At 64.3% G+C, this 57,671-nt stretch carries 42 protein-coding genes and 1 pseudogene (2 of these 43 only partly in view); 17 read left to right on the forward strand and 26 right to left on the reverse strand.

Translation table 11 applies throughout. From position 1 onward, the window contains the following. The 6 genes from nirB to C8J36_RS10090 all read right to left on the reverse strand — a co-directional run. Positions 1 to 1,977 carry the 5' portion of a nitrite reductase large subunit NirB gene (nirB, locus tag C8J36_RS10065; protein WP_062595133.1) on the reverse strand. Its footprint begins 471 nt before the window's first position, so only the first 1,977 of its 2,448 coding nucleotides appear in the window; it begins with the start codon at positions 1,975 to 1,977; its stop codon lies beyond the left edge, outside the window. Between the two features lie 12 nt (positions 1,978 to 1,989). Further along, entirely contained in the window at positions 1,990 to 2,787 is a 798-nt protein-coding gene (locus C8J36_RS10070) for an ABC transporter ATP-binding protein (RefSeq protein ID WP_062595134.1), read from the reverse strand. Between the two features lie 14 nt (positions 2,788 to 2,801). Beyond that, positions 2,802 to 3,692 carry a nitrate ABC transporter permease gene (gene ntrB / locus C8J36_RS10075; protein ID WP_062595135.1) on the reverse strand — a complete coding sequence of 297 codons (891 nt, stop codon included), beginning with the start codon at positions 3,690 to 3,692 and terminating at the stop codon, positions 2,802 to 2,804. Between the two features lie 61 nt (positions 3,693 to 3,753). Beyond that, positions 3,754 to 5,046, reverse strand: coding sequence for a CmpA/NrtA family ABC transporter substrate-binding protein (locus tag C8J36_RS10080; RefSeq protein ID WP_132534484.1), 1,293 nt, complete (start codon positions 5,044 to 5,046; stop codon positions 3,754 to 3,756). Between the two features lie 343 nt (positions 5,047 to 5,389). Then, positions 5,390 to 6,661: a CmpA/NrtA family ABC transporter substrate-binding protein gene (locus tag C8J36_RS10085; protein ID WP_132534486.1), complete on the reverse strand. Its 1,272-nt coding sequence runs from the start codon at positions 6,659 to 6,661 to the stop codon at positions 5,390 to 5,392. 43 nt (positions 6,662 to 6,704) lie between these two features. Beyond that, entirely contained in the window at positions 6,705 to 7,292 is a 588-nt protein-coding gene (locus C8J36_RS10090; protein WP_062595138.1) for an ANTAR domain-containing response regulator, read from the reverse strand. A gap of 316 nt (positions 7,293 to 7,608) precedes the next feature. Here C8J36_RS10090 and C8J36_RS10095 point away from each other — a divergent pair, with 316 nt between their 5' ends. The 6 genes from C8J36_RS10095 to C8J36_RS10120 all read left to right on the forward strand — a co-directional run bounded on the left by C8J36_RS10095 (position 7,609) and on the right by C8J36_RS10120 (position 22,857). After that, positions 7,609 to 9,510: a potassium transporter Kup gene (locus C8J36_RS10095; RefSeq protein ID WP_062595139.1), complete on the forward strand. Its 1,902-nt coding sequence runs from the start codon at positions 7,609 to 7,611 to the stop codon at positions 9,508 to 9,510. 555 nt (positions 9,511 to 10,065) lie between these two features. Then, on the forward strand, positions 10,066 to 17,598 hold the full coding sequence (locus C8J36_RS10100) for a type I polyketide synthase (protein WP_132534488.1): 7,533 nt from the start codon (positions 10,066 to 10,068) through the stop codon (positions 17,596 to 17,598). Next, positions 17,595 to 19,007 (forward strand): aminotransferase class I/II-fold pyridoxal phosphate-dependent enzyme, encoded by a 1,413-nt coding sequence (locus C8J36_RS10105; RefSeq protein WP_062595141.1) that lies wholly within the window; start codon positions 17,595 to 17,597, stop codon positions 19,005 to 19,007. Before C8J36_RS10100 ends, C8J36_RS10105 begins: the two co-directional genes overlap by 4 nt. Before the next feature lie 52 nt (positions 19,008 to 19,059). Next, entirely contained in the window at positions 19,060 to 19,851 is a 792-nt protein-coding gene (locus tag C8J36_RS10110) for an SDR family oxidoreductase (RefSeq protein WP_132534958.1), read from the forward strand. A gap of 94 nt (positions 19,852 to 19,945) precedes the next feature. Continuing rightward, a complete protein-coding gene (locus C8J36_RS10115; RefSeq protein WP_062595143.1) occupies positions 19,946 to 21,550 on the forward strand; it encodes an LTA synthase family protein in 1,605 nt (534 codons plus the stop codon). A gap of 5 nt (positions 21,551 to 21,555) precedes the next feature. Next, positions 21,556 to 22,857, forward strand: coding sequence for a capsular biosynthesis protein (locus C8J36_RS10120; RefSeq protein WP_132534491.1), 1,302 nt, complete (start codon positions 21,556 to 21,558; stop codon positions 22,855 to 22,857). Positions 22,858 to 22,969: 112 nt separating this feature from the next. Here the strand turns inward: C8J36_RS10120 and C8J36_RS10125 are convergent, their stop codons facing one another. The 6 genes from C8J36_RS10125 to C8J36_RS10150 form a co-directional block, all read right to left on the reverse strand. Continuing rightward, a complete protein-coding gene (locus C8J36_RS10125) occupies positions 22,970 to 23,980 on the reverse strand; it encodes a KpsF/GutQ family sugar-phosphate isomerase (protein ID WP_132534493.1) in 1,011 nt (336 codons plus the stop codon). A 131-nt stretch (positions 23,981 to 24,111) separates the two neighbouring features. Further along, on the reverse strand, positions 24,112 to 24,579 hold the full coding sequence (locus C8J36_RS10130) for an Rrf2 family transcriptional regulator (RefSeq protein WP_132534495.1): 468 nt from the start codon (positions 24,577 to 24,579) through the stop codon (positions 24,112 to 24,114). 158 nt (positions 24,580 to 24,737) lie between these two features. After that, positions 24,738 to 24,977: a hypothetical protein gene (locus C8J36_RS10135; RefSeq protein ID WP_132534497.1), complete on the reverse strand. Its 240-nt coding sequence runs from the start codon at positions 24,975 to 24,977 to the stop codon at positions 24,738 to 24,740. 516 nt (positions 24,978 to 25,493) lie between these two features. Beyond that, on the reverse strand, positions 25,494 to 28,037 hold the full coding sequence (secD, locus tag C8J36_RS10140; RefSeq protein ID WP_132534499.1) for a protein translocase subunit SecD: 2,544 nt from the start codon (positions 28,035 to 28,037) through the stop codon (positions 25,494 to 25,496). Positions 28,038 to 28,127: 90 nt separating this feature from the next. Continuing rightward, positions 28,128 to 28,592, reverse strand: a complete 465-nt coding sequence (locus tag C8J36_RS10145; RefSeq protein WP_062595149.1) for a hypothetical protein — start codon at positions 28,590 to 28,592, stop codon at positions 28,128 to 28,130. Between the two features lie 132 nt (positions 28,593 to 28,724). Beyond that, the gene (locus tag C8J36_RS10150) at positions 28,725 to 29,603 is read right to left on the reverse strand and encodes an arginine deiminase family protein (protein WP_132534501.1); all 879 of its coding nucleotides are present in this window, start codon (positions 29,601 to 29,603) and stop codon (positions 28,725 to 28,727) included. A 234-nt stretch (positions 29,604 to 29,837) separates the two neighbouring features. On the opposite strand from C8J36_RS10150, the gene C8J36_RS10155 reads away from it, so the two are divergent. Further along, positions 29,838 to 30,041 (forward strand): hypothetical protein, encoded by a 204-nt coding sequence (locus tag C8J36_RS10155; RefSeq protein ID WP_132534503.1) that lies wholly within the window; start codon positions 29,838 to 29,840, stop codon positions 30,039 to 30,041. Between the two features lie 54 nt (positions 30,042 to 30,095). Further along, the gene (locus C8J36_RS10160; protein WP_245506517.1) at positions 30,096 to 30,419 is read left to right on the forward strand and encodes a chorismate mutase family protein; all 324 of its coding nucleotides are present in this window, start codon (positions 30,096 to 30,098) and stop codon (positions 30,417 to 30,419) included. A 13-nt stretch (positions 30,420 to 30,432) separates the two neighbouring features. On the opposite strand, the gene C8J36_RS10165 is transcribed toward C8J36_RS10160, so the two are convergent. The 3 genes from C8J36_RS10165 to mscL form a co-directional block, all read right to left on the reverse strand. Next, a complete protein-coding gene (locus tag C8J36_RS10165) occupies positions 30,433 to 31,194 on the reverse strand; it encodes a glucose-1-phosphate cytidylyltransferase (protein WP_132534505.1) in 762 nt (253 codons plus the stop codon). Positions 31,195 to 31,320: 126 nt separating this feature from the next. Next, complete coding sequence (locus C8J36_RS10170) at positions 31,321 to 32,535, reverse strand: pyridoxal phosphate-dependent aminotransferase (protein WP_132534507.1); 1,215 nt, start codon at positions 32,533 to 32,535, stop codon at positions 31,321 to 31,323. A gap of 104 nt (positions 32,536 to 32,639) precedes the next feature. Continuing rightward, positions 32,640 to 33,077, reverse strand: coding sequence for a large conductance mechanosensitive channel protein MscL (mscL, locus tag C8J36_RS10175; protein WP_132534509.1), 438 nt, complete (start codon positions 33,075 to 33,077; stop codon positions 32,640 to 32,642). A gap of 211 nt (positions 33,078 to 33,288) precedes the next feature. Here mscL and C8J36_RS10180 point away from each other — a divergent pair, with 211 nt between their 5' ends. Then, the gene (locus C8J36_RS10180; protein WP_132534520.1) at positions 33,289 to 36,795 is read left to right on the forward strand and encodes a PAS domain-containing hybrid sensor histidine kinase/response regulator; all 3,507 of its coding nucleotides are present in this window, start codon (positions 33,289 to 33,291) and stop codon (positions 36,793 to 36,795) included. A 44-nt stretch (positions 36,796 to 36,839) separates the two neighbouring features. Here C8J36_RS10180 and C8J36_RS10185 read toward each other — a convergent pair whose 3' ends face one another. After that, positions 36,840 to 37,487, reverse strand: a complete 648-nt coding sequence (locus C8J36_RS10185) for a response regulator transcription factor (RefSeq protein ID WP_132534522.1) — start codon at positions 37,485 to 37,487, stop codon at positions 36,840 to 36,842. Positions 37,488 to 37,620: 133 nt separating this feature from the next. Continuing rightward, positions 37,621 to 38,100, reverse strand: coding sequence for a hypothetical protein (locus tag C8J36_RS10190; RefSeq protein ID WP_245506518.1), 480 nt, complete (start codon positions 38,098 to 38,100; stop codon positions 37,621 to 37,623). Between the two features lie 290 nt (positions 38,101 to 38,390). Here C8J36_RS10190 and C8J36_RS10195 point away from each other — a divergent pair, with 290 nt between their 5' ends. Further along, complete coding sequence (locus C8J36_RS10195; RefSeq protein ID WP_132534524.1) at positions 38,391 to 38,738, forward strand: DUF952 domain-containing protein; 348 nt, start codon at positions 38,391 to 38,393, stop codon at positions 38,736 to 38,738. Then, positions 38,735 to 39,820 carry a quinone-dependent dihydroorotate dehydrogenase gene (locus C8J36_RS10200; RefSeq protein WP_132534526.1) on the forward strand — a complete coding sequence of 362 codons (1,086 nt, stop codon included), beginning with the start codon at positions 38,735 to 38,737 and terminating at the stop codon, positions 39,818 to 39,820. The genes C8J36_RS10195 and C8J36_RS10200 overlap by 4 nt, the downstream gene beginning before the upstream one ends. Here C8J36_RS10200 and C8J36_RS10205 read toward each other — a convergent pair. From C8J36_RS10205 to C8J36_RS10215, 3 genes are read right to left on the reverse strand one after another with little or no spacing between them, the layout of a single operon-like run. Further along, on the reverse strand, positions 39,799 to 41,172 hold the full coding sequence (locus C8J36_RS10205; RefSeq protein ID WP_165915017.1) for an MATE family efflux transporter: 1,374 nt from the start codon (positions 41,170 to 41,172) through the stop codon (positions 39,799 to 39,801). The genes C8J36_RS10200 and C8J36_RS10205 overlap by 22 nt on opposite strands. Positions 41,173 to 41,208: 36 nt before the next feature. Beyond that, positions 41,209 to 41,715 carry a CAP domain-containing protein gene (locus tag C8J36_RS10210; protein WP_132534530.1) on the reverse strand — a complete coding sequence of 169 codons (507 nt, stop codon included), beginning with the start codon at positions 41,713 to 41,715 and terminating at the stop codon, positions 41,209 to 41,211. Between the two features lie 2 nt (positions 41,716 to 41,717). Continuing rightward, a complete protein-coding gene (locus tag C8J36_RS10215; RefSeq protein WP_062595160.1) occupies positions 41,718 to 41,984 on the reverse strand; it encodes a DUF6460 domain-containing protein in 267 nt (88 codons plus the stop codon). 203 nt (positions 41,985 to 42,187) lie between these two features. Here C8J36_RS10215 and C8J36_RS10220 point away from each other — a divergent pair, with 203 nt between their 5' ends. Together C8J36_RS10220 and C8J36_RS10225 are read left to right on the forward strand one after the other, a co-directional pair. Beyond that, on the forward strand, positions 42,188 to 43,159 hold the full coding sequence (locus C8J36_RS10220) for a methyltransferase domain-containing protein (RefSeq protein ID WP_132534532.1): 972 nt from the start codon (positions 42,188 to 42,190) through the stop codon (positions 43,157 to 43,159). Positions 43,160 to 43,360: 201 nt separating this feature from the next. Beyond that, positions 43,361 to 43,993 carry a YitT family protein gene (locus C8J36_RS10225; RefSeq protein WP_132534534.1) on the forward strand — a complete coding sequence of 211 codons (633 nt, stop codon included), beginning with the start codon at positions 43,361 to 43,363 and terminating at the stop codon, positions 43,991 to 43,993. Between the two features lie 58 nt (positions 43,994 to 44,051). Here the strand turns inward: C8J36_RS10225 and C8J36_RS10230 are convergent, their stop codons facing one another. Further along, positions 44,052 to 44,363 (reverse strand): Rmf/CrpP family protein, encoded by a 312-nt coding sequence (locus C8J36_RS10230; RefSeq protein WP_132534535.1) that lies wholly within the window; start codon positions 44,361 to 44,363, stop codon positions 44,052 to 44,054. Positions 44,364 to 44,436: 73 nt separating this feature from the next. Continuing rightward, positions 44,437 to 44,658: a hypothetical protein gene (locus C8J36_RS10235; protein WP_062595164.1), complete on the reverse strand. Its 222-nt coding sequence runs from the start codon at positions 44,656 to 44,658 to the stop codon at positions 44,437 to 44,439. 159 nt (positions 44,659 to 44,817) lie between these two features. Here C8J36_RS10235 and C8J36_RS10240 point away from each other — a divergent pair. Then, positions 44,818 to 47,346, forward strand: a pseudogene (locus C8J36_RS10240) (ligase-associated DNA damage response DEXH box helicase); the annotation flags it as partial. Positions 47,347 to 47,441: 95 nt separating this feature from the next. Further along, positions 47,442 to 48,170, forward strand: a complete 729-nt coding sequence (gene pdeM, locus C8J36_RS10245) for a ligase-associated DNA damage response endonuclease PdeM (protein WP_132534537.1) — start codon at positions 47,442 to 47,444, stop codon at positions 48,168 to 48,170. 117 nt (positions 48,171 to 48,287) lie between these two features. On the opposite strand, the gene C8J36_RS10250 is transcribed toward pdeM, so the two are convergent. The 4 genes from C8J36_RS10250 to C8J36_RS10265 all read right to left on the reverse strand — a co-directional run bounded on the left by C8J36_RS10250 (position 48,288) and on the right by C8J36_RS10265 (position 54,359). Next, complete coding sequence (locus tag C8J36_RS10250; RefSeq protein WP_132534539.1) at positions 48,288 to 48,524, reverse strand: Lrp/AsnC ligand binding domain-containing protein; 237 nt, start codon at positions 48,522 to 48,524, stop codon at positions 48,288 to 48,290. A 112-nt stretch (positions 48,525 to 48,636) separates the two neighbouring features. Further along, positions 48,637 to 49,425, reverse strand: a complete 789-nt coding sequence (locus tag C8J36_RS10255; protein ID WP_062595167.1) for a TIGR02186 family protein — start codon at positions 49,423 to 49,425, stop codon at positions 48,637 to 48,639. Continuing rightward, positions 49,425 to 50,351 carry a sulfite exporter TauE/SafE family protein gene (locus C8J36_RS10260; RefSeq protein ID WP_062595168.1) on the reverse strand — a complete coding sequence of 309 codons (927 nt, stop codon included), beginning with the start codon at positions 50,349 to 50,351 and terminating at the stop codon, positions 49,425 to 49,427. Before C8J36_RS10260 ends, C8J36_RS10255 begins: the two co-directional genes overlap by 1 nt. Positions 50,352 to 50,480: 129 nt before the next feature. After that, positions 50,481 to 54,359 carry a peptidoglycan-binding protein gene (locus tag C8J36_RS10265; protein WP_132534541.1) on the reverse strand — a complete coding sequence of 1,293 codons (3,879 nt, stop codon included), beginning with the start codon at positions 54,357 to 54,359 and terminating at the stop codon, positions 50,481 to 50,483. Between the two features lie 340 nt (positions 54,360 to 54,699). On the opposite strand from C8J36_RS10265, the gene C8J36_RS10270 reads away from it, so the two are divergent. Both C8J36_RS10270 and C8J36_RS10275 read left to right on the forward strand, forming a co-directional pair. Next, complete coding sequence (locus tag C8J36_RS10270; RefSeq protein ID WP_132534543.1) at positions 54,700 to 56,496, forward strand: acyl-CoA dehydrogenase C-terminal domain-containing protein; 1,797 nt, start codon at positions 54,700 to 54,702, stop codon at positions 56,494 to 56,496. Between the two features lie 76 nt (positions 56,497 to 56,572). After that, positions 56,573 to 57,671, forward strand: the 5' portion of a protein-coding gene (locus tag C8J36_RS10275; RefSeq protein ID WP_062595171.1) for an acetyl-CoA C-acetyltransferase. 110 nt of this gene lie beyond the right edge of the window; the window shows 1,099 of its 1,209 coding nt (coding positions 1-1,099); the start codon lies at positions 56,573 to 56,575; its stop codon lies off the right edge, out of view.

Raw genomic sequence — 57,671 nt, forward strand, 5'->3', positions numbered from 1 at the left:
GAGCCGGATTCCGAGACCGGTGGAATCCTGCGTGCCGAAGCGGCACCAGTCCGTGCCGACGCAGGTCTTCACCGTGCGCAAGCCCTTGGCATAAGCCTGACCCGAGACGAAGCCGGCCTTGCCGAGATCCGCCCAGACGGCGGGCAGGTCTTCCTTGTGGATGCCGAGCAGGTCGATGCGCTGGCCGCCGGTCACCTTGACCATGGGAATTTCGAACTTGTCGACCACGTCTGCGATGGCCCGCAGCTCGCCGGCATTGGTCACGCCACCCCACATCCGGGGAACGACGGAATAGGTGCCATCCTTCTGGATGTTGGCGTGGACGCGCTCGTTGATAAAGCGCGACTGGTAGTCGTCGGCATATTCGTCCGGCCAGTCGCAGACGAGGTAGTAGTTGAGCGCCGGCCGGCACTTGGCGCAGCCGCAGGAGGTCTTCCATTCCAGTTCCTGCATGACGGCGGGAATGGTCTTCAGGCCTTTGGCGACGATCAGGCGGCGCACGTCGTCATGGCCGAGTTCTGTGCACGTGCACATGGGCTGGACGGCGGCCGGATTGTAGCTGTCGCCGAGCGTCAGCACCATCAGCTGCTCGACAAGGCCGGTGCAGGAGCCGCAGGAGGCGGAAGCCTTAGTGTGGGCGCGCACATCATCGAGCGATGTCAGGCCCTTGGCCGTGATCGTGCCGACGATCTTGCTCTTGCAGACGCCGTTGCAGCCGCAGATTTCCGCATCATCCGGCAAGGCTGCAACGGCCGCCGTAGGGTCCAGCGGGCTGCCCCCCTGATAGGCCTGGCCGAAAATGAGAGTATCGCGCATCTCGGAGATGTCGGTGCCCCGTTTGATCATGTCGAAGAACCAGGCACCGTCTGCCGTTTCGCCGTAGAGCACGGCACCGACAATGCGGTTGTCCCTGAGCACGAGGCGCTTGTAGACGCCGGCTGTGGCATCGCGCAGCACGATCTCCTCGCGATCCTCGCCTTCGGCGAAGTCGCCGGCCGAGAACAGGTTGATGCCGGTCACCTTCAGCTTGGTATTGACGACCGAGCCGCGATATTCCGAGGCGCCGCCGATCAGGCGATCGGCGAGCGTCTTTGCGCTTTCGTAGAGCGGCGCGACAAGACCGTAGCAGACGCCGCGGTGTTCGGCGCATTCGCCGAGCGCGTAGATCGACCCGTCCGACGTCATCATGCCGTCGTCCACGACGATGCCGCGGTTGGTGACGACGCCCGCATCCTTGGCCAGCTGGGCTGCCGGACGGATGCCGACGGCCATCACGACGATGGTGCCCTCGATGACCCGGCCGTCTTCGAGCTCGATGCCCTCGACCTTGTCCTCACCGACGATCCGCTTGGTGTTCGCCTTGGTGATGATCTCGATGCCGCGATCGTTCAGGGCTTTTTCAAGCAGGTAGGCGGCCGGTGGATCGAGCTGGCGCTCCATGATCGTCGGCATGATGTGGATGACGGTGACGTCCATCCCCTGGCGCTTGAGGCCATAGGCGGCCTCGAGCCCGAGCAGGCCGGCGCCGATGACGATGGCCCGGCCGCCGCGCTTGGTGGCATCCAGCATCTTCTCGACGTCGTCGAGATCGCGGTAGGCCAGCACGCCGGGCAGCGTGTGACCGGGGACCGGGATGATGAAGGGCAGCGAGCCCGTGGCGATGACGAGCTTGTCGTAGCTTTCCGTCACGCCGCTTGCAGACGTCACGGTCTTGGCCGCGCGGTCGATGCCGGTGACCTTCGCGCCCTTGTGCAGCGTCACGCCGTGGCGGGCGTACCAGTCATCGCCGTGGATGACGATGTCTTCGTAGAGCTTCTCGCCCGAGAGAACGGGCGACAGCATGATGCGGTCGTAGTTGACGCGCGGCTCGGCATTGAAGATCACGACGTCGTAAAGACCGGGGGCCTGCTCGAAGAGCTCTTCCAGCATCCGGCCGGGCGCCATGCCGTTGCCGATGATGACGAGTTTCTGTTTCATGTCATCCTCTCCTTATGCGGCTTCCACGAGGCGGTGGCGCTCGTAGAGGAACTTCAGGACGGCTTCCCGGCACTTCAGGTAGGTGCGGTCGGTGGCCAGCTCGATGCGGTTGCGCGGACGGGCGATCGGCACGTCGAGGATTTCGCCGATGCGGGCCGCCGGACCGTTGGTCATCATCACGATGCGATCCGAGAGCAGGACGGCCTCGTCCACGTCGTGGGTGATCATCAGCACGGTGTTGCCGAGCTTCTGGTGGATCTGCATGACCTGGTCCTGCAGATGGGCGCGGGTGAGCGCATCGAGCGCGCCGAAGGGCTCGTCGAGCAGCAGAACCTTGGGTTCCATGGCGAGCGCACGGGCGATGCCGACGCGCTGCTTCATGCCGCCGGAGACTTCGGAGGGCTTCTTGTCCTTGGCATGCGTCATCTGCACGAGATCGAGATTGCGCATGACCCAGTCGTGGCGTTCCGCCTTCGTCTTCTTGCGGGAGAACACCTTGTCGACGGCCAGCGACACGTTTTCATAGACGGTAAGCCAGGGAAGCAGCGAATGGTTCTGGAACACCACGGCGCGTTCCGGGCCGGGCTCGGAGACTTCCTTGTTCTCGAGCAGCACCGCGCCGCTGGTGACCTTGGTCAGGCCGGCGACGAGGTTGAGCAGCGTGGACTTGCCGCAGCCGGAATGGCCGATGATCGAGATGAACTCGCCCTTTTCGACGCCAAGCGAGACCTGCTTGAGGACTTCGGAGACCTGGCCATTGCGCTCGAACGACTTGTCGACCATTTCGATGGAGAGATAGGCTTTTGCCATGGGAACGTCCTCCTTCAGGCCGTTGCGGTGCCGCGGGTGACCGCGCGGCCGATGAATGCGATGAGACGATCGAGGAAGAAGCCGACGACGCCGACGTAGATGAGGGCGACGATGATGTCGCTGATGAGCGAGGAATTCCACGCATCCCAGATGAAGAAGCCGATGCCGACGCCACCGATGAGCATTTCAGCGGCAACGATGGCGAGCCAGGAAAGGCCGATGCCGATGCGCAGGCCGGTGAAGATGTAGGGGGCGGCGGCGGGCAGCATGATCTTGGCGAAGTATTCGAGCTGGTTGAGACGCAGCACCTTGGCGACGTTCTGGTAATCCTGCGGGATGTTGCGGATGCCGACGGCGGTGTTGATGATGATCGGCCAGACCGCGGTGATGAAGATCACGAAGATGGCCGAGGGATTGCCGTCGCGGAATGCGGCGAGCGACAGCGGCAGCCAGGCGAGCGGCGGCACGGTGCGCAGGATCTGGAAGATCGGGTCGAGACCCTTCATCGCCCACTGGCTCTGACCGACGAGCACGCCCATCGCGATGCCGACGACGGCCGCGATGGCATAGCCGACCGCGACACGCTGGAGGCTCGCCATGATGTGCCAGGCCATGCCCTGGTCGGTGCCCTGGCCGATGTAGAACGGGTTGACGATCAGGTCCCAGCTCTCGGCCATGACCCGTGTCGGCGACGGCAGGCTCGATGTCGGGGAGGAACAGATCAGCTCCCAGGCGGCGAGCAGCACGAGCAGCGTGACGAGCGGCGGCACGAGATCGCTTGCGATGGCGGACAGGCGGCGCATGAAGGGCGTGGGCGCCGGGCGCTTGACCGTGCCTGAGAAGGTGACGACCTGGGCGCTCGGCTTCGCCTTTGCAGGGGCCGTATTGAGATTGGTGACGGACATGCCGGTCTCCTGAAATTGAGGGTTGCGGCCGGAGCGCGAGGCGCCGGCCGATCGGGTCCGGTCAGGCGAAGCGCTTGATCGAGAGGCTCTGCAGGTAGGCTTCCGGGTTTGCCGGATCGAAGGTCTTGCCGTCGAAGAAGGTCTCGATGCCGCGCGACGTGGAGGCGGGCACGTCGGTGATGCCGAGATCCTTGGCGGCGGCGCGCCAGATATCTTCACGGTTGACCTTGGAGACCAGCGCCTTGATGTCCGTGCCGGCCGCATATTTGCCCCAGCGCATGTCTTCGGTCAGGAACCAGGTGTCGTGGCTCTGGTAGGGGTAGGAGGCGTGGTCGGCCCAGAATTTCATGAGGTGCGGGCTCTGAACGACGACCTTGCCGTTGCCGTAATCGTACTCGCCCTTGAGGCGGCCGACGATGTCCTTGGCCGGCACGTTGAACCAGGCGCGCTTGCCGATGATGGCGGCGAGTTCTTCCTTGTTGCCCATCTCGTCGCACCATTGCTGGGCTTCCATGATGGCCATGGTGAGCGCCTTTGCGGCGTTCGGATTGGCTTCCACCCAGTCGCTGCGCATCGCGAAGGATTTTTCGGGGTGCTTGTCCCAGATCTCGGCCGTGTTGACCGCGGTATAGCCGATGCCCTGGTTGACCAGCTGCGCATTCCACGGCTCGCCGACGCAGAAACAGTCCATGGTGCCGACCTTCATGTTGGCGACCATCTGCGGCGGGGGAACGACAATGGTTTCGACATCCGTGTCCGGATCGATGCCGCCGGCCGCAAGCCAGTAGCGGATCCAGAGATCATGTGTGCCGCCGGGGAAGGTCATCGCCACCTTGGCCGGCGCGCCGTCCGCCTTCTTCTTGGCGAAGGCTTCCTTCAGCACGCCGGAGTCGAGGCCGACCTTCAGGTCCGCATAGGCCGAGCCGACCGAAATCGCCTGGGCATCGAGATTGAGGCGGGCGAGGATCGACATGGGCAACGGCTGGTTGTTCTGGGTCACCTTGCCGGCCGAGATGAGGTACGGCATGGGGGTGAGGATATGCGCGCCGTCGATGCCGTTGCCGGCCGAGCCGAGCACCAGATTGTCGCGCGTCGTGCCCCAGGACGCCTGCTTGACGACATTGACCTCGGTCATGCCATGCTTGTCGAAGAAGCCCTTTTCCTTGGCGACGATCAGCGGCGAGCTGTCGGTCAGCGCGACGAAACCGAGGGTCGCCTTGGTGGTTTCCGGCCCTGCACCTTGCGCAAAAGCGCCGCCGGGGAAGGCAGATTTGACGGCCGTGAAAAGTGCTGCGGTCGCGGTGGCCTTCAGGATCGAACGGCGGTTGAGGGACTGGTTCAAAATGCGGGTCATCGGAGATATCCTCTGGTGAAGCGGGCGGAAGCTAGAAATTCGGGCACAAAAAAACGCCGCTCGGAAAATGCATCTCGAAGAGCCTGGAGCCCTGGAGCAAAAACCTTGCGACGTCGGTGTCATGGGTGAGCGCGTCTTGCGCTCTTTCGCTTCAATCGCCGTTGACTGAGCAATTTCTTAAAAGCAAACGGCGTGCCAGTTGGATTGAGGAGTCTCAAGAATTTGTTTTAATGAAATAAAATCTCGAATGCCTTAGAAACGATCAGCACTCAGAATGCTTATCTTCTAGCCACATGCCTGCAACGCAGCGTGAAGCGTGCATCGCAAAACGGCATGGCTGCCGTCAGGCATCGTCGTGGAGCGGACCTGAAACCTGCTCGTAACGAACGGGAAAGGCAGCGACATAATCCGGAATCGCCTGCGGATCGAAGGTGAAGCCATCCATGAAGCGATCGCCGTAAACCACGCCTTCCGTCCGGAGGTCGGCATCTTCGGGACCCGTGCCGAGTGCCGCGCGATAGAGGTCGGGCCGGTAGGCCGACAATGCTTTTTCGGCAGACGCCTGCGACCACTCGACCTGCCCCCAGCGGAGCATCTGGCTGTAGGTCCAGAGTGCATGGCTTGGCCGGGGGTAGTTCGCAAATCCGCCATGGAAGGTGAAATAGTCGGGGATGATGCGACGCTCGCCCGTGTCGTCGAGGCTGAACTCGCCGGCAAGAACCCGGCGGATGATATCGACCGGAGCGGCCAGATAATTCGGCTGCGCGAGAAGCGCTGCGAGGTCGTCGTGATTCTCGCTTCCGTCGCACCAGCGTGCGGCCGCATCCAGCGCGACGAGCAGGCGGGAGACGGTTTCCGGATGGCTTTCCGCCCAGTCCGGCCGCATGCCGACGACCTTTTCAGGCGCCGAGGGCCAGATGTCCTGCTTGGCAGCGACGATGCGCCCGACGCCGCGCTCCGACGCGACCATATTCCAGGGCGCACCGACGCAGAAGCCGTCGATGGCACCCGCGGCCAGCGCGTCCGAGGTCATGGGCGGGGGGACGACGACCAGCTTGACGTCCCGATCCGGATCGATGCCGCCGGCGGCCAGCCAATAGCGGAACTCGTAATTGTGGGATGAGAACGGATAGGTCACGCCGAACGTCGGTGGCGCTTCGCCGGCCTCGCGCATGTCGTCGAGGACGCGGCGGAGCACCCGGGCATTCGTCAACGCATCGCCGACCTCCGGGGCGCCCGCATCGCGCATGCGGGCAAAGAGACGGGTGGACAGCGTGATGGCATTGCCGCCGCGCCCGAGCGAAAACGGCGTGATCGTCGGGGACGGGTTCGAGCCGAGCCCCAGCATCGAGGCGACGGGCATCGGCGAGAGCATATGGGCGATGTCGAACTGGCGAAACGCCAGTCGGTCGCGCACATTGGCCCAGGACACGTCGCGCACGAGATCGAGCGCCAGCCCTTCACGGGCGGCAAAACCGCACTCGGCGGCCACGATCAGCACGGAAGCATCGACAAGCGGAATGAAGCCGGCCCTGAGAACACGGGCGCCCTCGCGCCTTGCGCCCTGCGCCGGTGCGTTGCGCGCGGGGGCCGGCGCCACAAGCGTTGAGGTCATCGGCATCTCCTCTGGTGGGCGACGTGGCGGCGCAGGCGCGCGTTCATGTCAGCAGTCCCGCCGCCGTCACGACGCTCTGCGCGATATCGGCGATCTTCTTCTTCTCGTTCATGGCGGTCTGCCGCAGAAGAGCGAACGCTTCCTCCTCGGAGAGACCACGCATCTTCATCATGATGCCCTTGGCACGCTCCACGACCTTGCGCTCCTCCAAGGCGGATTTGGCTTCCGCCAACTCCCGCTGCAGTCTGGAAAAGGCATTGAACCGGCTGACGGCCATGTCGAGGATCGGTTTCACCCGCTCCTTGCGCAGACCATCGACGATATAGGCGGAGACGCCGGCATCGACGGCCGCCTCGATCGAGGCCGTGTCCGACCGATCGACGAACATGGCGATGGGACGGCTGACGGTGCGGGTCAGCTGGAACAGATGCTCCATCATGTCCCGGTTCGGGTTTTCGAGGTCGATGATGATGACATCCGGCTTCAGCGTCTCGATGATGCGGGCAACGCCGTTGACCTCGTGGATGACGGTCACCTTCAGATGTCCGGCCTCCCGCAGCCCCTCCTCGATGATCGAGGAGCGGATGGCGTTTTCATCAATGACGAGGATCGTGAGATCGGCGTGGCGCATTCACCTATTCTTGTGCAGCGCAACAGAATGTGCAAGCACTGGAGCAGCAACATTTCAGGCCATCGGCGGCGGCCCCGTCTTCGCGCTTGCTCGCGACCGGGCAAAAATTGTAACGGTGTGTTCGAAACGGCCCGTATCGTATCCGCCGCACGACGTTTGCCTTCGGTGTTTGCCTCATGCGTGACAGCGGAAGATCGCCGTTGAAGGGCACGAGGCTGCAGGACGGCGCCCGCGAGGTGGGCGGTTTCGAGCGTGTTCTTCGTGCGTGTAATAGTGTCTCGCCTGCTGCGAGACGTGAAAGAAAGTCTGACATTCCATGACCGCATCCGACGGCCCTGCCCCGCAGGACACCGCAGGCACGAAGAAATTCCTCGTTCTGCTCATGGGATCCATCGGCGTCGTCTATGGCGACATCGGAACCAGTCCGCTTTATGCATTTCGCGAAGCGCTGCGCCCCTTCTCGCATGACGGCATCAGCCATAACGAGGTCATTGGCCTGATCTCGCTGATGGTGTGGACGCTGACGATCATCGTCACCTTCAAATATGTCCTCTTTCTCCTGCGCGCCGACAATGACGGCGAAGGCGGGACGCTGTCGCTTCTCGCCTTGCTGATGAAAAAGACCGGACGGTACATGCCCGTGCTGTTCTTCGCCGGCATCATCGGCGCCGCCCTGTTCATCGGGGACGCCATGATCACGCCGGCGCTGTCGGTCATGTCGGCCGTCGAAGGATTGAAGCTCGTGACGCCGGCTCTCGGCGGCTATGTCCTGCCAATCTCGGCCGCCATGATGGTCGGCCTCTTCGCCGTCCAGTCGCGCGGCACCGCGGCCGTCTCCAATTTCTTCGGCCCGATCACGGTTCTCTGGTTCCTGGCGATGGCCTGGGGCGGCCTCCTGCATATCGGCGACGATTACACGATCCTCGAAGCGCTGAACCCGGTCAACGCCGTCTGGTTCATCACCCATGCAGGGTTCGTCGGGCTCATCGTGCTCGGCGCCGTGTTCCTGACCGTGACCGGTGCCGAAGCGCTCTATGCCGATCTCGGCCATTTCGGGCGCAAACCGATCCAGGTCGCCTGGTTCATCCTCGTCTTCCCGTCGCTGGCGCTGAACTATCTCGGCCAAGGCGCCTTCGTGCTCGCGAACCCGGAAGCGGCGGAAAATCCGTTCTATCTGATGTATCCGGACTGGGCCCTGCTGCCGATCGTGCTTCTGGCGACAGCCGCCACCATCATCGCCAGCCAGGCCGTCATCACGGGCGCCTTCTCGCTCGCGCGTCAGGCGGTCCATCTCGGCTTCCTCCCGCGCCTGCAGATCACGTTCACCTCGGAGACCAATACCGGACAGATCTACGTGCCGGCCGTCAACACGCTCCTCTTCGTCGGCGTTCTCGTGCTCATCTTCACCTTCGGGGACTCGGAGTCGCTGGCGACCGCCTATGGCATCTCCGTGACGGGCGCCATGGTGGTGACGACGCTGATGGCGTTCCAGTTCCTGCGCTCGGTCTGGAAATGGAGTGCCGTTGCGGCCGGCGCCATCCTGCTGCCGCTGCTGCTTCTGGAAACAGTCTTCCTGGCGGCCAATCTTTTGAAGATCCACGATGGGGGATGGGTGCCGGTGCTGCTGGCGGCCACCATCATGGTCATCATGTGGACATGGCGAAAAGGCTCGATGATCCTGCGCGAAAAGACCGCGCGCAACGACATCCCGCTCGAAACCTTTATCCGCTCCATCGAGAAGAAGTCGGATCACGCCCCGGTCGCCGTGCCCGGCACCGCCGTGTTTCTGACCAGCGTGCCCGACAAGACGCCGGCCGTATTGCTGCACAACATCAAGCACAACCATGTCCTGCACGAGCAGAACGTCATCCTGACCGTGCGGACGTCCGACACGCCCTATGTGCCGCCTTCCGCGCGAATCGAACTGGTCCGAATTTCCGAGCGCTTCCTGCGCATCCAGATCACATTCGGATTCATGGACGACCAGAACGTGTCCAAGGCACTGGCGCTCTGCAAGAAGGCAGGCTTCAAATTCGAGATCATGCAGACCTCGTTCTACGTCGGTCGGCGCAACCTGATCAGCGATCCGAATTCGGGACTGCCCCGTTGGCAGGACCGCCTCTACATCGCGCTTGCCGGCATCGGCATCGATCCCTCGGACTATTTCCGCCTGCCAGCCAACCGTGTCGTGGAGCTCGGCGAACAGGTGACGATCTGATTGCAAAGATTATCACCGGGGTTTGCGCTCTTAAGGAAAGAACTGCCGAGCCCTTCAAACGCCTTACCGGTGTATGCAAGACCATCGCTGATCGTATTTCGATCGATCGTCGTTGGTTTTCGGATCGAAAATCCGTAACTGCACGACTTTCCGCTAGGAGTTTCTTCGAAGGAAGGGCCCCATCGAGGTGCGTCTCGAAGACTTCAAAACCGCGATCTTTCGCTATGCAGGTCACCGGCCCCGAATACATTCAGGCTCCGTTCATGAGAGAACTGTAGCCTTTCGCGCATGACGACCGAAGCGGGAGACGACGCGCTTTAGGCGACGAAACCTGATCCCGCCATGTGGATATCGTTTCGCCTCGTGCGAAAAACTGAACGCTCAACCATTTATATATTCCTCCATTATGGTTTAGCTCCGTCTTTCATATTCGTCATTGTAGCGTTCCGTTTCTTGACCACAGATTGCGGATCGCGAGAAGTTCCGATTGATTTTTCGGACCTCAAATGCAATCAGCAGATCACATTGCAGACATTCCAGAGCGTGCGATAAAAGATGACAGCAGAGATAATTGGGCGCGCTTGCGTCGCTCCGGGAGCTGACTCGCCTCAAGCGCTGTTCCGGCTCCTGCGCCAAGGCAAAAGTGCGGTAACGCGGATCCCTTCGGATCGGTGGGATCTTGCGCGCTTCTGGCACCCGGAAATGGGCAACCCGGGCAAGACCTATTCGTTCGCGGCCGGCGTCATCGACGACATCTACGATTTCGATCCCGCGGCCTTCGGCATGTCGCAGCGCGAAGCCATGTATATGGATCCGCAGCAGCGCGTCCTTCTGCAGCTGGCCTGGCGCGCGATCGAGGATGCCAATATCTCTTTGACCTCGCTCCAGGGCGAGAATGTCGGCGTCTATGTCGGCGCATCGAGCCTCGACCATGCCAATCTGACGGTCGAAGACCCCGCGGCGGCCGGCCCCTACTTCATGACCGGCAACACGCTTTCCGTCATCTCCAACCGGATCTCCCATATCTTCGGGCTCAGCGGCCCGTCGATGACCATCGACACGGCCTGTTCGTCCTCGATCGTCGCTCTCGATCAGGCCATGCGGGCTCTGAACGCCGGCGAGATCGACACCGCGATCGTCGGCGGTATCAACATCCTGGCCCACCCCCTTCCCTTCGTCGGTTTTGCGCAGGCGCGCATGCTGTCTCCCGAAGGCCTTTGCCGCGCCTATGACAATGACGGCGCCGGCTATGTGCGCGCCGAAGGCGGCGTCGTGTTCGTCCTGCGGCGTTCCGACCGCGCCCGCCAGGAAAAGGATCGCAGCTACGCACGCATCGTCGCGACGGGCACGAACTCGGCCGGCCGCACCAACGGCATCTCGCTGCCATCGCGCGAGTCCCAGGCGGCCTTGCTGCGGTCGATCTACGAAGGCAACAATATCGACGCCAACCAGGTGGCCTTCGTCGAAGGCCATGGAACCGGCACCAAAGTCGGCGATCCGGCGGAAGTCTGGTCGATCGGCACCGTCATCGGCACCAATCGTCGCGCGCCCGTGCCGATCGGCTCCATCAAGTCGAATATCGGGCACACCGAGCCGGCTTCCGGCCTCTTCGGCATGCTCAAGGCCGTCATGGCGCTTGAGAACAATTATCTCCCCGCCTCGCTGCATTTCGATACGCCGAACGAGAACATCGATTTCGATGGGCTGAACGTTCGCGTCACGGCCAATCCGATCGAGCTTCTGCGCGGCAAGCGTGCGCGCCTGGCCGGCATCAACTCCTTCGGCTTTGGCGGCGCCAATGCCCATGTCGTGATTTCGGATCCCGAACCCGTGACCGAGGACCGCCAGCGCAATACGGCCGCCGGTCATATGTTCATCGCCAGCGCGCACACGGCCAGCAGCCTCGAAGACCTTCTGCGCGCCTACAAGTCCTCGTTCGCCAAGGCCTCCCGCGAGGAAGCGCGCGCGATCATCGCCGCGTCCGGCGCCAACCGCACGCCCATGCGTCACCGGTTTGCGGCGCGCAGCGAGAACCCCGAAGACATCATCCGGGCGATCTCGAGCCATATCGAAAAGCCGGCCTCCGACCTCGGAGAGACCGGCGAGGCCGCGACCCGGGACGCGAAGGTCGCCTTCGTCTTTTCCGGCAACGGCTCGCAATGGGCCGGCATGGGTGCGGATGCGTTTCGCGAAAACCTGCATTTCCGCCAGTGCTTCACGTCGATCAGCGCCCTGTTCCGGTTCCATGCGGACCTCGACCTCGCCGCCCTGCTGACGGATCCGAACCTCGCGGAGAAGCTTGCCGACACCAAGATCGCCCAGCCGATGCTGTTTGCGGTTCAGGCAGCTCTGTCCGATTCTCTGGTCGCCATGGGCATCACTCCGACGGCCGTCTTCGGACACTCCGTTGGCGAGATCGCAGCAGCTTATGCGGCCGGCGCCTTGTCGCTGGTCGATGCGGTGGCCATCGTCGCCAAACGGTCGCTGCACCAAGACCTTCTGGCCGGCAAGGGCATCATGGCGGCGGTCATGCTGGGCGAAGAGGCCGCACGGACGTTCGCCGAGAAGCACGGGATTGCCAATGTCTGCGTTGCCGCCGTCAATGCGCGCAATTCGGTGACCATCTCCGGTCCGGCAGCCGAGGTGACCGCATTCCGCGATGCCGCGCGCAAGGCGAAGATCCCCGTCCAGATCCTCGACATCAACTACCCGTTCCACCACCCAATCATCGATCAGGCGAAGACGGCCTTCATGGGCGATATTCCGGACCTGTCGCCGCGGACCACCGACATCGCCTATCTCTCCACCGTCACCGGCGAGCGCCTCGACGGGGCGCAGCTGGATGTCGACTATTGGTGGAAGAACGTGCGCGAGCCGGTTCGCTTCCAGGCCGCGACCGAAGCCGCCATTGAACTCGGCTGCACGCTGTTTATCGAGGTCTCGCCCCGGCCGATCCTGTCGTCCTACCTCAAGGAAACGATCAAGGCGGCCACCGCGCCGGGCGTGGTCGTTCCCACCCTGCTCAAGGACCCGTCTGCCAAGGGCATCGATCCGGTCTCGCGTTCCATGGCGCGGGCGATCGCGCATGGAGCCGCCTTCAATTCGGCCCGGCTCTTCGGCAAGCGCAACGCCTCGGTCCGCCTGCCCATCCTGCCGTTCGAGCCGACCGAGCTTCGTCCAACCGTGACCAGCGACAGTGCCGACCTTTTCGGCCGCGGCTCGCGCGTACCCTATACGCTCGCCGGCTGGCGCGCCGATCTCAACGGCAGCAGCTGGAAGAACCATATCGACGGGCATCTCTTCCCGGACCTCGCCGAGCATATCGTCGATGGCAAGCCGATCCTGCCCGGCAGCGGATTCATCGAGATCGCGATCTCTGCCGCGCAACAGTTCTACGGCACCAGCGAGGTCGAGATTACCAATCTCGAAATCGTGCGGCCGCTCGAACTGGGCGACAGCAGGATCATGGAGCTGTCGACCATTCTCTCCCCGGAGACCGGCGACATCGAAATCCGCTCGCGTGAGCGCCTGACCGAAGACGACTGGGCCGTGCACGCCGTGGCCCGCTGCCGCAAGCCCATCGCGCGCAACGACCATATCCGGCCGGACTTCAAGGGGCTCGAACAGACGGAAACCGTTCTCTCCGCGAAAGCCTACGAGACGGCCCGACAGTTCGGCCTCGATTATGGTCCGCGGTTCCAGCTGATGTCGAAGGCCGTTGCCTTCGGCGACAAGTTCATCGACGTCACGTTGAAAACGCCGGCCGAAGCCGGGCATCCCTTCGTCTCCTACAGCCTCAACCCGATTTCGGTCGATGCGACCTTCCACGGCATGGTGGCGCTGTTCGGCCGGTTTACCGGCGAGGCTGGCGGCGCACCCTACATTCCCGTCCGCTTCGGCTCCGTCCGGCTGGCGGCCTCCGGTCAGGTCATCACCCGGGCGATCGCAGAGGTGGAGCGGGTCAGCGCCAATTCGATCAAGGCCAAGTTCCGTTTCTACGGAGACGACGGCAAGCTCGTCGCCGCCTTCGACGACTGCCGCTTCCGCCGCACCTATCTGCGCCAGCACAAGACGCTGGACATGCTGTCCTATCATTATGAATCCGTTCCCTCCGATGCACTTGCGGACCTGCGGCCTGCGGCGTCGAACGCACTGCCGACCGTGCTTCTGCCGGCCGATCGCGGCGACGGGATCGACAACACGACGCTGCTCTTCAACGCCGCGATCTATCGGGCCTGCCATGAAATCGCGCTGAAACTCGCGCGCGGCGGCAATCAGGTCGATATGCGTCTGGTTCCCGGCGATGTCGGGTTCCGCTGCTTCCTCAGCAACTGCCTCGTCGTTCTCGAGGATGCAGGCCTTGCCGAGCACACCGACAATCGCTGGACCGTCAATGCGGAATTCGCGCTGCCTCCGGTCAGCGAGATCCTCAAGGAGATCTACGCCGAGAATGCCGCCCGCGCCGTCGAGGCCGTGCTGATCAACAACGCCTATACCGAGGCACTCGACCGCCTTTCGGCGCTCTATGCCGCGGAACTGTCCGGCAAGATCGGTGACGACGCCCCGGTTCGGAGCCCGGGCCTCATCAGCGAAGCGACGCTCGATCACCAGGCCGTGCATTCGCTCGCCACCCGGCAGCGGACCGAGATGGTCTATGAGGCGCTGGAGCAGGCCCTTTCGTCGGGCGGAACCGGCCTCCGCATCGTCGAACTCGGCACGGTATCGGCGAGCTTCACACGGCGCCTCGCTACCCTTGCGGTCCGCCATGGCGCCAGCCTTGCCGTCATCGAGCCGCGCGACAACGCGCAGCGCAACCTCGAAATCGCCTTCGAGGAAGATGCCCGCGTCTCCGTCCTGAAGAAGGACGCCTTCAAGTCGGTCACGACAATCGATATCGTCGTCAGCGCGTCCGACATGCTGTTTGCCCTCGTGGACGAAGATCCCGCCGTCCGCGGCATTCTCGGCCATGCTTTGCGCCCGGGTGGCGCCTTCATCGCCGCGACGACGGCACCGACCGTCTTCAGCGATTTCGCCTATGGTCTGACGGATGGCTGGTTTGCCCGCAGCCAGTCCCCGGAATTCCCCGTCGGACGGTTTGCAACCGCGTCGCAGTGGGAAAAGTGTCTTGCCGATCTTCGGCTGGCCGATATCGTGGTGGAAGACCGCGAAGGCGCGTTCGGCGCTCTGGTCGCTCTGGAAGCAAGAGCCGCCCGGTCCGCGGCCGACGCACCGCTCCAGGACAATGCAGCGCTCGTGTCGCATCACCCGATCCTCGTGCTCCAGGCATCCGCGTCGGCGTCCGTCCTGCCATCGTCCATCGGCGAATGCCCGGTCGTCGGCCTGACGCTGACGGGCGCGCCTTCCGACAAGGCAGAACTCCTCAAGGCTTTCACGTCCTTTCAGAACCGCGCCATTCGCGCCGTCTGCCTGTCCCCGGCCGCGTCTGACGACCGGCTCGACGATTCCGACACCCTCCAGACCATCGTCCTCGCGCTCAGCGCCTTCGGCGAAGCGGTGCGGGAGCATCATGCGGATCGCGAGCCTTCGGGTGACGAGCGCCCGCGGCTGGCACTGGTCGCCCCGGGCGGTTCACCGGTTTCCGCCACCTCGGCGCTCAACAGCGGCGTGTGGACCTTCTGCCGCGTCCTGCAGAACGAATACGACCTGATCGATCTGCAGGCGATCGATGCTCCGGCATCGACCGCGTCCGAGGTGGAAAGCGCTCTGAGCCTCGCCGCCACGCTGATCGATCGCGGATTTGACAATCGCGAGTGGGCGGTGATCGACGGTCTCGCCCAGGAAATCCGGGCCGTGCCCGGTCCGGTCGAGGGCACGCTCCGCCAGACGCAGTCTTTCGAGGCGGCCACCATCCGCCAGCGGGTCGCCTCGCAGGTCGGCAGCATCGCCTGGGAAGCAACCAGCCTGCCGAAGCCGGGCCCGACGGACGTCGTCGTCGAAGTCGCCGCCACCGGCCTCAATTTCCGTGACGTGATGTGGGCCATGGGCCTCCTTCCCGAGGAAGCGCTGGAAGACGGCTTTGCCGGCGCCACGATCGGCATGGAACTCTCGGGCCACGTGGTCGCCCTCGGCAGCGAGATCACCGATCTGTCGATCGGCGATCCTGTCATGGCCATGGCCTCGGCCGCTTTCTCCACGCATGCCGTCGTGGCCCGTGCCGGCATCGCCAGACTGCCGGAAACGGTGAGCCCGGTTGCCGCCGCAACGGTCCCCGTCGCATTCCTGACGGCCTATTACGCGATGATCGAACTTGGCCGCATCCGGGCCGGTGAAACCATCCTCATCCACGGCGCGGCCGGCGGCGTCGGCCTTGCCGCATTGCAGGTGGCAAAATATGCCGGTGCCAAGGTGATCGCCACCGCGGGCACCCGCGAGAAGCGTCACTTCCTGACGATGCTCGGTGCAGACCACGTCTTCGACTCGCGCACCCTGTCCTTCGTCGAGGATATCCGCGCGGTGACGAACGGCGAGGGCGTCGATCTCGTGCTGAACTCGCTCTTTGCCGAGGCAATGGAGCAGAGCCTGTCGCTGGTGAAGCCGTTCGGCCGGTTCCTCGAACTCGGCAAGCGCGACTATTTCGCCGACAGCAAGATCGGACTTCGTCCGTTCCGCCGGAACATCAGCTATTTCGGAATCGATGCCGACCAGCTGCTCGTCAACCAGCCGGACCTCACCAAGCGGATCTTCACGGAAGTCGGTCAATTGTTCGAAGAGGGCAAGTTCGTGCCCCTTCCCTACCGCGCCTTTGCCCATGACGAGATCGGCAACGCCTTCCGGCTGATGCAGAATGCCGGGCATATCGGGAAGATCATCGTGTTGCCGCCGGTTTCCGGTCGCCACTCCGTCTCGGCCGCCGCGCCCGCGCGCATGACGATCTCCGAAGACGGCGTGCATCTCGTGGTCGGCGGCATCGGCGGCTTCGGCCTTGCCGCTGCCAACTGGCTGGTCGACAAGGGTGCGCGCAGACTGGCGCTTGTCACCCGTCGCGGTATCGCCGGCGAAGACACGCTGAGCGCGATCAAGCGCTGGGACGCCAAAGGGGTCGTGACCAGCCTGCATGCCTGCGACGTGACTGATGCGAAGGCAACGGCCGCAATGCTCGCAACGCTTCGGGCCGACGGCCCGTTGAAGGGCGTCGTGCATGCCGCGATGGTGCTGGACGACGCGCTGATCGCCAATCTCGACCGCGCCCGCAACCGCCCCGTCATCGACACGAAGGCGAAGGGTGCCGCCGTGCTCGACAGCCTGATCCGGAGCGACGATCTCGACCTCTTCCTGTTGTTCTCGTCGGCGACGACGCTGGTCGGCAACCCCGGACAGGGCAACTACGTCGCGGCCAACGGCTATCTGGAAGGGCTCGCACGGGCACGCCGGGCAGCGGGTCTGAAAGGGCTTGCGATCGGCTTCGGCGCCATCGCCGACACCGGCTATCTCGCCGAAAACACCGATGTCAACGACATCCTGTCGAAGCGCATCGGCAAGACGGCGCTGAAGGCGCAGGCCGCGCTCGACCAGGTGGAAGCCTATATCGCGGCCGACCCCGGCACGGTGAATGCGGCGACCGCGATGATTGCGGAATTCGACTGGTCCGCCGCGCGCAACCTTCCTGTCGTTCGGCAGCCGCTGTTCGAGGTCGTGATGCGCACGGCCGACCAGCATACCGGCAGCAGCGATGGCAGCATGCTCGATCTCGTCGCCATGATCGAGGGCAAATCGCCGCAGGAGGGCGAAGACCTGCTTTATGAGCTTGTCGCCAGTGAAATCGCCGCAATTCTGCGGGTTTCCAAGGATACGATTTCGCGAAGCAAGGTCTTGAAGGAAATCGGTCTGGACAGTCTGATGGCGGTCGAACTCGGCATCAGCTTCCAGCAGAACACGGGCTTCGACATGCCGCTCTCCGGTGTCGCCGACAATACGACCGTCGGCGACGTTGCGCACAAGCTGTACGAAAAGGTCAGCAAGCGCGATCAGGGAAGCAGCGAGGACGAACCGCCGACCGAAGACAAGATCCTGGCCGAACTGACACAGCGCCATAAGGCAACGTCTCCGGAAAAGGTTGCAAGCCAATGAGTGACGACCGGCAGCCCGCCGCGACGAAAATGAACAGCAGCATCCGGGAGAATCTGCTCGACCGGATGCGCAACACGCATCAATCGTCCGAACGCAACCGGATGGCGCGGTCGGAACGCGATGTGCCGACGCCGGTTCGCCGGACGCAGATGCGGTTCGAGGATCTGCCGGAATACAAGCAGGTCCAGACGCAGGAGGCCGCAAGCGCCCAGCTCGGCATCGAAAATCCGTTCTACCGCGCGCATGCGACGGCCGCCGGCGCCACGACCATCATCAACGGTCGCGAGCTGATCAATTTCGCATCCTACGACTATCTCGGCCTCAACCGGCATCCGCATGTCCTCGAAAAGGCCGCGGACGCCATCGGCACCTATGGCATCTCGGCGTCCGCGAGCCGCCTCGTGGCCGGCGAGCGTCCGGTTCATGGGGAGCTGGAAGAGCGGATCGCCCATTTCTACGGTGTGGAAGCTGCCGTCTGTTTCGTCAGCGGCTACCTGACCAACGTCGCGGCGATCAGCTGCCTGCTCGGCCCGAAGGATCTCGTCGTCCACGACGAGTTCATCCACAACAGCGCCCTTGCCGGCATCAAGCTTTCGGGCGCCACGCGTCGGCTGTTCAAGCACAATGACGCGCACGACCTCGAAACGGTTCTGCGGACCGTCTCCGGCGACTATCGGCGCATCCTCGTGATCGTCGAAGGCATCTATTCGATGGATGGCGACGTGGCGAACCTGCCCGCGATCCTCAAGCTCAAGGCCGAATACGGGTTCTGGCTGATGGTGGACGAGGCCCATTCCCTCGGCATCCTCGGGCGCCGGGGTCGCGGCACGTTCGAGCATTACGGCGTCGATCCGAAGGAGGTCGACATTTGGATGGGCACGCTGTCGAAGACGACGGCGAGCTGTGGCGGCTATATCGCCGGCAATGCGGCCCTCGCATCCGTGCTGAAGGCGACTGCCGGCGGGTTCGTCTATAGCGTCGGTCTTGCGCCGGCGCTGACGGCGGCCGCGCTTGGCAGCCTCGATATACTGGAAGCGGAACCCGAGCGCGCCGCTGCCCTTCGCCACAATGGTACGCTGTTCCTGAAGCTTGCACAGGAGGCCGGGCTCGACACCGGGCTCAGCGCCGGCTTCTCCGTCGTGCCGGTTCTCGTCGGCGACAGCCTGCGCGCGGTGCAACTGTCGAACGACCTTCTGGCCGCCGGCGTCAATGCGCTGCCGATCATCCATCCAGCCGTGCCCGAGGGCCTTGCCCGCCTGCGCTTCTTCATCACCAGCGAGCATACGGAAGAGCAGATCCGCAAGACGGTGACGCTGACGGCCGCAAAGCTCAAGGATCTGACCGACCGGAACTTCGGGCTGGCCTCCATCGATCTTCAGCAGATGATGAAAATGCTGGCGGCCCGGTGACACCGGCGCAACGGTCTTTCGTCCGGCGCATAGCGACGTGGCGCGCCGCGTCATGACGCATGTCGTGATCACCGGCGGATCAAGCGGCATCGGCCTCGAGGTGGCGCGCATCTATGTCGGCCGCGGCCATCGCGTCTCGCTGATCGCGCGGGGTCTGGCGGCTCTCGACGCGGCGAAGGTCTCTCTGGAAACCGAAGGTGGAGGCCAGGTGCAGGTCGCCGCGGCCGATGTCGCGGATGCGGACGCCGTTCAGGCGGCGATCCGAGCTTGCGAGACGGTATTCGGCCTCTGCGATATCCTGATCTGCTCGGCTGGCATCGTCGCGCCCGCCCGGTTCGAAGACCAGACGGCAGCGGACGCGGACCGGCAGGTGGCCGTCAATCTCTCGGGCTCCATGCATTCCGTCCGCGCGGTCTATGCGTCCATGCTCGCGCGTCGCCAGGGGCGCATCATGCTGGTCTCCTCCGGTGCCGGCCTGATGGGCATTCCCGGTTATGCCGCTTACTGCGCCTCGAAATTCGCGCTTCGCGGCTTTGCCGAGGCCTTGCGCTCGGAAGCAAAGCCGAGAGGAATCGTCGTCTCCATCTGCTTTCCGCCCGACACACAGACACCGCAACTGGAACGCGAACGCGCGGCACGCCCGGCAGAAGCCGAGGTGATCATGGGACAGGTCAAGCCCTGGAAGGCGGAAGCCGTGGCGCGCCAGATGGTCCGGGCGCTCGACCAGGGACGTTTCGAGGTCTATTTCGGCCTCACGCTTCTTGCCCTCGGCAGGCTCGCGCCGCTCGTCCGGCCGCTCGTCGATCGGTACTTCGATCGCCTTATTCGGGGTGTACAGAGGTAACGTCGACGTGACACAGCTTGTCACCTCACGGGAATGTCACTAGAACTCGGACGCGACGTGACGGCGCTCACGCCGCGGATTCAAAGGGTTTCGTTTGCCGTCGACATCACTCCAGCTTCACGACTACCCGCTCTCGTTGATCCTCGTCTGCTTCGCGCTCTCGTTCTTCGTCGCGTGGTTCACCGACAGGTTCGCGTTGCCGGCGCGCGAGCGTCGCCGCAACATGCCCAAGGGCCGGACGCTGTGGCATAGCCTGCGCGACGGTTTGGCCCGTCTGCCCGTCGTCGCCATCATCTATGCCTTCTTCTTCGCGATCTCCTGGCGCCCGCTGTATGGTGCTGCCGGTTGCATGAGCTTCTTCATCATCTTCACCGCGATCTCGCGCGCCAAGTTCCGCTTCATCCGCGAGCCGCTGGTGTTTTCCGACATCGCGCTCGTCGCCGACGTCTTCAAATACAAATCGATCTTCTACGCGAACTCGCTGAACATCGTCTTCTGGATCGTCGCCTTCGGCTATGTCTTCGGCGTGACCGGCCTTTATATGTATTTCGAGCCGGACGTGCTGCCGGACCATGCCGAAGCGTTCTACATCGTGCTGATGGTCTTTGCGGCCGCCTTCCCCTGGATCTCGCTCTTCTGGGGGCCGGTCAACGCGCCGACCGCGGATCTCGTGCAGAGGCTCGTCGGCAAACCGAATGCGAAGATCAGCACGGTCCGGTTCGGCACCTTCTCATCGGTCGTCTTTCATTTCATCATCTGGCTCGGTGTCCGGCGGGAGAAGATCGTCAGCGAGCTTTCCGGCGCCTTCTTTGCCGCGGTCAACGATCTCATCGGACACAATGCCGAAAACAAGGCCCCGCTGGTGGTCGTCTGGCAGTCCGAGTCCTTCCTCGACATGCGACATTACGGCGTCAACGCCGTCCGCCTCCCCAATATCGACCGCCTGCAGAAGCTCTCCACGCAGTGGGGCCGCATAGCGACCGTGTTTGAAGGCGGGTACACGTTGCGCACCGAGTTCGCGGTCCTCAGCGGGCTGCAGCCCGACGATATCCATGTCGATGCGAGCTATCCATACCTCCGTGCGCGGCACTATACGGATGTGGTGTGGCCGACGAAGCTGAAGAAGGCGGGCTGGCGCACGCATTTCATCCATCCCTACGACCGGACGTTCTTTCTGCGCCACAAGGCGATGCCGTTGCTCGGCTTCGAAGAGATGACGATGCTGGACGCGTTCGATCACGATCCTGCGCGGGACGGGCCCTACGTCTCCGATGCCGCGCTGACGCGCAAGGTGATCGAGGCGGTGGATCGGCAGAAGGACGACAAGGGCAGCTTCATCTTCGTCGCGTCGATGGCCAATCACGGCCCGTGGGAACCGGGGCGGGTTCCCGGCCACATCGATCCCGTCAGCATCTATCTCGAGATCCTGCAACAATCGGACAAAGCGCTCGGCCAGCTGATCGACCATCTGAACAAGCTCGACCGGCCGGTCTGGCTCGTCTTCTACGGCGACCATGCGCCCCTGTTGAAGTCCTTTGCCGATCCCTTCCCCGACCCGAGAACCGACTATTTCATTACGCCGCTGGGTGCCGCCCGCACCCCGCAGCAGGCGCCGGTGTTTCCGCGCAACGAAGAGCCCTGGAATCTGCTGAAGGCCATGCTGAAGCATGCGAACCTTCACAAGGACGAGTTGAAATAGACGGGATGACCGGCGCCCGCCCGCCCGCATCCGGAACAGCACGACGGGTGTTCCTGTTTCTAGAAGGTCCCTCGTCACCGCTCTTCATGAAGATCGCCGATCGGCTCGAGGCGATGGGGCATGTCTGCCTGCGGATCAACCTCAACATCGGCGACAGCATCTTCTGGCGTCGGCGCGGCGGATACGCGTTTCGGGGCCGGCCCGAGGCCTGGCCCCGCTGGATCGGCGACTTTCTGACCCGGCATGAGGTGACCGATCTCGTGCTTCTCGGCGAGGAGCGTCCCTATCACCGCCTTGCGACGGAGGCTGCAAAGCGACGGTCGATCGACGTCTATGTGGTCGAGATGGGATATCTGCGCCCGGATTGGCTGACGCTTGAGCGCGACGGCATGTCGACGAATTCACATTTTCCGGATGATCCCGACCACATCCTGAAGGCTGCCCGCGATCTGCCGGAGCCGGACTGGACGCGCCGGTATTTTCAGACGTTTCAGGCAGAGGCGGCTTACGATCTCCTCTACAATCTGCCCAATGCCTTCCTCTGGTTTCTCTATCCGCATTATCGCCGCCATGCGCTTTACCATCCGCTTGTGGAATATGCCGGCTGGATCCCGCGGCTCCTGCGGGAGAAGCGTCGCGGTCATGAGGCGCGTGCCACGATCGCCAGGCTGGAAGAGGGTCCGGGGCCGCTGTTCATCTTTCCTCTCCAGCTGCAGACGGACTTCCAGCTTCGGGCCCATTCGCCCTTTCACGACCAGCAGCAGGCGATCGAGGAGGTGCTGACCTCGTTCTCCCGCTTTGCGCCACGCGATGCGCGGCTCGTGGTGAAGGTCCATCCGCTCGACAATGGTCTCATCGACTGGGCCGGGACGATCGCCGAGATAGCGACACGGCTCGGCATCGGCCCGCGCGTCTCCTTTCTCGACGGTGGAAACCTGACGGCTCTGATCCGCCTGAGCGCAGGGATCGTCACCGTCAATTCCACCGTCGGACTGCATGCGCTGCAGCAGCGCAAGCCGGTGAAGGTGCTGGGCGTCGCGATGTTCGATGTGGAAAGGCTGACCGATCGGCAGCCGCTGGATCTGTTCTGGCCGGCGCCGCGTCTGCCCGATCCGGACGTCTGCGATGCCTTCTTCCGGCTGGTGGCCGCTGCCATTCAGGTTCGCGGAAACTTCTACTCGAAGGTCGGGACGGATGCAGGCGCGGACGCGATTGCCGCGCGTCTCCATGCGCGCACCGTCAACGAACCCGATGCCTTCGTCGATCCGCCACCGCGCAAGCGTCCGGAGAAGCGCGCACGGATGTGAGCCAAGCCCTTGTGCCTGTCGCGCAAACGCGTGCGGCGGTTTTGCGATGCCCGATATGCGGTCGTCACGGACCCGAAGCACAACGCGCTTAGCGGAACGATCGCGGCGCGCTTCAGGCGACGCCGGCGCGCAGCAGGTCGTGAATGTGGAGGATGCCGACCGGCATTTCGGTGTCATCGACGAGGAAAAGCACCGTCACCTTGCTCGACTGCATGACCTGCATCGCGGCGCTGGCGAGCAGTTGGGGAGAGATGACGCGCGGCTTGAGCGACATGATCGCCTCGACCGTCTCCTGCAGAAGATTATCCGACATGTGCCGGCGCAAGTCGCCATCGGTGATGACGCCGGCAAGCCGACCGTCCGCATCGACCACGCCGACGACGCCAAAACCCTTGGACGACATCTCGATCAGCGCCTGCCCCATCGGGGCACCCACGGGGAGAAGCGGCAGGGCGCCGCCGTGATGGGCGAGTTCGCCGACGCGCAGCAGCTGGGCGCCGAGCTTGCCGCCCGGATGGAACGTCTTGAAGTCCTCGGCGGAGAAACCGCGGCGCTCGAGCAGCGCGATCGCGAGAGCGTCCCCGACGGCCAGTTGCAGCAAAGCCGATGTGGTCGGCGCCAGGCCATGCGGGCAGGCCTCGTTGACCTTGGGTATGACGATCGGCACGGTGGAATGACGGGCGAGAAGACTGTCGCGGTTGGACGTCAGCGAGATCACCGGCACCTTGAAGCGCTGCGCATAGGCCAGCATATTGCCGAGTTCGACCGTTTCGCCCGACCATGACAGGAGGATGACCAGATCGTCCGACGTGATCATGCCGAGGTCGCCATGGCTGGCTTCCGTCGGGTGGACGAAATAGGCCGACGTTCCCGTGGAGGCCATGGTGGCAGCGATCTTGCGGCCGATATGCCCGCTCTTGCCGACGCCGGAGACGACCACGCGGCCGTTTCGGTCGGCGATCAGCGCGACGGCATCGGCCAGATTGCGGGCGAAGACGGCATCATTGGCAAAGCTGGTGGCGAGCGCGTTTACGCCGTCGACCGTGGTGGCAAGCGACCGCCCGATGGAATCGAGAACGGCGCTGTGCTCGGTCAGGCTGGCGTCGATGGATCTGAGGCTCATTCTGTCTCTCCCGGCAATCTTCCCGCGGGTTACTCCCTGCGCACAGAAAGATCAACGCATGATACGGACAGGCGCAAGCGCGGCTGTCGCCGGAGCAAGGCCCTCAGGGAAGATCGGAGACCGGCGGCGGCTCAGCTGACGCGCTTGACGACGGTTTCGTCCGGCAGCGCCGCGCGCTGTTTTTCGGGATTGGCGATGAAATCCTCGAGCGTCATGGAATCGAGGATATCGGCCATGGCGTCGCGCACGATGGTCATGGACCGACGCACCTCGCAGGTTTCCGGATCGTTGCAATCGTCGCAGACCTCATAGGCGGTGCGGCTGGCGCAGCGGATGGGCGCGAGAGGGCCGTCAAGCGTTCGCACGACCTGGCCGATGCGGATCTGGGACGCGGGGCGCGACAAGGAATAGCCGCCGCCCGGCCCTTTCTTGGATTTCAGGAAGCCGGCATTGCGCAATTCGAGCAGAATGGCGTCGAGGAACTTCTTCGGAATGTTGTTGCGGGTCGCAATCTCGGTGATAAAGGCTGTCTCACCCGGATCCAGATGCGCCAGATCGACCAGCGCCTTCAATCCGTACTTCCCTTTTTTCGTCAACATTCCGCTTGCTCGTCCTGAGAGGCACCATGCCCGCCTATTCAGGCACGCTGCGGTCGCAGCCTAGCACGTTTGATGCCTTTCAGACATAGGTGAGCAACCTCGTAGCGAGGTTTTTACCGGAACAGCTGCAAAATGCCGTTCGGGACGGGCAACACGCTTCAGGCAGCCAGGCCCGACAGACGCCCACGCGGCGCGGAAGCGCCGTCGAGATGCGCCAGGACAGCGTGCCGCGCAGCGTCCGCGCTGGCGAAGCGCTGTGCGTCGAGTTCCCAGACATGATACTTCACGGCAACGAACTTCAACGTGCCGGCATCGGGTACGACGACGCCAACGGCTTCGCCATTGATCTCGATGACCTGCTTGTGCGTCGCATTCGCGTTGTTGTTTTCGGTTTCCATGGTCAACGCTCCTTCCACGCCGAAGGCGGGAGTGTCTGTCAGTTTCGCAAATTGGGGAGGTTTAATCCGAGGTCACATTCGCGAAAGCGAACACATCCACCGGTCTGCCACTGCTTCACGACACAGGGAACGCGAGGCGCAGAGGAAGGCGGTACGGTCAAATTGCAACATGCCTTCTCCTCTGGCTGAAACCGCCCCAAGGGAGCGGATCTGAAACACACCGCCGACACAGTCTCTGCGGATAGTCTCAAACTAGTGCAGTCTAGTTCCGAAGTCAAATACAAATTAAATCACGGCGCAATTTCATTCCAAAAAAACTCAATATGCCGCCCTAATCAAACGTCTCATTCCGATTTTTGCCACTTTTCGAAAAATTATGCTGATTCAACCAAGCGCCGCGAGTCAGGCACATGCGGCAGATCTAGTGTGTTTCTCGCATGAGAAAAGGGCGACCCGTAAGGCCGCCCCATGAAATTTTCATGACGTTTCGGATTCGGGATCGAACGCCCGATTCCGTCAGCCCTTGACCGGTTCGCCGGGTGCGCCGGGTGCGCCGGCGCCGCGGGCCGTTTCGCGATCCTTCCACCAGCGGCTGAGGAACAGCAGGATCGGGCCGCCGATGTAGATCGAGGACGTCGTCGCGACGATGACGCCGAAGATCATCGGCCAGGCGAAGCTCTTCACGGCATCGCCGCCCCAGATCGCCATGGGCACCAGAGACAGGGCCGTTGCCATGGAGGTGAAAATGCATCGCGCGAGCACCTGATTGATCGACATGTCGATCAGTTCGGAGAACGGCATCGACTTGTACTTCCGCATGTTCTCTCGCATGCGGTCGTAGACCACGACCTTGTCGTTGACGGAGTAGCCGATCATCGTCAGCACGGCGGCGATGGCCGTGAGGTTGAAGTCGATCCCGGTCAGCGCGAAGAAGCCGATGGTCTTGGTGATGTCGAGCAGCAGAACCGCGATGGCGCCCACCGCGAAGTGCCATTCGAACCGCCACCAGATGTAGATCAGGATCGCGATCATGGCGAGCGACACGGCGAGGAAGCCGGAGCGTGCGAGCTCGGCACTGATCGTCGGGCCCACCACTTCGGTCCGCTCGAACGAGGCATCGGGAATCGTGCTGGCAACGGCGCCCTTGATCGCATTCAGCGCAACCGTCTGCTCCTGCTCGCCGCCCGGCTGGCGCTGGACGCGGATGAGAACGGACGTGCCCTGGCCGAATTCCTGCAGCGCGACTTCGCCGAGGTTCAGGCCTTCGAGGTTTTCCCGCAGCTTCGGCAGGTCGAGTTTCGTCTGGGACGTGGTTTCCACCTGGATGCCGCCGACGAAGTCGATGCCGTAATTGAGGCCCGGCGTGAAGAACAGGATGATCGAGCTGATCGACAGGAAAGCCGACGTCGCGATGGCGATGTAGCGGCCGCGCATGAACGAGAAGGCAGGCAGATGCCGGACCTTGCCGAACAGCGAGGGAATGTCGAGCTTCTTCATCTTCCGGCGCACGACCATTTCCCGCATCATCAGGCGGACGACGGTGATGGAGGTGAACATGGAGATGACGATGCCGAGCATCATGGTCACGGCGAAGCCGCGAACGGGGCCCGAGCCGAAGGCAAACAGCAGCACGGTGCCCGAAAGCGTCGTGACGTTGCTGTCGATGATGGTCGCATAGGCCTTGTTGAAGCCGATATCGAGCGCCTTCATGGCGCCGGCGCCGGCTGCGGTTTCTTCCCGGATACGGGCGTTGATGAGGATGTTGGCATCGACGGCCATGCCGATGCCGAGAATGATACCGGCGATGCCGGGCAGCGTGAGCGTGGAACCGAGCATGCCGAGCACGCCGATCGTCAGGATCGTGTGCAGCAGCAGGCCGATATTGGCGATCATGCCCCAAGAACCGTAGAGCACGACCATGAGCGTGACGACGAGGATGAAGCCGGCGAGGCCCGTATAGATGCCCATCCGGATCGAGTCGGAGCCGAGATTGGGGCCGACGGAGCGTTCCTCGATGATGGTCAGCGGTGCCGGCAGCGCGCCGGAGCGCAGCAGCGCGGAGAGCACGGTCGCTTCCTGGGCGGTGAAGTTGCCCGAAATCTGGCCCTGTCCGCCGAGGATCGGCTCGCGGATGACCGGCGCGGTCAGGACCTTGCCGTCCAGCACGATGGCGAAAGGCTTGCCGACATTGTCACGCGTGATTTCGGCAAACTGGCGGGCGCCCTGTGCGTCGAAGGAGAAAGAGACGATCGGCTCATTGGTCTGCTGGTTGAAACCGGCCTTGGCGTCGGCCAGGCGCTCGCCGGAAATGGCGACGCGGGTCTCCACCGCATATTTGGCCGGGTCGTTGGCGCCGACGAGAATATCGACGCCGCGCGGCGCGACACCGTTCGGATCGACCGTCTGATCGACCATGTGGAAGCTCATCTGGGCGGTAGAGCCGAGAAGCTGACGCAGGCGCGTCGGATCCTGCAAGCCGGGCAGCTGGACGAGGATGCGGTCGGAGCCGACGCGCTGGATCAGCGGTTCGGCAACCCCGACCTGGTCGACGCGTCGACGGATGATCTCAAGGCTCTGGTCGACGGCAGCGGTCATGCGCTCGTCAAGGCCGGCCTGTGTCAGGCGAACCGTGATGGCGGCATCGGCACTGGTGATGTCGATGTCGGATGCGGCCGTTCCGAAGCCGAGCGGGCTTGCCGGCGCGGCGAGCGCATTGATCTTGGGGAGAACGCGATCCCGCGCGGCGGCATCCGCAATCGTCACGACGATGGCGTCGCCGGCAATCCGAGCGGACGAGACGGGCACGCGCTCGGTGCGCAGCACGCCACGGATGTCATCGAGCAGCGTGTTCAGCCGGGCCTGTCGCAGGCCGGCGGCATCCACCTCGAGCACGAGGTGGGAGCCGCCCTTGAGGTCGAGACCGAGGGTGACCGGCTTGACCGGGAGATAGGCGGCGTAACGCTGCTGCGTTTCCACCGAGAGAACGTTGGGAAGCGCCGCGATGATCCCGAAGAGGGTGATCGCGACATAGGCCAGAATGGCCCATTTCGATGTGCGCATGAAGATTTTCCAATATCGTCCGCCCTGACCCTCAAAGGGCTCGGCGGGTCGTGAAGGCCGAAAGGATGTGACGCGAAGAGCGCCGGCGCGTCAGCGGCGGGATGGCGCAAGAGCCGGCGGCGCGCGGGCTTCCGCCGCCTCGGAGACGCCGCCGTCCAGCCGGTGGCTGCGGCCGGCGGTCGCGATGAAGGCTGCCGGACGCAGCAGATCGGGTGCACGGAACACCGCGAGAGACAAGGGATCGGGGCCGCCGGGCACGGGTTTCGCATCGATCCGCTCGGCCGTGAACCGCACATCGGCCGGCTGGGCGGCGCGCAGCGCTTGCCGCGAGAGTGCCGGTTCGGCCGCGCGGCCATCCCGGTTTTCCCGACCCGAAACGTCACCCGGTCGCAAGAACGCGCCGGTTCCGGACGCAACGAGCTGGGCAGAGGCGACGAGCGGCATCGCAAGCACCGCGGCAAACAGCCAAAGCAGCGCCAGAAGCCTGGTCGAGGCTCCCCACACGGCCCGGTCCCATTGCCGGCGGCGCTTCGTTCTGCCGAACCCGTCGTTCACGGGGATGTCCTTCCCTGCGGGTCGCGTTCCGGCGATCCGTTCATGCGGGCCTTACAATCATTCCCGGCCGGCAAAGTCAAATCACGCTGCCTCCCGCTGCAGGGCGAGGCCCGAGCAGCCATTGTGCCAGCGTCAGCCGGCGCTGCGATGCAGCGGGCAGATCAGGCCGGTCGGACCGCCTTCGCAGGCCACGCAGAGTGCGTCGCCGTCGAACGTCTGAACCGTGCAGCCGGCCGCTTCGAGAGCTGCCTGCGTTTTCGGATACCCCGAGATCATCACGATCTGGCCGGGCTTCAGCGCGAGGACCTGCAGACTGGCACCGTTGCTCGCATGGAACTCGTCGGCCGGCGCCTCGATGAGGCTGATGCCCCATTCCTGCAGGATCTGGTAGAGCGCCACGGGCAGAAGCGGCGCGTAGACCAGGGCCAGATCACGCCGCACGGGACTGACGATCGAGGACAGGTGGAAGCAGGCGTCGTCCCCGTTCCAGAGCGGCAGGTCGTAGCTGAGAACATCGACCCCCTGGGCAGCGAGAATGGTCGCGAGCTGTGCGATACCCTCGTCATTGGTGCGCAGCCCGCGGCCGATCAGCAGCGTTTCGGCATCCAGCCAGATGGTGTCGCCACCCTCGACGGCGCCGAAACCGTCGATCCGACCGAGTATCGGAATGCCCGCCTTCTTGCAGGCGGCTTCGTGCAGCGCCACTTCCTTGCGCCGCCCGTCCTTGCCCGGCCGCAAAAGCACGGCCCCCTGCGGCGTCATCAGCAGCGGATCCTGCGTAAACATCGCATCCGCAAGACCATCCCCCTTATCCTCGATCCAGAGGATCTCGGTGCCGGATTGCTCAATGAGCGATGTAAAACCGGAATATTGCCCGATCGCCTTTTCGGCATCGAACCCCGCACCATAGTGCCAGGCCGCGGCGTCGGCAGCCATCAGGCTCTTTCCCGGGCGGCGCATCAGAGCCTGTTTGAGAGGGGACGACATATCTCGAACGCCGAATTCCGCCATGGTCACTCCTTGCCGATCAAAGCGCCCGGCGGCGCGGCGGCGATCATAGGCAGGATCCGGACGGCGGCAAGACCTCGAAAAAAAAGCCGCAGGACGGGACGTTCCTGCGGCTCAAAAAATCGGGACAGTCTATCAATCGACACCGGGGGTACGGCATCGATCGCCGCACTTTAACGAACGCCCGTGTGCGGAACTTTAAGCGGATCGGGACAATTTTATCGAGTGCGGGCTTTCATGCCGACCGCTGCAGCCTGGCTCAAGATTGCGACGATAGCTTTCCTCGCATGCCGGCGGGCATCGGGCGTCCAGCATGTCCGCACCATGCGGATACCCGATCCGCCCGCCGGCATCTCCCCCCATCGCCTGCCCTCCAGCGATCATTTTCCCGGCATCACGGTTCAAGTGTCGCGCGACATGCGCTACTGCAGTCTGAAATGACAGAGCGCGACCACGGAATACGGCGCGGCGGACGCTTGCCCGGACGGCGGAAGGATGGCAGCAATGAAAATGGCGGCGGAATGCCAATCGATGGCGGATATCCGGACGGAGATCGACCGGCTGGACGAGACGATCATGCGGCTTCTGGCTGAGCGCTGGAGCTATATCGGCCGTGCGGCGGAGATCAAGACGGACGCCGGCCTGCCGGCCGATATCCCGAGCCGCGTCGATGAGGTTCGCGCCAATGTCCGACGCCATGCGGCCGATCTCGGTCTCGACCCCGCATTTTACGATACCATCTGGTCGCAACTGATCCGCCACAGCATCGTGCGGGAAGAAGAAATTCTCGGGCCGCAGGAGACAGGCCGGACCGCCTGAGGCGGCCGGGCTTCTACCAGACCTTCCAGGGCGGCATACCTTCTTTCCAGAGGCTTTCGAGGCGAACCACATCGTGGCGCGTATCGACAGGTTGCCAGAAACCCTCATGCAGATAGGCGCGCAACTGGCCCGTCTGGGCAAGCGCGTCCAGCTCCGCTGTGCGATCCGACAGGAACACGTCCGCGATCGCGCTCAGAGACGACGGTGACAGAATGAGGAAGCCGCCGTTGACAAAGCCGGATTCCGGCCTGGCAGAAAGTGCGCGCACCTCGACACCTTCCAGGTGAAGCGCACCGTAGCGTGCCGGGGGATAAACGGCCGCAACCGTCATTCCCTGGCCGTGGGCGCGATGAAAAGCGAGGCTTGCGCCGATGTCGATGCTTGCGAGACTGTCGCCATAGGCGAGGCAGAAGGCCTCCTCGCCCTCGAGATGGGCCGCAATCTTTTGCCGTCTCTGGTCGCTCGAGACCGCGTCGCCCGTGTCGATCACGGTCACCCGCCAGTCTTCCACGCCGGCAAGATGGATATCCGTGCTTTTGAGCGACAGGTCGAAGGTCACGTCCGCGGTGTGCAGTGCATAGCCGGCGAAGAAGGTCTTGATCTCCGCCGCGTTCGCGCCGCAACATATGACGAAGTCGCTGATGCCATGCGCCGCATAGATCTTCATGATGTGCCAGATCAGCGGTCGCCCGCCGATCTCCACCATGGATTTCGAGATATTGCCAAGGCCGGGAAAACGAAGGTCAGGGCCATCCGCCAGAATCACGGCCTTCACCGGACACCTCTGGCCGATGGCGCGGCGCGCTTCGCACAGTGTGCGGCATCTCTTATCGAACGCATCGTCTTCCGACCTCCGTCATTGTGAGATGGGAGGTAGAGCGCGGTGCGATGCGGTCAAACATCAGAGGGCTGCGATGTAACTCGCCAGCCGGTCCGCTGCCGTGCGGATGTGGAGCGGGTCGCGCAGGAAGCAGGCCCGCATGAAGCCCGCACCGCCCTGTCCGAACGCCGTGCCGGGTGCAAGACCGACCAGCGTCCGGTCGACGATGTCGAGCGCTGCCGCGCGCACGTCGGTGATGCCGTCGATCTTCAGGAAGGCGTAGATGGCGCCATCCGGGCGGAGCGTCTCGACCCGGTTCGTCGCAATCAGCGCGTCGCAGAGGATATCGCGCGACATGGTCGCCTTGACGACGTTCTGGCGGGCGAATTCATCGCCATGGTCGAGCGCCGCACAGGCGCCGGCCTGAATGAACGGCGCCACGCCCGAAGTCGAGTACTGGATGAGATTCTCGAGCGCTTGCCCGATTTCGGCCGGGGCAACGATCCAGCCCGCCCGCCAGCCGGTCATCGACCAGTTCTTGGAAAAGGAGTTGACGAAGATGATCCGGTCTTCATCCTCCATGACATCGAGGAAAGACGGCGCGCGCGCATCGGCGTAGAAATAGAGCGCATAGATTTCGTCGGCGATGATCCAGAGCCCATGGCGGCGGGCGAGATCGAGAAGGGCGACGAGATCGGACTGCGTCGCCGTCCAGCCGGTCGGGTTCGACGGCGTGTTGACGAAGATCGCCTTGGTCCGCGGGGTGATCGCCGCCGCGATCCGGTCGAGATCGAGCTGCCATTTTCCATCCGTAAACGACAGGGGCACGCCCACGGCGCGCGCGCCCGAAAGCTCCGCGGAGGCCGCGAAGTTCGGCCAGGCCGGCGTGAGGAAGAGAAGTTCGTCGCCGGGGGACGCCACCGCTTCGACCGACAGCTTGATCGACTGCATGCCGGAGCCGGTGACGAAGACGTTGTCGATGCCGAGCGTCTTGTGAAAATGCCGGTCGTAATAGCGGACGATCGCCTGGCGAAGCTGCGGAATGCCGCGCTGCCAGGTGTAGAAGGTCTCGCCCGCCGTCAGGGAGTCCCGCGCCGCCTGCGAAATGAAATCCGGCGTCGGCAGGTCACCCTCGCCCACCCAGAGCGGAATGAGCCCTTCGCGACCCCGCGCATAGTTCACGACCTCGACGATGCCGCTCTGCGGCGCGGCAAGCGCGCGGGCGCTGAGGCCAGGCGAAGCTTGGCCTGTCGATGCGGAGGTGTCAGATGGGGACTGCGACGAGGATGACGACATGGCTGGCTAGGGTCCGGTTGGCGACACCGACCTCCTAACGCCTTTCGACCGGACGATCACGCGATAATCGCTGGCCGTCCGATCGATTTTCGTGATGTGTCGCCTCAGACGCGCGGTGCGCGCAGCAGATCGCGGATTTCGGTCAGCAGCTGAACGTCTGCCGGCGGCGGAGCCTCTTCTTCCTTGCCCTCGCGCTTGTCGCGCTCGACAGAAGCCCGCAGCTTGTTCACGCCCTTGATCATCATGAAGATGATCCAGGCGAGGATGAGGAAATTGATGAAGACGGTGATGAAACTGCCGTAGGCGAAGATGGCGCCCTGCTCGCGGGCCTGGGCGAGCGTCGTGGCTGTCACGTTGCCGCTGAGCACGAAGAAGTAGTTGGAGAAATCGAAGCCGCCGCCCGTCAGCGCGCCGACGACCGGCATGACGAGGTCGTTCACGACGGAATCGACGATCTTGCTGAAGGCGGCACCGATGATCACACCGACGGCCAGATCCATCACATTGCCGCGGGCGATAAATTGCTTGAACTCGTTCAACATCCCAACTCTCCTTTGACGTGCGCCAGACGCGCCGATCCCCAACTGGAACCTATCGCCTTTCGGTAGAAAGGAAAGCCGCAACGATACGCTTTCGTGATCCGCCACTTTCTCAGGCAGGGGCGGCTTCGACTTAAGACCAAACCCAAGGCAATTCTCTTGGTCGCGTCTTTCACCTATGATCCGGATCGAGCGCAGGGTGGAGGAGGAAACCATGCTATCCGGCACGGTCGTGTTTGCGGCCGCTTTCACCTACCTGCTGCTGCTTTTCGCCGTTGCCAGCTATGGCGACCGGGCGGCGCGCAAGGCGGCGTCGAGCGGCGTGGCTGCGCGTGGCCGCCCCGTCGTCTATGCATTTAGCCTCGCAATCTACTGCACCAGCTGGACCTATTTCGGCGGCGTCGGCCTTGCCGCAGAACGCGGGCTCGAGTTTACCGGAATCTATATCGGCCCGATCCTCATGTTCACGCTGGGACTGCCGATCATCCGCCGCATCACGACGCTCGCCAAGTCGCAGAAGCTGACATCGGTGGCCGATTTCATCGCGGCACGTTACGGCAAGAACCCGACAGTTGCCGGCATCGTGGCGCTGATTTCGCTGGTGGGGGCCATTCCCTACATCGCTTTGCAGCTCAAGGCCGTGTCGAGTTCGATGGCCGTGCTGGTCGATACCCGGCCCTACGGGCTCGACGGCGGAGCGGCCTTCATCGATCTTCCCCTGCTGGTCACGCTGTTTCTCGCCTGCTTCGCCATCGTGTTCGGCACCCGCCACACGGATGCGACCGAGCATCAGGACGGGCTGATCCTCGCCATCGCCATGGAATCGGTCGTCAAGCTCGTGGCGCTCGTCACGGTCGGGCTCTACGTCGTCTTCTTCCTGTTCGACGGCCCGGCCGACATGCTGACCCGCGCCCGGGACAACAGCGCCGTCATGGACGCCCTGACCTACCAGACGCCCATGGCGCGCTGGATCGTCCTCACCGTTCTCTCGGCCGTTTCCATCATCCTGCTGCCGCGCCAGTTTCATGTGACGGTGGTGGAGAATCGCACGGCCGGCGAACTGCGGACGGCGGGCATTCTCTTTCCGCTCTATCTCATCGGCATCAATCTCTTCGTGCTGCCGGTCGCAATCGCCGGCATGCTGACATTTCAGGGAAACGGCGTCGCGGATCTCTATCTCCTGACGCTGCCGCTGTCGCACGACCTGCCGATCCTGACCCTCGTCGCCTTCATCGGCGGTTTCTCGGCTGCGACCGCCATGGTCATCGTCGCCTCCGTCGCCCTGTCGATCATGCTGTCGAACGACATCGTCATGCCGATTTTCCTGCGGCGAAACCTGACGGGTCGAGGCCGCTCCAAGGATGTCGGCGCCACGCTTCTGAACGTCCGCCGCATGGCGATCTTCGCGGTGCTGCTGCTCGGCTACGGCTATTATCGGGCGGCCGACATCACCGCAGGGCTCGCATCGCTCGGGCTCTTGTCCTTTGCCGCGATCGCCCAGATGGCGCCGGCCATGTTCGGGGGGCTCGTCTGGCGGCAGGCGAATGCCCGCGGCGCCATCGCCGGCATGACCATCGGTTTCTTCGTCTGGGCCTATCTGCTGTTCCTGCCGAGCCTCGGCGGTCCCGACAATTCGCAGGTGGCGGCGACCATTCTCGGCTTCCTGTTTCCCTTTGCCGACATGTTCACCGCCGAGACCGCCGATCCCCTCGTGAATGCAACGGCGCTCAGCCTCCTGTTCAACACCATAGCCTATGTGGTCTTCTCCCTGTCGCGCGCGCCAAAACCGCTGGAACGGCTGCAGGCCGGGCTGTTCATCCGCCGGGCATCGCGCACGGAGCGCGCCTTTCGTGGCCGCAAGACCAAGATCACCGTGCTCGACCTGAAGAGCACCATCGCCCGCTATCTCGGCGAAGAGCGGATGCAGCGGTCGTTCGAGACCTATGCGAAGAAAAGCGGACGACGGCTCGAGGACGGGCAGCCGGCCGACATGGCGCTCATCCATTTCTCCGAACAGATCCTCGGCAGCGCCATCGGCTCGTCTTCGGCGCGGCTCGTGCTGTCGCTGGTGCTGCAGCGGCTCGATGATACCTCGCCGGATACGGCCATCCTGCTCGATCAGGCCAGCGAAGCGCTGCAATACAATCAGGACATGCTGCAGACCGCCTTGTCGCAGATGGACCAGGGCATCGCCGTCTTCGACAGTTCCAACCATCTGATCATCTGGAACCGCCGGTTCCGGCAATTGCTCGATCTGCCCGAGGCGTCCGGCCAGGTCGGCTTTCCCCTGTCGGAGATCGTCGCGATCCTGACGCAGCGCGGCGACCGGGTGCGCGACGGTGAACCGGCCTTGCTCACGAGCTTCCTCGCCCTCGACAAGCCGTTCCAGCTGGTGCTGTCGGGCGGCGAGCGGATCATCGAGGTGCGCAGCAATGCCATGCCGGACAAGGGCCTGGTCACGACCTATACCGACATCACCCAGCGGGTGGCGGCCGATATCGCGCTGCTGCAGGCCAACGAAACGCTGGAGGCCCGCGTGGCCGAGCGCACGGCCGAACTGACGCGGGTCAACCGCGAGGTGGCGGAGGCGCGCGCCGCGGCCGAGGAGGCCAACAACGGGAAAACGCGCTTCTTCGCCGCGGCCGGCCATGACATCCTGCAGCCGCTGAATGCGGCGCGGCTCTATTCCTCGTCCCTGGTCGAGCGTCTGGGGGCATCCGAAAACCGGCTTCTGGTCCAAAACATCGATTCCTCGCTCGAGTCCGTCGAGGCCATTCTCGGCGCCGTGCTCGATATTTCCCGGCTGGACACGGGCGCCATGAAGGCACGACTGCAGACCGTTCCGCTCGACGATTTCCTGCGACGCATCGAGACCGATTTTGCGCCCGTCGCCAAGGCGAGCGGCCTGAAGCTGACCGTCATGCCGACCTCGCTGAATGTCCGCACCGATCCGAACCTGCTCAGACGCCTGGTGCAGAACCTCGTGTCGAATGCGGTGAAATACACGCCGCGTGGGCGCGTGCTCGTGGGGGTCCGGCGCCGGGGGGCGGAGGCCGTGATCGAGGTGATCGATTCCGGCATCGGCATTCCCGCCTCGAAATTCCGCACCGTCTTCAAGGAATTCGCGCGGCTGGAGGAAGGTGCGCGAACGGCCTCCGGGCTCGGGCTGGGCCTCTCGATCGTCGACCGGATCTCGCGCGTCCTGCACCATGCCGTCGATCTTCAGTCGCGACCGGGCAAGGGCACCCGGTTTCGGGTCACGCTGCCGATCGAGGCGGGGGCGCTTGCGAAGCCTGCTTCCGTGGGGGATATCGCCAATGCCGGACCTGCAATGCCGATGAACGGGCTCGCCGTTCTCTGCATCGACAATGAGCCGCGGATTCTCGAAGGCATGCGCAGCCTTCTGGAGAATTGGGGATGCCGCGTGATGACGGCGGCCTCGGCCGAACTCTGGCTGTCGGCCAAGATCCGCGACATGCCGGATACCATCATCGCCGATTACCATCTCGATCACGCCACGGGGATCGATGCGATCCGCGACATCCGCGCAGCCTGTGGCCGCGACGTGCCGGCGCTTCTGATCACGGCGGATCGATCGGTCGAGGTTCGGGCCGCCGCGGAGCGCGACGGGATCGCGCTTCAGAACAAGCCGGTGCGGCCGGCAGCGCTGCGGGCCTGGCTGACCCGCTCGGCGGCCATGCCGAAGGCGGCAGCCGAATGATCAGGTTGCGGTGGCGTAATCCTCACGCGGCGGCGGCGTGAAGATCACGCCGCGACGGCCGTGACCTTGCCCAGTTGGATGACCGCCTGCGTGCGGCTGTCGACATTGAGCTTCAGGAGAATCGCCGAGACGTGCGCCTTGATGGTCGCCTCGGAGACGCCGAGCTCATAGGCGATCTGCTTGTTGAGCAGGCCCTCGGCCAGCATGGCGAGAACGCGCGACTGCTGCGGTGTCAGCGTGTTCAGCCGCTGGATGAGGTCGGCCACGTCGGGCTCATGACTCATGCCGCGCCGGAAACCCGCCGGCGTATAGAGATTGCCGGCGATCACCGTATCGATCGCGCCGCGGATATCCTCGATTCCGGCCGATTTCGACAGGAAGCCGCAGGCGCCGAGATCGATCGCGCGGGTGATGGTGGCCGGCTCGTCATGGGCGGAGACGATCAGGATCGGCAGCGAGGGAAACTCGGTCCGAAGGACCATCAGGCCGGAAAAGCCGCTGACGCCGGGCATGGTGAGATCGAGCATCAGGAGATCGGCATCGGGATGCAGTGCCGCCGCAACGCGCACGGCACCGAAGTCGCCGGCCTCCACGATATCCGGCGCCCCCGGCATGGCCGCCAGCGCCTGCCGCATCGCCCCGCGAAAGAGCGGATGGTCGTCCGCAACGATGATGGTCATACCCTGTGCCATGATGCTCTCTCCTCGAGCGACCGGCCGTCAGGTCCTCCAACCCGTCAGCCGGCGTCATGCCTCGTCTTTCCCGCAGACCTTCCGGCAATCCTTGCCGTTCCGGCCGTCCCTGCCGTTCCGGCAATCGCCCGGATCACGTCTTCCGCAGGTCGCCGTCAGGGTCAGACGCCGGCGGGGTTTTCTCCTCCCCCTGCCACTCGCGTCCGAAGTCCCGGGCGATCCCCATGAAGCTGCGCAACATTCTATCCATAATGCCCATGGTCTGGTCAATCTCTTCCTGCGTCGGCAACCGAGGCGAGAAGCCTTCCGGCGCATCCTTCACGACTTTTTCCAGCGTTTCGACGCGCTTTTCGAGAAGATCGAGCTCCAGATCGTAGGCCGTCCGCTCGTCGGCGGCCATCCGGCAGACGAGATCGCCGGCTTTTTCCTGGCAGAGCGTGACCTCGCCCGTCTGCGTGTCCAGTCGCGCGATGCCGGTATCGGTCTTCTGCATGCTGTAGCGACCGGGCGCCGGCGCCTGCGACAGGGCCGGGGTAACGCCGATCAAAAGTGCGACGACGGCAAGCGGCAGACCGTGCGGCGTGAGGCGACGGATGGGGACGGGGTTGGACATGGCGGCAAGCTCCTTGGTCGGTCATCGTCGGGCGCGGTTGGCGTTCGGACACGTCATGTGAGACGCGTGTCGCACGAGTGGTGGACTTTTACGGCGCTTTGCGGCAAGTCCACGGCATCGGAGGCGACCGGTTGCCGGGCCCGTCTCGTCGCAGCGCAGGTCGATCCATCGACGAGAGCCTTGCGACCCGAGACCGGCCCCAAGGACGGGACCCGAAGCGCTGCACGCGTGTTGCGGATCATCTCTCCGCCCCTCGTTGCAGTGTATCAGAGCGACGAGGAGCAAGCACCATGTCCGGCATCATCTACAAAATCGTACCGACGTCTCTGTGGCGAAACGCACAGGCTGCCGGAACGTTCGAAGGCGCGCCGGTCGATCTTGCCGACGGCTTCATCCACTTCTCGACGGCGGACCAGGTCGCGGAGACCGCACGGCGGCACTTTGCCGGACAGGACGATCTGCTGCTGGTCGGCATCGACGGAGACAGGCTGGGCGAAGCGCTCGTCTACGAGACCTCCCGCGGCGGCGCGCTGTTTCCGCATCTCTACGGTCCGCTTCCCATGACCGCCGTTCTGTCCGAGCAGGCTTTGCCGCTGTCGCCGGATGGCCGCCACCTCTTTCCGGAGCTCGAGGCATGAAAGCGCATCTCGAAGCCCTGGCGCGGCGCGCACTGTTTCTCACCGATCCGGAAATGGCGCATGGGCTTTCCATCAAGGCCCTGCGGTCGGGCCTCGTGCCGTCGCATGCGGCACCCGCGGATGCACGGCTGCGCCAGTCGGTCGCCGGCATCGGCTTTCCCAATCCGCTGGGCATGGCCGCCGGATACGACAAGAACGCCGAGGTGCCGGAAGCGCTTCTGCGCCTCGGCTTCGGCTTTACCGAGATCGGCACCGTCACCCCCCGCCCGCAGGCGGGCAACGACCGGCCGCGCATCTTCCGGCTGGTTCGCGACGAGGCCGTCATCAACCGGCTGGGCTTCAACAATGAGGGGCATGCCGCGGCTCTCGATCGCCTGAAAGCCTGCCGGGCCGATCCGCTGATCGGCGTGAACATCGGCGCCAACAAGGACAGCACCGACCGCGTGAACGACTATGTGCTCGGCATTCGCTGCTTTGCGCCGGTTGCCCGGTATTTTACCGCCAATATCTCCTCGCCCAACACACCCGGCCTGCGCGACCTGCAGGCCCGCGGCAGCCTGTCCGCTCTGCTGACGGCGGTGCTGGAGGCGCGCGACATTGAGGCGCGCAAGCTGAAACGCAAGCTGCCGGTGTTCCTGAAGATCGCGCCCGATCTCAGCGACGAAGGTCTGGACGATATCGCCGCGGAAGCGCTGGCCCACCCGCTCGACGGGCTGATCATTTCCAACACGACGCTCTCGCGAGCCGGGTTGACCGACACGCGACAGGCGGCGGAGGCCGGCGGTCTTTCCGGCAAGCCGCTCTTCGATGCCTCCACGGTGGTTCTGGCGAAAATGCGCCAGCGCGTCGGTCCCGACCTGCCGATCATCGGTGTCGGCGGCATCCATTCGGCCGAGACGGCGGCCGAGAAGATCCGGGCGGGGGCCGATCTGGTCCAACTCTATTCCGGCATGATCTTCGAGGGGCCCGGGCTGCCGAGCCGTATCGTGAGCGGCCTCTCGCGCCTCTGCGACCGCGAGGGCCTGAGCTCGATCCGCGACATCCGGAATTCGCGCACCGCCTACTGGGCCGCGAAGGTCTGAGCCGACCGCCGGGGCACGCGCGACAGGAGCAGCAGGCCGCGGCAGAGCAGGAACAGGTTCAGTGCCGCCCAAAGGCCGTGATTGCCGAAGACCGGCACGAAGGCGAGGAGCGCTGCGATATAGATCGCGAAGGCGGCCAGCATCATGTTGCGCATGTCGCGCGACCACGTCGCGCCGATGAAGACGCCATCCATGAGAAAGGCAAGCGCGCCCGTCATCGCGGTCAGGGCCGCCCACGGCGTATAGGCATGAGCGACGCTGCGCACGTCGGGCGCCGTGGTCAGGAGATCGACGATGTCGTCTCCGAACACCAAGAAGGCGAGCGTCGTCAGCGCGGCGAGCGCGAAGGACCAGAGCGCCGTCATCTTCAAGGCGCGGTCGAAGGCAGGGCGATAGCCCGCACCGATGGCGCGACCGGTCAACTGTTCGGCCGCATTGGCAAGGCCGTCGAGGTAGTAGCCGGCGACGAGGAAGATCGTCATCAGCACGGCATTGGCCGCAAGGGTCACCGGCCCGAAGGACGTGCCGACCCGCGTCATCACCAGGAAGACGGCGAGGAGGACGAAGGACCGGATCATGATATCGCGGTTCAGCGCGAAGAGGCGTGTCAGCCCGCTGCGCTCGGCGATCGCGCGCCAGGTGGGCTTTGCCGTCGGGTCGAAGCGGGACACGACGATGGCAAAGCCGACGAGGGCGCCGACCCCTTCGCCGGTCAGCGTCGCGATGGCGACGCCGGCCACGCCCCAGCCGACATAAAGCCCGAGCGTGATCGACAGGACGATGTTGACGCCATTGATCAGCGTCTGCAGCAGAAGGCCGAGCGTCGCCTGCCCGCGCCCGAGGACGTAGCCGAGGATGGCGTAATTGGCGAGCGATGCCGGGGCTGCGAGGATGCGCCAGAGGAAATACGTCCGCGTGACATCGGCCACCGCCTGTCCGGGATCGAGCAGGGCCAGCCCCGCCCAGAGAAGAAGCGGGGACAGGGCGATGGTCGCGAAACCCGCCGTGAGCGCGATGATCATCGAGCGCCAGAAGACGGTCTGCTCCTCCCGCCGGTCGCCGCGCCCGAAAGCCTGCGCCACCAGTCCCGTGGTTGCCGACCGCAGGAAGTTGAAGGTGACGAAGATGAGGTCGAAGACGACGGCCCCGACCGCGAGCCCCGCCAGCAGCGTCGCGTCGCCAAGGCGCCCGACGACGGCGGTATCGACGAGACCGAGGAGCGGCGTCGTGAGAAAGCCGAGCGTCATGGGAACGGCGATGGAGAGAATGAGCCGGTGGGTGACCCGGAACGGGCCTGCACCTTCGCCGATGCTCATACCGTCATGCCCGGGAATGTCTGCCTGCATGTCCATCCTCTCCCGACGTCACGCAGCGACATCTCCGGCCGCTCAGATGCCGGAGGAGAGCACCATGGCCCAATAAGGCCGGTTGCCGGAGGCGGGATTGCGCATGACGGCAACGCCCAGACCTGAATAGCCGGGTCCGAGCATGTTTTCGAGATGTTTCGGCGAGTTCAGCCAGGCAAGATAAGCCTTCTGCGCGTCCGCCTGCCCGACCGCGATATTCTCGGCCGCGGGCAGGCTGACCGACTGGCTTTTCATACGTGCGCCAAAACTATCGGTGATGCCGATCAGATGAGCCATCTTGCCGGCTTTCGCCATGCGCCCGGCCTGCGAAAGGGCGGCACTTGCGGCTGCCGGGTCACGCGACAGGGGGCTCAACCCGCGCGCCTTGCGCAGATTATTGATGAGGCCGAGCGTCGCTTCGGTTTCGTCGCTGCCGTCCCCGGGCGGTGCGAGCACGGAGGTCGTATTGCAGCCGGCGAGCCCGCCAAGCGCGAGGAGGGTCGCGGCCGTCAGAAACGTGCGGCGGTTCTGCGATGAGGGAAACGGCATCTCTATCGACGGAAACTCAGGAGCCGGAGCACGATGAAGATCGGAATGACCACCGCCGCGCCGATCAGCAGATATTCGCCGACATCGCCCAGCGCATCGAAGCCGGTATACCAGAGCTCGAGGAAGAAATCGCGGATGCTGCGGAAGATGCCGTAGGGCGTCCAGCCGAACACGGTCATCACGAAGCCGACGACCAGCGACAGGACCAAGAGCTTCACGATCACCCGACCGGGCGAATCGCCGAGAAACCTGTTCAATCCATCAGCCATACTCAAGCGTCTCCTCGGGCGGTCTCGCGCGACATGTTCCAGCGCCGTGCTCACGGCCCTCATCCGCATGTAGCGGCCAAGGCCTCCTGTCGCAAGCATTGTGGGCGGAATCGCGGCGTCTGCGCGCCAGGACGCGAAATCGCTTTTCAGTCTTTCGGCGAGAGCCTATGTGATCGCGCGCCCTTTCGCGCCGGAGCCCGCCCATGAACGCGCATCAACTGTCCTCCGGCGATCTTCTCGCCGACCGGCGCGCCGAATATGCCCAGATGCTGGCGGCAAGCGGCGACCATGCGGAGGCCGCCGATCTCATGCGCCAGGCGCTGGAGCGGGTGCCCGACTGGGCCGCCGGCTGGTTCCGGCTTGCCGAACACGAGGAGAAGGCCGGAGAGCGCGAGGCGGCGGCCGCCTCGCTCGCCCGCGTTCTCGACCTCAATCCCGACGACATGTTCGGCGCCCGCCTGAAACGCGCCGTGCTGGGTGCCGACACGGTGCCCGGACAGGCCCCAAGCGCCTATGTGGCAAGGCTTTTCGACGACTATGCCGACCGGTTCGATGCCGCCCTCGTCGAGCGGCTGGACTATACGGTTCCCGGCCGGCTGGCCGCCATGGTCGAGCGCTTCACAGGCGGGGCGACGCTGGAGCGGGCGATCGATCTTGGATGCGGGACCGGCCTGTTCGGTGCGGAAATCCGGCATCGCGTGGGCATGCTGGAGGGTTACGACCTCTCCTCCAACATGCTGGCCAAGGCGGCGGAGAAACATCTCTACGACCACCTCGGAGACGCCGACCTTTCCCGGCCTCTCGACACCTCCGGTCTGGTCACCCCGGACTTCCCGGAAGGTCGCGCGGATCTCGCTGTCGCGGCCGACGTGCTGATGTATCTCGGCGATCTCCTGGCCGTCTTTGCCATCGTGCCGGCTCTGTTGAAAGCAGACGGGCTTTTTGCCTTCTCCGTCGAGGATGCGGAGGCACCCGTGCCGGAGGTCGTACCCGGTGGCGCGTCCGAGGGTTTCGTTCTGCGTCCCTCGCTCCGCTACGCCCATTCCGAAGGCTACATCCGCAAGCTCTGCCGGACCGCCGGCCTAGAGGTGATCGACATGGCGCGCGCCGTCATTCGCAAAGATGGCGCACAAGATGTCGTCGGCATCCTGTTTCTTTCGCGCAAGGGCCTCTGAACGACGCTTTGTTGCGAAGTTGAGATAGGTCAGCATCCCTTACGTATTTGCCTTGCAAAGTCTTTGGAAAGGCCGATGATATCGGTGTTTCCAGGACACGGAGCACAGTGCCTGTCCTGTCGAAACGACAAGCATTTCTGACCCCGGATCAGGCGCCAAGCCTGTCGACATCGACCTCAACGCCTTTTCGGAGCGAATGCCATGTCCTTGATTTCCGCCCTCGGGTTCTGGAATACCAATGCAGCACGCCATACGCCGATCGAGGACGTGCAGGGGGTATTTACCGGCAGCCTAATCTCGGCGCTCGGGCTTTACATCCTCGCCAGCGCCGGGCTTCTGACAGGCAGCACGGCAGGCATCGCCTTCCTGTTGCATTATGCGCTGGACGTGAACTTCGGCGTCGCCTTCTTCCTGCTCAACCTGCCGTTCTTCTATCTCTCGCTCAAGCGCCTGGGCTGGGCCTTCACCATCAAGACCTTCATCGCCATCGGCCTGACGTCGGTCATCGCCGACATGCAGTCGCGCTTCTTCTTGATTTCAAGCATTCATCCGGCCTGGGCCGCCCTCCTCGGCGGGCTCCTGCTCGGCTACGGGCTGCTGGCGCTTTATCGCCATCGCGCCAGTCTCGGCGGCGTCGGCATTCTCGGGATCTACCTGCAGGAACGTTTCGGCATCCGCGCCGGGCTGGTCCAGCTTGCCATCGATCTCTGCGTCCTCACCGCCGCCTTTTTCGTCACCCTGCCGTCGGTGGTGTTCTATTCCGTGCTTGGCGCCGTCGCGCTCAATCTGTTCCTCACGATCAATCATCGGGCCGATCGCTACATCGCCTTGTAACGCGACGTGAGGGGTAACGCGCCGTGAGGGGCAAAGCCGGCGGGAACGCCCTACGGCTTCATTTCGACGTGTGGTAGCCTTCCAGCCAAGCCTCGCGCTTTGCGCGGCTGGACGTGGCATAGGGGCAGGAGCGGGCAGACAGCCCTGCAAATGCCGCATTGCGCCCCTCACATCGCAGACGGGCCGCATCGTCCGGCGTCAGCGTCGGCTCGACGTCTGCCGTATCGTCCGGCTTTGGCAGGCCCTCCTTCAGTTTCGCCTCGATCCTGCGCAAGGTCGCCAGAACGGGCGGCGCCCGCTTTTCGTCGATCCGCGGGAGGGTCGCGTCTGCGCGCGGTTCCGGAACACTGCCTGACACAACGAATGTCATTGGCTCTCTCCTTTTCGGTTAATGTTCAGGTTGTCCTCTTCTATCATATATTCGTAAAATATGTTTCTGCATTTCAAGGGCCGGGCCGAACACCGGTCTGCGGCGCCGCTTCGTCCATGGCCTTGCGCACCGTCTCATGAATGTCGGCGTCCTTTTCAGGATCCGTCTCGCCATCGTGATGCGCCGCATTGCCGCCATCCTTGCGCGCCAGTTCGCGATCGATCGTGGCACGGTCGCCTTCCGCCGGCTCCTGAAGGATCTTGTCGTCGGTCGGTGTCTTGTCTCTCTGGTCCATGATGCCGTCCTCTCCATGTCTCCCCGCCAGTTTTCTGGCGACCAAGAGAAACGAGCGGTGAATTCGATGGTTCCTTGAACGGTTTCGGACCGTCCCTTTCCCATGCAAAGCTGAACGCCTGTCTGGAAAGAGCGGTGCCTGCGTTCTACATTCGTACCCGTGAAACAGATCCCGTCCGTCCAGTCCGCATCGCCGGCCTTTGCCCTGCCCGAACCGTTCCTGCGCTGGTTCTCGCGCAAGGGATGGCAGCCCCGTGCGCATCAGCTCGATCTGCTCGCGCGGATGCGCGGTGGCGAGAGCATGCTGCTGATCGCGCCGACCGGGGCCGGCAAGACGCTTGCGGGCTTTCTGCCCTCGCTCGTGTCGCTCACCGAACGCGGCCGCATCCCACCCGGCTCCGGGTTTCACGGTATCCACACGCTCTATATTTCACCGCTGAAGGCGCTGGCCGTCGATATCGAGCGCAACCTGATGACGCCCGTGGGCGAGATGGGCCTGCCGATCCGGGTCGAGAACCGGACCGGCGATACGCCTCAATCCAAGCGCCAGCGCCAGAAGCTCGATCCGCCGGATATCCTCCTGACGACGCCCGAGCAGCTGGCGCTCCTGATCGCCAACGGCGAGGCCGAGCGGTTCTTCAAGAACCTCGAATATGTCATCTTCGACGAGCTGCATTCGCTGGTGACCTCCAAGCGCGGCCATCTTCTGGCGCTCGGTCTCGCGCGGCTGAGACGGCTTGCCCCGGCGCTGAAGACGATCGGCCTTTCCGCAACGGTGGCCGACCCGATGGATCTCCAGCGCTGGCTCGTGGCGCAATCCCCCGATGAGCAGGCCGCCGCGGGTCTGATCACCGTCGCCGGCGGAGCGAAACCCGACATCTCCATCCTTGCAAGCGAGGTGCGCGTGCCATGGTCCGGGCATACGGCGAGCTATGCCATGCCGGAGGTCTACGAGGCGATCAAGCGGCACCGCACCGCCCTCCTCTTCGTCAACACGCGCAATCAGGCGGAGCGTCTTTTCCAGGCGCTCTGGACCATCAACGACGACAACCTGCCGATCGCCCTGCACCACGGCTCGCTCGATGTCGGTCAGCGGCGCAAGGTGGAGGCGGCCATGGCGGAGAACCGCCTGCGCGCCGTGGTCGCCACCTCGACGCTCGATCTCGGCATCGACTGGGGCGATGTCGATCTCGTCATCCATGTGGGCGCGCCGAAGGGGGCGAGCCGCCTCGCCCAGCGGATCGGCCGCTCCAACCACCGCATGGACGAGCCGAGCCAGGCGATCCTCGTGCCGGCCAATCGTTTCGAGGTGATGGAGTGCCAGGCGGCGCTCGACGCCAATTATCTGGGCGCGCAGGACACGCCGCCGGTCGGCCAGGGGGCGCTCGACGTGCTGGCCCAGCATGTGCTCGGCATGGCCTGCGCCGCGCCGTTCGATCCGCTCGAACTCTATGACGAGATCACCAGCGCCTCGCCCTATGCCGAACTCCCATGGGAAACCTTCGAGCGCATCATCGATTTCGTGGCGACCGGCGGCTATGCGCTGCGCACTTATGAGCGCTATGCCCGCATTCGCAAGACGGAGGACGGGCTGTGGCGGGTCTCGAACGGCAAGGTCGCGCAGCAATACCGGCTGAACATCGGCACCATCATCGAGTCGCCGATGCTGAACGTGCGGCTGGTCGGCAAGATGGCGAGCAAGGCGCGCCTGGGACGCGGCGGCCTGTCGCTCGGCAAGGTCGAGGAATTCTTCCTGGAGATGCTCTCGCCCGGCGACACGTTTCTGTTCGGCGGCAAGGTCATCCGCTTCGAGGGCATTCATGAAAACGAGTGCCTTGTGACGCAGGGCTACAAGCTCGACCCCAAGATCCCCTCCTATGCCGGCGGCAAATTCCCGCTCTCGACCTATCTCGCGGCCCAGGTTCGCCGGATGCTCGCCGACCCCGAAGCCCATGCCGACCTGCCGGAGCAGGTGCGCGACTGGCTGGCGATCCAGCGCGACCTCTCCATGCTGCCGCGCGAGGACGAGCTGCTGATCGAGACCTTCCCCTATGGCAACCGCTACTTCATGGTCGCCTATGCCTTCGAGGGACGGCTCGCGCACCAGACGCTCGGCATGCTGCTGACGCGCCGGCTCGACCGGGCGGGGCTGAACCCGATGGGCTTCGTCGCGACGGATTATTCGCTGGCGATCTGGGGCATGGAGGATATGACGCAGGCGTTTCAGGCGGGTCATCCGTCGCTTGCCGACCTGTTCGACGAGGACATGCTGGGCGACGACCTGGAGGCCTGGCTGGACGAGAGCTATCTGCTGAAGCGCACGTTCCGCAACTGCGCCATCATCGCCGGGCTGATCGAACCCCGCCACCCCGGCAAGGAGAAGACCGGCCGGCAGGTGACCGTATCCAGCGACCTGATCTACGATGTGCTGCGCAGCCACGAGCCGGATCACATTCTTTTGGAAGCGACCCGCAACGATGCGGCAACAGGGCTTTTGGATATCGGGCGGCTTGGCGATATGCTGGTGCGAATCAAGAGCCACATCGTTCACAGGCCGCTCGAAAAGGTCTCCCCGCTCGCCGTTCCGATCATGCTGGAAATCGGCCGGGAATCCGTGCCGGGCCAGGCACCGGATGCGCTGCTGGCGGAAGCCGCAGACGAGCTGATCTCCGAGGCGATGGGCGAACATGCCGATATCCAGGGCCTCTCGCGGGGGCTCGGCATGCCGGCTCTTTCGGACGACTCTGACAAGCCGGGATCCTGACCGGTGGGAACGACGCACTGATGCACCGCCTTTACCACGCCGGCCGCACCGCGGCCGATGCCTATCCTGCCCTGTCCGAGCGCATCGCCATCAACGGCGTTGCCGCCGTCTGCGATCCGCTCGGCGGCCTGCACCTGCCCGACGACGACGTGCTCGTCGTTTCCGACCTGCACCTGGAAAAAGGCTCGGCCTTCGCCCGGCGCGGCATGATGCTGCCGCCCTATGACACGCTCTCGACACTCAGGATCCTGCAGGCGATCATCGCGCGCCACAATCCGAAGACCGTGATCAGCCTCGGCGACAATTTTCACGATCGCGTCGGCTCGGCACTGATGCCGGAAATGTTTCGCCAGATGATCGTGGACATGGCGCGCGGTCGGGAATGGATCTGGATCAACGGCAACCACGATCCGGACGGTGCCGCGACCCTGCCGGGCGCATCCCTCGACGAGTTGCGGCTCGGCGGGCTCACCTTCCGGCACGAGCCGAGCCCCAACGCGGTGCCGGGCGAGATCGCCGGACACCTTCACCCCGCCGCCATCGTCCGCCGCCGCGAGAAATCCGTACGCCGCGCCTGCTTCGCCACCGACGGCACCCGCCTCGTCATGCCCGCCTTCGGCGTCACCACCGGCGGCATGGACCTCGCCCACCCCAATATCTGTGGCCTGTTCGACCAAACGAGACTGACCGCACATATGCTCGGCCGCGACCGGATCTATTCGGTGCGGTTTGCGAATTTGCGGGGGTAAGTTCGGCGAAGGCAGCGGGCGCGGGCGCCCCTAATCCCGCTGCCGCGACCTTCTCCCCGCCAGGCGGGGCGAAGGGATGTGCGGCAGGCAGATGAGGGGCTTCCGCCGTTATCGAATCTAGAACGCGTTGAACGTCAGCGTCGTCAGCGAGCGGGTGATGCCGGGGACGGTGGCGATGTTGTCGTTGATGAATTTACCGATGTCCTGGCCCTCCTCGATATAGACCTTGATGATCAGATCGTAGTCGCCGGATGTGGAGTACATTTCCGAGACGATTTCCTTGCGGTAGATCGCGTCTGCGACGTCATAGGTCTTGCCGGGGGCGCATTGCAGCTGAACGAAGATCGGCTTCATGGTGGCTGGTCCTTGAGATGTTTCGGACGACATAGGGCAGAATCGCGGCCTATGGAACCGTGCCTCATGCCTGAAGCATCCGGCCCGCAGGAGAAGAGACAACCGTCTTGTCTCAATCGCGCCGGAAGGCCACGCTGGCGGCCCAGCCGGTGACGACGGCGAGGAGGACGGCGAAAAGACCGTAGAAGAAGGGCTGCTTGTGGGCGGCCTCGGTGATCGCGGCTTCGAGACCGGTCTTGACGACCCGAAGCGGCAGGGCCTTGGCGGCCACGAACACGCCATCGCGAAACAGGTAGGCGCGCACGACGTGAACGCCGTTGGGCACGTCGGCCGGCAGGCGCACGGAGGCCTTGAACAGGCTGGCGGAGATGAACTGCACACCGCCGGGATCGCGCTGATAGACGCCGCTCGTTTCGCGCAGGCGGCGGAAGGCGCTGCGAAACTCGGTGACGCTGCTGCCATCGCCGATATAGCCGATCGGGCTCAGCGTCATGTGCGAGACGCCGATGCCCATATTGTTCATCTCATTGGCGGGGGCGATGGCATCGATGTCGCGCGTGCTCGACAGGGAATAGGACTCCGGCACGAGTTCGAAGGTCATCGACTGCGTGTTGACCCAGATGCCGAAGACGCGGCGTTTCTTGCGGACGGTCGCGCTCTCCTTGGGCCCCTCCAGCGAGACGACGATATTATATTTCCCCTGCGCCAGGAGATCGGGTGCGAAACCGTCGATCGCCCCGAAGATGGTCAGGTCGGCACCGCGGAAGTCGGAGGTGATGGCGATCTCGTCGGTGGAGATACCGATATCGAGCTTTTCCGCGAATTCCTCGGCACCGGTTTGCGCCGCTGCGGGGACTGAGAGCATGAGGATTGCGAAAAGGCCTGCGAGAAGGGGGCGCATCAGAAGCCGGTCCCCGACGAGATGACCGAATAGATATCGGCGGGCGGCAGGACGAGTTCGACCGCAAGGCGGATACCGACGGCCAGGACCAGCAGGGCGAGAAGCGCCCGCAGCTGTTCGCCGCGCAGCTTCTGGCCGACGCGTACGCCATATTGCGCCCCGATGACCCCGGCGATCATCAGCACGAACGCGAGCACGATATCGACCGTGTAGTTGGCCGTCGCCTGGACGATGACGGTGTAGGCAGAGACGAAGATGATCTGGAACAGCGACGTCCCCACGACGACGTTGGTCGGAATGCGCAGGAGATAGATCATGGCGGGCACCATGATGAAGCCGCCGCCGACCCCCATCACGGAGGTGAGGATGCCGATGCAGAAGCCGAGACCGGCCACCGGAATGATGCTGAGATAGATCTTCGATTTCTTGAACCGGACCTTGAGCGGCAGCCGGTGGATCCAGCCGTGGTGGCCGGGACGGCGGAGCGGCATGGCCTCGTTGCGCTTGGCGCGCCGCAGCGCATTGATGCTTTCGGCCAGCATCAGCGAGCCGACGGAGCCGAGCAGCAGCACATAGGCAAGCGAGATCACCAGATCGAGCTGACCGATACGACGCAATGCGGCGAAGATCCAGATGCCGAGGGTGGCGCCAGCCAGACCCCCGAGCAGGAGAACGGTCCCGAGCTTGATATCGATGGTGCCGCGGCGGAAATGGGTGATGGCGCCGGAGATGGAGGAGGCGACGACCTGGTTTGCGCCGGTGGCGACGGCAACGACCGGCGGTATATTGTAGAAGATCAGGAGAGGCGTGATCAGAAATCCGCCGCCGACGCCGAACATGCCGGAGAGAAAGCCGACGGCCGCCCCCATGCCGAGGATGATCAGCACGTTCACCGACAGTTCCGCAATGGGCAGGTAGATCGTCACGGCCGGACCTCAAGCATCAAACAGTTCGCAAACGCGGCAGCGCGACCGCTCAGAGGTCGCGCCGTTTGCCTCACTATGCACCGGGCTGCTGGATAATGTCTAAACGACGGCCGATTTTCAGACTTTGCTTCAGCCGTTGCGCTTCAACAGTTCCTTGACGAGCGCGTCGGTGATGCGGCCGTTCGGCTCCTGGCCGATCGATGTCTGGAACGCCTTGATGGCGGTGACCGTCTTGGCGCCGAGCGCCCCGTCCGGCGTGCCGGCATCGAAGCCGTTATTGTTGAGGATCGCCTGGATGTTGCGGACGGCCTTCTTCATATCGACCGAGGACGTCTTGGTGCCCTTGCCGACCCAGGTATCGGGAACGGTCGTGTCGTTGCCCTTCGGATCGAGTGCGGCGGGCTTCCAGGCGGCGACCTTGGCCTTGGCGGCCGTCATCTGGTCGGGAGACAGTTCCTTTTCGACCTGATCGCGCTTCTGCGCCGCGTCCGTATCGCCATCCGCAGCCGCGACCGCAAACCATTTGTAGGATTCCACGAGGTCCTTGGCGACGCCATTGCCACGGGCGTAGAGAATGGCGAGGTTGAACTGGCTGTCGCGCACGCCGAGATCGGCGGCCTTTGCAAACCACATGCTGGCAAGCGTGAAGTCCGGATTGGTTCCGTTGCCGCTGGCCAGCATGACCGCGAGATTGTGCATGGCATTCGCGTTGCCGCTTTCGGCCGCCTGCTGATAGAGCGCGCGGGCCTTGGCGGGATCGCGGGGAACGCCGGTGCCCTTTTCATAAAGGCTGCCGAGGCGATACTGCGCGGGCACCACGCCGGCATCCGCCGCGCGCTGGTACCATTCCGCAGCCTTGGCGAAGTCGGCCTTGACGCCGCGACCTTCGGTATAGACCGCGCCGATTTCGAAATAGGCCTTGGGATCACCGGCGCGGGCCGCATCGGCGAGTGCTGCCGGTACGATCTCGGCGGGGACATCGATGCTGGTCGCTGCCGCGGGTGCCACCGTCGAAGAGGCTCCGGGAGTTGAGGCTTCTGCGGCAGGTGCCATCGCCTCAGTCTCGGGCTGCGCGGTCATGGAGGCTGCGCCCTCCGTCGCTCCGCCCTGCGGCTGCAACGAACTGAGCGGCGCGACGCCTTCATCCCTGGCCTCGGGAGGAGTATCGGTCGTCGGCGCAGCGAGAGCCGGTGACGGCTCGGCTGGTGCCTGTTCGACAGGGGCTTGTTCAGCGAGCGCCGCATCGCGATCGGCCGGCGTTTCGATGGCGGTGACCGGCGCTGCGGCCTGCTCGTTCTTCATCAGCGTGCTGACGAGCGGATAGGAAAGGATGGCGAGCAGCACGGCGCCGACGGCCATGAGGATCGGACGACGATGACGGGCAAGAGCGCTCGGAGCCGCCCCCGGACGCGCCGCCGTGCGATTGCCGGTATCAACTTCCTGGGCTGCCTGCTGGGCCGCGCGCCGGGCTGCCGCGATGAAATCCGACTTGTCGCTTTCGCTTGCGACGGGCGGGCGCACCGCCTGGCCCGCGCGCACGCGCTCCAGGATTTTCTTGACATCCGGCGTGCCGGAGCCCGGCTCCAGGAGCTGATTGGCGGCATCGGGATTGATGGTCTCGAGCGCATCGATCGACGGCGTCGGATCGACGAAGCGGCGCTCGACGGGAGCTGCCGGCTTGGCACGCTTGGCCGAAAAGCGGCTGGTGAGACCGGAGAGAAGGCCGGTGCGGGCAGCAGGCGCATCGACATTAGGGGCGTCGGCCGGCACCAGGTCTGCGGGCTCGCGCAGTTCCGCAACGCCGAAATGCGGGGCTTCCGCGCCAGCATTCTCGGAGACGTGCACGTCGTGGTCGCGAAGGTCCATCGGCATCCGCGCCGACATATCGGCGGGCATCGCGACGGTGGCGCGCATGGTGCGCGTCAGATCGGCGTAGCTGTCGTCACCCTCGTCGCGCTCCAGAAAAACTGGCGTTTCGGCGCGCGGCATCGGGGCACCCGTGTCGCGGCGACCGAAGGCGGGTGCCGCCTCGTCGCGGAGCGCCGGCGCTAAGGCGCGCTCCTCGATGCGCTCCAGCTTGTCGGCGATGTGCACGAGCGTTTCGTGCAGGGCCTCGAAGGTGCGGGCGGTGCGCTCGTCGCTGGAGCGGCTCAGGTCTTCGAGCGTCTTCAGGTCATCGGCAAGCGCCGAGATGGCGGCGATATCGGCGATGGCCGGGGACGCCGACTGCGTCATGCCGTTGCGCGTATAGGCTTCCATCACGGCTTCGGCCGCCTGACGGGCTGCTTCGATGATGTATTCGTCGCTGGAGGCGAGATAATCCTCCAGCGCATTCATGCGCCCCTCGACCTCTGCGGGCACGGCGGGTGCCGTCTCGCGCGGCTGGCTGATGAGGAAGGAGAGATTGGCGATCTGGTCCTGCAGGCTGCGCAGCACCTCGCCATCGTCGTAAGGCGCCGCATGGGTCTCGTCGAGACGCTGCGCGATGCCCGAAAGCTGGCCTTCGAGCCGCAGGAAGCGATCGTCCGACAGGGGCGCAGGGCCATCGAGATTGTCGATCCGGCGCGCGAGATCGTCGAAGCGGCGGGCGAGTGTATCGCTGACATCGCCGGTGTCGAGCGCGTCGATCTTGGCGGAGATATCGGCGAGGTGGCCGGTGAGGTCGGGCTGGGCGGAGGCGCGCTCGGCACGTTCCATCATGGCGGAGAGATGATCGAGCCGCTCTTCGAGGCGGGCGGCGGCTTCCGCGGTGAGGAGGTCTTCCACACGCGCGGACAACGCCTCGATGCGCGCGGCAAGGCCGTGATCGGCGGGATAGGCAAGATCTTCGATCTGGCGCGACAGATCGACGAGCCGGGTTTCGACGCGGGTGACGCCCGGGCTGTCGGAGGCCGAGGCCGTGCGGCCGCTCGCGACGATCGCGCGGCTGATCTCGTCGAGACGTGCATCGAGATCGGCGAACTGTTCCTGGAAGCGTCGGTCGTCCGGCTGCATGTGCCGGCCGATGAGGTCGATCGCCTGGGCGACGGCCACGAGCTTGTCTTCCAGCGCGTAAAGCGCCGGGCCGTTGTTCATGGTGCCGAGCTGCGACTTGATCTCATCCAAACGGTAGGCGAGCGCCACGAGTTCGTCGTCGCGGGCGGCATCGAACACGTTCAGCCGGTCCTCGACGCCGGTCCAGCGGCTCTCCATCCGGCGGACGCTGTCCTCGCGGGCGAGACCGTCGATCACCGCGCGCATCTCGTCGAGATCGGCCCGCAGGGCGTGGCTCTCGGACGTCGTGGGCTGGCGACCGAGATTGCCGAGCGAGAGCGACAGGCGCTGCAGGTCCTTCCGGATATCCTGCGCCAGCGCGTCGCCCTGGGTGGCGGCAGCTGCGATGCCGTGCATCTCGTTGCGCAGCGACGACATTTCGCGCGAAAGACCCTGCTCGATGTCGCGCTTGAGGTCCTGGCGAAGGCCGACCAGAGCCGTGGCGATATCGCGGACGGCTGCATCCGGCATGACGGGGGGTGCCGGCTGTGGAACGGGGCGCGGCGCGGCGCGGGCAGGCTCGCGGGCGCTCCGCAGGGATGCGTCGTCGTCATAGGCCGGCATGACATGGCGGTCGGCAGTGCGCGAGACGGCGGGGCTCGACGGCGGTACCAGGAAAGGAGCCGGTTCGGAATAGGCAGGTGCATCCGCAGACGGCGCACGGGTCTGGATGCGATGGCGCTCGGTCGCCTTTTCGAGGCGGGTGGCGCTCAGGGCGCGCTGGCGCTGCAGGATCTCGGAAATGGCGTCGGCCCGGGAGACCGGGCGTTCGGCCGCGGGACCTGCTTCGATACGGGCGGCTTCCGGCGGGCGGGTCTCGCGCTTGGCCGGCGCGATCAGGCCTTCGATGCGGGCTTCCAGCCCTTCGATCGTGCGGTTCAGGGCTTCCAGCGAGGAGCGCTCGCCGTGGCGACCGTCGAGGCGGTCATCGGCCGGGGTGCCCATCCGGGGAGGAGTTGATCGCGATCCGTTCATGTGTGCTTTCGCCTCTTGCCTGGCATTCCCCGAACGCGGCCGAAGGGTCAGGCCCCTTGAGCCGGTGTACAAGGCTGCGGACGACTCAGAACGGAACAAGCAGCATTGACCTCTCGCGCCACTTTCACGGAACGTGGTAAACAAGCCGTTAACCTCTGACCCGATTTCCGGAGTGAGCCGCAAAAAGGTTAGCGTCTACCAACGTTATGGGATCGGTCGTCGTCCGATTTCTCAGCCAAAATATCAGGGCCGTTAAATTTGACGTTTACGCGCACGTCAGTTTTTAATAGAGTGCCCTCATGAATGGCCTTTATGAGGTCCGCAGGGAGGAAGACAGTCGATGCCCATCTACAAGGCTCCGGTCGAGGATACGCTTTTCATTCTCAACGACGTGCTCGGCATCGAGCGCTACAATAACCTTCCCGGCTTCTCGGACGTGACGCCGGACATGCTGGACGCCATTGCCGGCGAAGCCGCCAAGCTTGCCGAGGAAGTGCTGTTTCCGCTGAACCTCTCGGGCGACCAGGAAGGCTGCGTCCGCCATCCCGACGGCTCGGTCACCACGCCCAAAGGCTTCAAGCACGCCTATGATCTTTACCGCGAAAGCGGCTGGCTGGGCTTGGCCGCGCCTGAAGAATTCGGCGGCCAGGGCCTGCCCTATACGCTCCATACGGCCATCGGCGAATATATGTCCTCGGCCAACATGTCGCTCATCATGTATCCGGGCCTGACGCAGGGCGCCATCGCCGCCATCATCGAGCATGGCACGGACGAGCAGCGGGCCACCTATCTGCCGAAGATGATCGCCGGCGACTGGACGGGAACGATGAACCTGACGGAGCCGCATTGCGGCACCGATCTCGGGCTTCTGCGCACCAAGGCCGTGCCGCAGGCAGATGGCAGCTACAAGATCTCCGGCCAGAAGATCTTCATCTCCGCCGGCGAACACGACCTCGCGGACAACATCATCCATCTCGTTCTCGCCCGCATCGAAGGTGCGCCCGAGGGAACCAAGGGCATCTCGCTCTTCATCGTCCCAAAATTCCTCGTGGGAGCAGACGGCACGCCCGGCGCGCGCAACGGCGCGACCTGTGGCGCCATCGAGCACAAGATGGGCATCCACGGCAATTCGACCTGTGTCATGAACTATGACGACGCGACGGGCTACCTGATCGGCGCCGCCAATCGCGGCCTGAACGCCATGTTCGTGATGATGAACGAAGCCCGTCTCGGCGTCGGCCTGCAGGGTCTCTCCGTCTCGGAAGTCGCCTACCAGAATGCCGTCGCCTATGCGCGCGAGCGCCTTCAGGGCCGCTCGCTGTCGGGCATCAAGGCGCCGGACAAGAAGGCCGATCCGCTGATCGTCCACCCCGACATTCGTCGCGTGCTGATGACGATCCGCGCCTTCAACGAGGCAAGCCGCGCGTTCACGCTGTGGACCGCGCTGAAGTCGGACATTGCGCATCGCTCGCAGGACGAGGCGGAACGCCAGACGGCGGACGATCTGCTCGGCCTCGTGACGCCCATCCTGAAAGGCGTGCTGACGGATCGCGGCTTCGACCATGCCGTCATGGCGCAGCAGGTCTATGGCGGGCACGGCTATATCGAAGAGCACGGCATGAGCCAGTATGTGCGCGATGCGCGTATCGCCATGATCTACGAGGGCGCAAACGGTATCCAGGCGCTCGACCTCGTCGGCCGCAAGCTTGGCCTGAACGGCGGACGCGCCATCATGACGCTGTTCAAGGAAATCGGCGACTTCTGCGACGAAAACCGCAGCGACGAGCAGATGACCGCCTACACCAAGGCGCTCAAGAAGAGCCTCAACGACCTGCAGTCGGCCTCCATGTGGTTCATGTCCAACGCGATGGCGAAGCCCGACAATGCCGGCGCCGGCTCGACCGACTACATGCACCTCAGCGGCCTCGTGATCCTCGGCTACATGTGGGCGAAGATGGCGAAAACGGCACAGGGGCTCCTGGCGTCGGGTGCCGGCGACCGCGAGGCCTACCTGAAGAACAAGCTGGTGACGGCGACGTTCTACATGGACCGCGTCCTGCCCGAGACGGCTCTGCGCCGCTCGCGCATCGAGGCGGGATCGGATACGCTGATGGCGCTCGACGCCGCTGCATTCTGATACGCTGCCGCAACCTCACATTTCATTGCCTCGACGAAGACATCGACGGCTTCGTGCCGACTGGGAGAACGGGATCATGACTGACGTATTCATTTACGACCATGTGCGCACGCCACGGGGTCGCGGCAAGAAGGACGGCGCCCTGCATGAGGTGCCGACGCCGCGCCTTGCCGCCCGCATGCTGGAGGCGCTGCGCGACCGCAACGGGATCGACACCAGCACCGTCGACGACATCATCATGGGTTGCGTCGATCCGGTGTACGAAGCCGGTGCCGTCATCCCCAAGGCTGCGGCCTTCGAAGCGGGCTATTCGACCCGGGCGCCCGGGATGCAGATCTCGCGTTTCTGCGCGTCCGGTCTCGATGCCGTCAATCTCGCCGCCGGCAAGATCTCACAAGGCGCGGACGACATCGTCATCGCCGGCGGGGTCGAGAGCATGTCGCGCGTCGGCATGGGCATGTCGGGCGGCGCCTGGTACATGGACCCGTCCGTTAATTTCCCCGGCTATTTCATGCCGCAGGGCGTTTCCGCCGATCTGATCGCAACGAAATACGGTTTCTCGCGCGACGATGTCGATGCCTATGCCGTCGAGAGCCAGCGCCGCGCCGGTGTCGCATGGGAGAAGGGTTACTTCGACCGGTCCGTCGTTCCGGTGAAGGACCAGAACGGTATCGTCATCCTCGCCAAGGACGAGCATATGCGTCCGACGACGACGATGCAGAACCTGGCAGGGCTCAATCCCTCCTTCCAGATGCCCGGAGAGATGGGCGGCTTCGAAGCCGTCGGCATCCAGGCGCATCCGGAAATCGAGAAGATCAACTATGTCCACCATGCCGGCAACTCCTCGGGCATCGTGGATGGCGCCGGCCTCGTCCTGCTCGGCTCCAAGGCCGGCGGCGACAGCATGGGCGCCAAGCCCCGCGCGCGCATCAAGGCCTTCGCGAATATCGGTTCCGACCCGGCACTGATGCTGACCGGCCCCGTGGACGTGACGGAAAAGCTCCTGAAGCGGGCCGGCATGAGCATCGGCGATATCGACCTGTTCGAGCTGAACGAGGCCTTTGCCGCCGTCGTGCTGCGCTACATGCAGGCCTTCGACATTTCGCACGACACGATCAACGTCAACGGCGGCGCGATCGCGCTCGGCCACCCGCTCGGCGCGACCGGCGCGATGA

Source organism: Rhizobium sp. PP-F2F-G48 (genome assembly GCF_004342335.1).
Classification (GTDB): domain Bacteria; phylum Pseudomonadota; class Alphaproteobacteria; order Rhizobiales; family Rhizobiaceae; genus Ferranicluibacter.

Bases quoted from the DNA above. Each gene is read 5' to 3' on its own strand.
- C8J36_RS10200 (WP_132534526.1), top strand. From the start codon at position 38,735: ATGAAAGCGCATCTCGAAGCCCTGGCGCGGCGCGCACTGTTTCTCACC.
- C8J36_RS10125 (WP_132534493.1), bottom strand. From the start codon at position 23,980: ATGAGCCTCAGATCCATCGACGCCAGCCTGACCGAGCACAGCGCCGTT.
- C8J36_RS10085 (WP_132534486.1), bottom strand. From the start codon at position 6,661: ATGACCTCAACGCTTGTGGCGCCGGCCCCCGCGCGCAACGCACCGGCG.
- C8J36_RS10070 (WP_062595134.1), bottom strand. From the start codon at position 2,787: ATGGCAAAAGCCTATCTCTCCATCGAAATGGTCGACAAGTCGTTCGAG.
- C8J36_RS10130 (WP_132534495.1), bottom strand. From the start codon at position 24,579: ATGTTGACGAAAAAAGGGAAGTACGGATTGAAGGCGCTGGTCGATCTG.
- C8J36_RS10160 (WP_245506517.1), top strand. From the start codon at position 30,096: ATGGCAGCAATGAAAATGGCGGCGGAATGCCAATCGATGGCGGATATC.
- C8J36_RS10135 (WP_132534497.1), bottom strand. From the start codon at position 24,977: ATGGAAACCGAAAACAACAACGCGAATGCGACGCACAAGCAGGTCATC.
- C8J36_RS10270 (WP_132534543.1), top strand. From the start codon at position 54,700: ATGCCCATCTACAAGGCTCCGGTCGAGGATACGCTTTTCATTCTCAAC.
- C8J36_RS10255 (WP_062595167.1), bottom strand. From the start codon at position 49,425: ATGCGCCCCCTTCTCGCAGGCCTTTTCGCAATCCTCATGCTCTCAGTC.
- C8J36_RS10220 (WP_132534532.1), top strand. From the start codon at position 42,188: ATGAACGCGCATCAACTGTCCTCCGGCGATCTTCTCGCCGACCGGCGC.
- C8J36_RS10120 (WP_132534491.1), top strand. From the start codon at position 21,556: ATGACCGGCGCCCGCCCGCCCGCATCCGGAACAGCACGACGGGTGTTC.
- C8J36_RS10080 (WP_132534484.1), bottom strand. From the start codon at position 5,046: ATGACCCGCATTTTGAACCAGTCCCTCAACCGCCGTTCGATCCTGAAG.
- C8J36_RS10250 (WP_132534539.1), bottom strand. From the start codon at position 48,524: ATGAAGCCGATCTTCGTTCAGCTGCAATGCGCCCCCGGCAAGACCTAT.
- C8J36_RS10185 (WP_132534522.1), bottom strand. From the start codon at position 37,487: ATGGCACAGGGTATGACCATCATCGTTGCGGACGACCATCCGCTCTTT.
- C8J36_RS10105 (WP_062595141.1), top strand. From the start codon at position 17,595: ATGAGTGACGACCGGCAGCCCGCCGCGACGAAAATGAACAGCAGCATC.
- C8J36_RS10215 (WP_062595160.1), bottom strand. From the start codon at position 41,984: ATGGCTGATGGATTGAACAGGTTTCTCGGCGATTCGCCCGGTCGGGTG.
- C8J36_RS10195 (WP_132534524.1), top strand. From the start codon at position 38,391: ATGTCCGGCATCATCTACAAAATCGTACCGACGTCTCTGTGGCGAAAC.
- C8J36_RS10170 (WP_132534507.1), bottom strand. From the start codon at position 32,535: ATGTCGTCATCCTCGTCGCAGTCCCCATCTGACACCTCCGCATCGACA.
- C8J36_RS10265 (WP_132534541.1), bottom strand. From the start codon at position 54,359: ATGAACGGATCGCGATCAACTCCTCCCCGGATGGGCACCCCGGCCGAT.
- C8J36_RS10110 (WP_132534958.1), top strand. From the start codon at position 19,060: ATGACGCATGTCGTGATCACCGGCGGATCAAGCGGCATCGGCCTCGAG.
- secD (WP_132534499.1), bottom strand. From the start codon at position 28,037: ATGCGCACATCGAAATGGGCCATTCTGGCCTATGTCGCGATCACCCTC.
- C8J36_RS10205 (WP_165915017.1), bottom strand. From the start codon at position 41,172: ATGGACATGCAGGCAGACATTCCCGGGCATGACGGTATGAGCATCGGC.
- C8J36_RS10150 (WP_132534501.1), bottom strand. From the start codon at position 29,603: ATGGCGGAATTCGGCGTTCGAGATATGTCGTCCCCTCTCAAACAGGCT.
- C8J36_RS10095 (WP_062595139.1), top strand. From the start codon at position 7,609: ATGACCGCATCCGACGGCCCTGCCCCGCAGGACACCGCAGGCACGAAG.
- C8J36_RS10090 (WP_062595138.1), bottom strand. From the start codon at position 7,292: ATGCGCCACGCCGATCTCACGATCCTCGTCATTGATGAAAACGCCATC.
- pdeM (WP_132534537.1), top strand. From the start codon at position 47,442: ATGCACCGCCTTTACCACGCCGGCCGCACCGCGGCCGATGCCTATCCT.
- C8J36_RS10210 (WP_132534530.1), bottom strand. From the start codon at position 41,715: ATGCCGTTTCCCTCATCGCAGAACCGCCGCACGTTTCTGACGGCCGCG.
- C8J36_RS10225 (WP_132534534.1), top strand. From the start codon at position 43,361: ATGTCCTTGATTTCCGCCCTCGGGTTCTGGAATACCAATGCAGCACGC.
- mscL (WP_132534509.1), bottom strand. From the start codon at position 33,077: ATGTTGAACGAGTTCAAGCAATTTATCGCCCGCGGCAATGTGATGGAT.
- C8J36_RS10100 (WP_132534488.1), top strand. From the start codon at position 10,066: ATGACAGCAGAGATAATTGGGCGCGCTTGCGTCGCTCCGGGAGCTGAC.
- C8J36_RS10230 (WP_132534535.1), bottom strand. From the start codon at position 44,363: ATGACATTCGTTGTGTCAGGCAGTGTTCCGGAACCGCGCGCAGACGCG.
- C8J36_RS10180 (WP_132534520.1), top strand. From the start codon at position 33,289: ATGCTATCCGGCACGGTCGTGTTTGCGGCCGCTTTCACCTACCTGCTG.
- C8J36_RS10190 (WP_245506518.1), bottom strand. From the start codon at position 38,100: ATGTCCAACCCCGTCCCCATCCGTCGCCTCACGCCGCACGGTCTGCCG.
- ntrB (WP_062595135.1), bottom strand. From the start codon at position 3,692: ATGTCCGTCACCAATCTCAATACGGCCCCTGCAAAGGCGAAGCCGAGC.
- C8J36_RS10155 (WP_132534503.1), top strand. From the start codon at position 29,838: ATGCCGACCGCTGCAGCCTGGCTCAAGATTGCGACGATAGCTTTCCTC.
- C8J36_RS10235 (WP_062595164.1), bottom strand. From the start codon at position 44,658: ATGGACCAGAGAGACAAGACACCGACCGACGACAAGATCCTTCAGGAG.